Source organism: Corynebacterium lipophilum (assembly GCF_024102595.1).
Lineage (GTDB): Bacteria > Actinomycetota > Actinomycetes > Mycobacteriales > Mycobacteriaceae > Corynebacterium > Corynebacterium pseudogenitalium.
Window position 1 is genome coordinate 1 of sequence record NZ_JAEUWV010000013.1, and the last position, 56886, is coordinate 56886.

A 56886-nucleotide genomic window follows, 5' to 3' on the forward strand; every position below is an offset into this window, starting at 1 on the left:
AGGCACACATGCGTGAACGCGACCAAGCCAACTCACCCGACGGCCGGCCGAAAGTCTACGACACCGGCATCGACACCGACTTCAACCCCTCCTGGGCCATCCGACACGGCTGGGCAGGACGCTCATAACCCCAGCACAACACCCCACAACCCACCCATCCCGGCCCCCAAAAAGCACACATTTTGTCACTTAAGTCGACACGCCGAGAAAAGCACACATTTTGTCACTTAAGTCTCGGGCACCACTCCGAAAAACAGGGAATGTGGTGCACAGCAAGCCCAATGCAAATACAAAAACAGCGCACCCGGCGAAAACTTCAACCGGATGCGCTGTCAAAAAGCGCGGAGGATGTGGGATTTGAACCCACGAGGGTCGTGAAACCCGCACGCGTTCCAGGCGTGTGACATAGGCCGCTAGTCGAATCCTCCTAGTTGCGACACATCATGCGTCGAGGGACTACTTTAACCCATCCCCCCAGGTTCCGACAAAACGCCTGCGCAGTCAATGTTTTGCAACGCCTAAAGCTTCAGGCTAGAGTGTTCTGCAGGATCTCACGCGGTGCTCATCTCGTGAACTCCCCCAGGGCGGGAACGCAGCAAGGGTAAGCGGGCGCTGGCAGGTGCGTGAGGTCCCCTTTTTTATGGGGTAAAACTGGGGAAAAACCGTCGCGCGGGGTGGGGTGTCGCTAGTACGATGATGGGTCGTTAGTAGATACGCCGACGTACTCGAATAGGATACCAAGACATTGAACACCCCGTTGAAAGAACTAGATGCTGAGCAGCTTGCAAGCCTGGCTGCTGAGTTGCGTGAGCAGTACAAGCAGCTGGAGGAGACCAACATGGCGTTGGATCTCACGAGGGGGAAGCCCTCGGCGCGCCAGTTGGACTTGGCGGACGATCTGTTGGCACTGCCGGGTGTGGGGAATCACCGTGATGCGTCGGGTGTGGACGTGCGTAATTACGGCGGCCTGACGGGCATTTTGCAGTTGCGTGAGTTGTGGGCCGAGGCGCTCGGTATTGACCCGAAGCTGTTGGTGGCGGGAGACTCGTCGTCGCTAAATATTATGTTTGACCTGGTGTCCTGGGCGTACACGTTTGGGACGAATGATTCGCCGCGGCCGTGGGCGGATGAGCAGCGCGAGCACGCGATTAAGTGGCTGTGCCCAGTGCCCGGCTATGACCGCCACTTCACGATTACGGAGCGCTTCGGCTTCGAAATGATCACCGTCCCGCTGCTGGAGGACGGCCCCGACATGGACGTCGTGGAGGAGCTGGTGAAGGACCCTGCTGTGAAGGGCATGTGGTGCGTGCCGGTGTTTTCCAACCCGACGGGCGCGGTGTACTCGCAGGCGACCATCGAGCGTCTGGCGGCGATGGAGACGGCCGCGCCGGACTTCCGCGTTGTGTGGGACAACGCGTACGCGGTACACACGCTGACGGATACGTTCCCGGTGAACGCGGACGTGCTTGCGCTGTCGGCGAAGGCGGGTAACCCGAACCGGTTCTGGTACATGTCGTCGACGTCGAAGATTACGCACGCGGGTTCGGGCGTGGCGTTCTTTGCCTCCTCGCAGGAGAACTTGGAGTGGTACGAGTCGATCGCGAATGTGCGAGGCATCGGCCCGAACAAGGTGAACCAGCTGGCGCACGCGATGTACTTCAAGGACGCGAATGGCGTGCGTGAGGTGATGCGGAAGCACGCGGAATCGCTGGCACCGAAGTTTGAGGCTGTGCTTGAGGTGCTGGAGAACCGGCTCGGGGGCACGGGCGTGGCGACCTGGTCGAAGCCGAGGGGCGGCTACTTCATCTCCCTGGACGTGATGGACGGGACCGCGACTCGCGTGTGGGAGTTGGCGAAGCAGGCCGGCATTAGCCTGACGAAGGCGGGGTCGGCGTTCCCGAAGGGGGAGGACCCGAACGACCGCAATATTCGCCTAGCGCCGTCGATGCCGCCACTGGAGGATGTCACGCGGGCGATGGACGGCGTGGCCACGTGCGTGTTGCTCGCGGCGGTGGAGAAGCTCGGCGCATGACGGGCGACGACCTCGCTGCCTGGCTGGCCTCGGTGTTTCCGGGGATGCAGCTTTCGCTTGTCGACGCCCGCGCCGTCGCCACCGCGGAACTGAACGGTGCGAACGTGGCGGTTACCGCCGGGTTCAGCGGTACTGACATGGGGCTGGTGGCGCTTGATGATGGCGGCCCCGAAGTTGTGTGCGAGGTGATGGCGGTGGGGGACGTCGACAAGCAGGTGCTTGCTGAGGCCGTCGTGGACGCGACCCGCGAGCTTGAGCGCCTTGGAGTGCCGGGGCAGCCTGGCGTGCTGCTCGAGGGGCTGCTGGCGGACGCGCCGGGCACCGTGCGGCATGGGCTACTGCGGGAGCCGGAGGTTTTCGCGCAGGGCACCCCGCTGGTGCGAGAACCGGGCCGGATTACGCTGCTTCTGGAGCTGATTGCGCTGACGGATGAGGAGTTCGGGATCGCCTCCGAGCAGGGCTATCCGGTGCTGGAGCGGCGTCTGCGCAGGCGTGGCGTGGATGTGAAAGATTGGTGCCGGGAAGAGGGCTGATCGTCTACACTTGGCGCCGTGGCTCTGTACCGGAAATATCGTCCTGCAACGTTTGGTGAGCTGGTTGGGCAAGACCAGGTGACTGTGCCGTTATCGAACGCTCTCGACAACGGGCGTATCAGCCATGCGTACCTGTTTTCGGGGCCGCGGGGGTGCGGTAAGACGTCCTCGGCGCGCATCCTGGCGCGCTCGTTGAACTGCGTTGAGGGGCCGACGTCCACTCCGTGCGGCAAGTGCGCGTCCTGCGTGTCGCTGGCGCCGGGTGGCACCGGGAACCTGGACGTGATGGAGCTCGACGCCGCCTCCCACGGCGGTGTCGACGACATGCGTGAGCTGCGCGAACGCGCCATGTTCGCGCCTGCGGAGTCCCGCTACCGCGTCTTCATCATCGACGAGGCGCACATGATTTCACCCTCCGGCAACAACGCCCTGCTCAAGATTGTGGAGGAGCCGCCAGAGCACCTCATCTTCATCTTTGCGACGACCGAGCCGGAGAAGATCCTCGGCACGATTCGCTCGCGTACCCACAACTACCCGTTCCGCCTGCTGACCCCGCAGGCGATGCGCCACCTGCTGGAAAACATCGTTGCGGAGGAGGGCGCGTTCGTCGACGAGAACGTGTACCCGCTGGTCATCCGCGCTGGCGGCGGGTCGCCGCGCGACACGCTGTCGGTGTTGGATCAGCTGTTGGCGGGCGCCGGCCCGGACGGCTTGACCTACGACATGGCGCTGCCGCTGCTCGGGGTCACGGACCTCACGCTTCTCGACGCCGCCGTCGACGCCCTCGCGGCCAAGGACGCTGCGGCGATGTTCCACACCATCGATAAGGTGATTGAGTCCGGCCACGAGCCGCGTCGCTTCGCCCTCGACCTGCTGGACCGGCTGCGTGACCTGCTGCTCATCGTCACCGTGCCGGATGCCTTCGGCGAAGGGCTTGTCGACGCCCCCGTCGACCGCGCCGAAATCCTCCGCGCGGAGGCGCAACAGTTCCACCCGTCGACGCTGGCCGCGCTCGCGACCGAGGTCAACGACCGCATCGCGGACCTGCGCGGCGCGACGTCCCCGCGCCTGCTGCTGGAAGTGATGATGGCGCACCTGCTCACGATGGGCGACCGCCCGGCGGTTTCCTCGGCTACCTCAGCTGCACCGGCGCCTGCTGCCCCTGCGCAGGCGGCCCAGCCTGCCCAGTCGGCCCCGTCGCAGGGTGGGGGAGCCGCGGCCGCTGCCGCTGCGGCGGCCAGGATTGCGGAGCGCCGCAAGGCGCAGAGTGCGCCAAAGCCTGAGCCCAAGCCCGAGCCGAAGCCTGAACCGAAGCCGGTGCCGCAACCACCCGCGGAACCCGCAACGCCGCCGAAGCCGGAACCAACCCCGGCACCGAAGCCAGAGCCAGCACCTGCGGAAGACCTCCTCGAACGCGTGCAGCGTGACTGGATGAAGCTGCGCCAAGCTGTGGGCAAGCGCAACCAGGTCGCCGAAATCATGCTTGCCGAGGCAAAACCGCTCTCCCTCGACAACGAAGACGGCCAGCCCACGCTGCTCATCGGACACAACACGGGTGCCCTCGCGGAGCGCCTCAACGCCGACAACAACAACGCGGACATCGTCGCGGTGTTCTCCGAAGCGCTTGGCACCAAGGTTGCCGTGCGTTGCGTGGTGGGCACGAAAGGGGCGAAGGGGGCGTCGAAAAGTGAAGCAACCCCAAAACCCGCAGCGCAGCAGTCCACTGACTGGCGGGCGATAGCGAAGGCCGCCGGGCAGCGCAGCGCGCAACAGGAGCGCCGCGAGCGCGAGGAAGTCCCGCCGCCGCCCGAACCGCCCCACGACGACGCCGGATGGGAACCGCCTCCGCCGCCGCCCGAGCCCTACAGCCAAGAGGACGAAGAGCGCGACATGGTCGACCAGGCCGAGGCCGAGTCGGCGACCTTCGACCGTCGTGACGCCACCGAAGTTGCCATGGACCTGCTTGCCAGCGAACTTGGAGCCAAGCCCTTGTAAGCATTCAGGAACTACCGGGTACACTGGTGAGCAAATTAGACAAAATCACTGACACGAAAGGGTGTTACACACCATGACCCAGCCAAATATGCCTCAGGACATGCAGGAACTCATCCGCCAGGCAGCCGAGGTGCAGCAGGCGCTGCAGCAGGCACAGCAGGAGCTGCTCAGCACCACCGTCACCGGCACCGCTGGCGGCGGCCTGGTCACCGTCGTCATGACCGGTGGCGCAGAGATCACCGACCTGCAGATCAAGCCGGAGGCTGTTGACGCCGACGACGTCGAGACGCTGCAGGACCTCATCCTCGCCGCATACCGCGACGCCCACAACAAGGCCGGCGAACTGGCGCAGGAGAAGATCGGCCCACTGACCGGCGGCGCAATGCCACAGGAGGCTCCTGGTGGTCAGCAGCCTGCACCTGGTGAGATTCCGTTCGGCGGCATCATCTAAACCCACCCGCTTGAACGCCTGGCACTTCGCCAGGCGTTTTGTGTTGTAAAGGACCCCCATGTTCGAAGGACCGCTCCAAGACCTTATCGACGAGCTCTCGCGCCTCCCCGGCGTCGGACCCAAGTCTGCGCAACGGATCGCCTTCCACCTTCTCCAAACCGAGCCCGAAGATATCGACCGGCTCCGCGCCGCCCTCGCCGGCGTCCGCGACGGCGTGACGTTCTGTCGCATCTGCAACAACGTCTCCCGCGAAGCGGTCTGCCGCATCTGCGCCGACTCCGGCCGCAAAAAAGACCTCATCTGCGTCGTCGAAGACGCCAAAGATATCCAGGTCATCGAGCGGACCGGTGAGTTCAACGGCCGCTACCACGTGCTCGGTGGGGCACTGGACCCACTTGCGAACGTGGGCCCCAAGGACCTCGCCGTCACGCCCCTGCTGAAGCGCATCGGCGGCGTCCTTCCCGACCTCGACGGCGACGACGCCCCCCAAATCACCGAAGTCATCCTCGCCACCGACCCCGACACCGAAGGCGAAGCCACCGCCTCCTACCTGGCCCGCCTGCTCAAGGACTTCCCAGATCTGACCGTCTCCCGCCTGGCCTCCGGCATGCCGCTCGGCGGCGACCTCGAGTTCGTCGACGAGCTCACCCTCTCCCGCGCGCTCTCCGGGCGGCTCACGTTGTAGGAGGTGCTGTGCACCAAATTCCCTCACTGACCCTAGGTGCTGAGGCGTTTCCCCAGGTCGCGAAAATCCAATGAGGGAATTTGGTGTCACCCCAACCGGGCCGAGTGCCAAAGGACGCAACCGCTTATTTGCGACCTGGGCTTTTCCCGAGTTCCTCGGAACGAATTGCGTCCTTTGGCACTGGCTCCTAGAGCGCTAGCGGCAACCTACCTGAGGCGCTCCTTGCGCAGCTGGTCCACCTCGGGCAACGCGAGTGGGGTGAGTTCCTGGGCGTGGATGCCGAGGGCGCGGGCGAGGAGGAGGTCGGCAAGTTCGGGGTTGCGGGCCAGGGCGGGGCCGTGCATGTAGGTGGCGATGACACTGCCCTGCACAACGCCCTCAACGCCAGCCCGAGAACCAGCACCCACGTTGTTGCCCACGCCGCGTTTCACCTGGCCGAGTGGGGAGGCGTCGGGGCCGAGGGTGGTGCCGCCCATGTGGTTTTCGAATCCGGTGAGGGGGGCGGAGAGGCCGTCGAGAAGTGGGTGGGATTGGACTTCCCCGATGGCGCGCTCCGACATGGGGGAGGTGCGGACGTCGAGGACGCCGATGCCGGCGACTTCCTCGCCGTGGGCGGTGAAGCTGTGGCCGAGGACCTGCATGCCGGCGCAGACGGCGAAGACGGGGCGGCCGGCGTCGATGGCGCGCTGCAGGCCGGGGGATGCTTGCAGGCGGGAGGCCGCAATGATTTGGGCGGAGTCCTCGCCGCCGCCGAGGGTGTAGATGTCGCAGTCGGAGGGGATGTCCTCGGTGAGGGGGATGGGTCGGATGTGGGTGTCGATGCCTCGCATGCGGGCGCGTTGGCGCAGGACGAGTGCGTTGCCGTCGTCGCCGTAGGTGCCGAGTACGTCGGGCAGCAGCAGGCCGATGGTCAAAGTGTTAGTCACGGTCCAGCTCCTTGTGTAGGTCCTTTTTGAGGTCGCGGAAGGCGGTGTAGTTGGCCAGCACTTCGACGCGGCCGGGTGGGCAGGCGCGGATGGCGTCGACGCAGTTGTGGATCAGTTCGTGTTCGATGTCGGCGTAGAGCAGGCGCACGGCGAGGTCGGTGCCGCGTTCGCCGGCGGCTTTGACGGCGATGCCGTGGAAGTCTTCGAACTTGACGTCCCAGAGCCAGGAGAGGTCTTCGCCGTCGGCGACTTGGCCGTTGACGGCGATGACGAGGCCGTCGGCGGTGCGGTCCACCATGGAGAGGGCCTCTTGCCAGCCTGCCGGGTTCTTGGCCAGCAGGAGGCGGACTTCGTGGTCGCCGAAGTGGATGGTGGAGTAGCGCCCGGCGACGTCTTGGACGTCGGCGACGGCGGCGAGCGCGGAGGCGAGTGGTACACCGAAGACGTCGACGGCGCAGGCTACGGCCTGTGCGGCGTTGCCGCGGTTGGCCCGCCCGGGTAGCGCCAGGTCAAGCGTGACGACGCCCCCATCCGGGCAGCGCAGGCCGTCGTCGGTGACGGCGTAGGTGGGGGTAGGGCGTCGAAACTCGGAGCCATCGGGGAGGGGCTCGACGGCGTACCAGTCGTCCTCGGTGCGTACGACGTGGCCGCCGCTGCGGGGGTTGGTGACGGAGTCTCCGAGCCAGCCAGCGCCCGCGGAAACCCAGATGACGTTGGGGTGGTCCCAGGCGACGGAGGTCATCAGCACGTCGTCGCAGTTAGCGATGACGGTGGCCTCCGGGTGGGCGTTGACGGCGCCGCGGAGGGCGCGCTCGATCTTGTTGATCTCGCCGACGCGGTCCAGCTGGTCGCGCGACAGGTTGAGCAGCACGAACGCCTTCGGCTGCAGCCGGTCGGCGACGTGGGGGACGTGCAGCTCGTCGACCTCGAGGGCGATCGTGGAGGCGTCCTTGCCCGCCATGAGCGCGGAGATGATGCCGGCGTCCATGTTGTCGCCGCCGTCGTTGGTGGCCACGGTCCTGGTGGAGCGCAGCGCCGCCACCAGCATCTTTGTGGTGGTGGACTTGCCGTTCGTGCCCGTCACCAGCACGGCCGGGCGCCCCTTGGACAGGCCTGCCATGATGTTCGGGTCGATCGCGTTGGCAACGAGCCCGCCGATCATGCCGCCGGCGCCGCGGCCGGTGGCGCGCGACGCGAACGTGGCGGCCTTCGCGGCGGCCAGCGCAACAGAGGTACGCAGTTGTGAGAGCATGCCTCTACGTTAGTCGCGCGCTACGGCCTGGAGAAACTCCTGCGCGCTGAGCACCGGGATGTTTTTGCGGTGCGCGTGCATCGCTTTGCCACGCAGTTCTGCGCCGCGGGAGGGGGCGTCGGATACTACGAGGGATGCGGTGCGTGTGAGCTTTTCTTGGTAGTTCAGCCCGGCGTCGAGCGCGGCCTGGATGAGCTCGTCGGGGTCGACGGCGACGTCGTCGGAGATGGAGATCTCCATGCCTGGCTTGAGGCCCGCACCCGTGTAGACGCCCGGATTATCGACGTCCCCTTCGCGCTTATGCGCGTCCACCCGCAGTGCGGAGCGCTGCAGGCCGAAGCGGTCCGCCTTGAGGTCCTCCGGGTCAATGCTGGTCAGCGTGCCGTTTTCGCGCAGCTGCAGGTACACCGCGACGAGCTTCAGTGTGGCCGCCCGGGAGAGTTCCTCCTCGGGGACGCTGGCGCGTTCGACGGTGGCGGTGGCCGGTTCGGAGAGCACGCCGACTTGGTTGGCCACGGCGTTGAGTCGCTCGTCGATGAGGATGTGGCCCTGGCGGCGCGCGCTGCCGAGGATGTCCACGATTGCTTCGGGGCGCGGGATGTGGCCGACGCGCTGGCGGCGCCGGTTGTGTTTGCGGGCGCGTTGGCGGTTGGCGCGGGCGGCGGCGTTCATGGCGCGGCGCGACTCGGAGACGAGGTACCCCCACTCCGTGGGGCTGTCGAGCACGATGAGGGTGCGGTCGTCGATAAGCTTGTTGAGTGTCTTGAGGTGCCGCGCGAACCGTGGCGCCTGAGCGAAGTCGCTCTTCTCCAGGTTGTGGAGGTGGCGCGGGCCGGCGTCTTTGACCGGGTTGAATACGGCGTGGAAGTCCTCGCCGACCTCGCCGTTTTCGTCGAACGTGACCGCATCGAGGGTGAGCAAACGCCCCGTGGAGGGGTGGATGCTTGTCGAAAGGGCGCTTACCGCGACGAACGGAAAGAGCTCGTGGTCAGGTGTTGTCATCACTCTGATAGTAGCTATGGCCACTGCACGCGGTGTAATGGCCCGCCGAGCGGCGTGTCCGACTGGATCTGCAGGCCGCCGAAATTGTACTGGTAGTCGGGCGCAGGTGCCGGGGCTGGCGCGGGCTGCTCCTGCACGGGAGCGGGCTGCTGCACAGGCGCTGGGGCGGGCACGGGCGCAGGCGCTGGGGCCTGCCACACCGGGGCCGGTTGTGCTGGCGCCTGGTACACCGGTTCCTGTTGCGCCGGGGCTGGCGCCGAGGCCGGCTCAGACGCGGGCTCTGAAGAAGGCGGTGTGGTCTCCTCAGTGGTCTGTTCCGTCGACCGCTTCGAAGGCTCCGGCTTCTGGCCGGACTTGCTCGGGGAGTGCGCAGGCTCCGTCATGTACGTGGAAACTGTGTCCGGCGAGCCGCTCCACTGCTCGCTGAACGCCACCGAGCCGATCAGTGCGATCAGCAGTGCGCCGATGACAGCGGCTACCCAGCGCATCGGGTGGATTGGCTGGTTCTTCTTCGGCTGCGCCTCCGGGGTCTTCTCGTCCGCCGGGGTCTCCACGGCGGGGAACTCCTCCGAATCAGCCTTCGCTGCGGCGGACTTGGCCACCGCGTCGGCGCTGTCCTCCAGCTCCTCTGGGCGTACCACGGGGATCACGGTGGTCGCCGACATCGCAGAGGTATCCGGGTGGCGCGGGTGGACCTGCACCGGCGGAATCGGGGAGAGGGGCGGAAGTACGTCCGGGGCGAGCGGGCCAACGGTCACGCTCAACGACGGCTTTCCACCCAGCGGCGCGAGGTAGCCGTGAGCTACCGCCAGCAGCCCACGGTCGCTGAGGGACTGCAGCGTCGGCAGCAGCGCGGTGGCCACTGGCCCCGCCAGGGTGCCGACGGCCCGATCTCCAATCGCGACCTGCACAGTATCTTCGGCGGCATCCTCGGTGGCGCTCAGCGTGAGCAGGTAATGCTTCCGGTCCAGCACCGAAACTTCTTTGGCTTCCTGCGCGTCCGGGAGGAAGGAGACGTCGTAGGTGCGGGTGTCGTCGAGAAACACCCACGGCTCGGTCGGGGGCTGGTTGGTGGGGATGCACAGGCCGGGGCGTGGCAGGCGAAGGACGGTTTGCAGGGAGCCGTCCGCAAGGCGGGTGGCGCGCACCGTGACCTGCGGGATCATCGAGGCTTCCACGATCCAGGACAGCTCCGCGTACTCGCGCGCGTCCGAGGCGCTCATGCTGCCGAGCACCGAGTCCTGGAAGTGAATGTCGAACCCGCCGCACTCAGCGCGCGGGATAAGCAGCGCCGCGAGGTCTGCTGCGTCCGTATTGGCGGAATCGAGCAGGTGAATGATGTGCTCTTGCTCCGCCTCGTGCACCGGGATGTTGCGAACAGCACCAAGCCCGTGGCCTGGAACCACGTATGTTGTTGCCATTTCGCCCTGCCTTACCCGGTGCTGCCTCGCCAGTAGATAAATCTCCGAGCACTGAGTATAAGGCGCGCACCTGGGGCAACGCATACCGCCCCCTGTGGGCGTGCTATACGTCACGTTCGTACGCAGCGCGGATACACATTCACTGAGAGGGGCGTAAGAGAAGCGAGCGCGCTTTATCACTCGCATCTCAGTCCACGCGCCAGAAATACCCCACGACGGGGGTGGCGCTACTCGACCGTCGAACGGTTCACCGCGGACACGATGGCCTGCATCGACGCCAACGTCGTCGACCCTGCCACACCAGCGCCCCATGCACGCTTGCCATCGACGTCCGCGTAGATGTAGCAGGCCGCGTCGGCGTCGTCACCCGCGGAGCGGGCGCGCTGCGAGTAGTCCTGCACCTCGACGTTGATGCCGATGTGCTCGAGCGCGTTCGCGAACGCCGCGATCGGGCCGTTGCCTACACCGGCAACATCGTGGTCCTGCCCGTTGTAGGTCACGCTCGCGCGGATCCCGGTCGCCGCGGTGTCCTTGCCCTCCTCATCCGACGTGCGGAAGGAGTGCAGCTCCAGCGGAGCATCCAGGTCCAGGTAGGTCGTGGCGAAGATGTCCCACATGTTCTTCGAGTTGATCTCGCCGCCCTCGCTGTCGGTGATGTTCTGCACCACCGCCGAGAACTCCGGCTGCATCGCCTTCGGCATATCGATGCCGTGGTCCGTCTTCATGATGTAGGCAACGCCACCCTTGCCGGACTGGGAATTGACCCGGATGACGGCCTCGTAGTCGCGGCCCACGTCCTTCGGGTCGATCGGCAGGTACGGGACCTCCCACACTGTCTCGCGCAGCTCTTCCCACTGCACCTCGGTGGAGTTCGCGCCGGGGCGCACCTTGCTCGCCAGGGCGTCCAAGCCCTTGTTGATGGCGTCCTGGTGCGAGCCGGAGAACGCGGTGAATACCAGGTCGCCGCCGTAGGGGTGGCGCTCCGGGACGCGCAGCTGGTTGCAGTACTCCACGACGTCGCGGATGCGCTGGATGTCGGAAAAGTCGATCTGCGGGTCGACGCCCTGCGTCAGCATGTTCAGGCCCAGCGTGATCAGGTCGACGTTGCCGGTGCGTTCGCCGTTGCCGAACAGGCAGCCCTCGATGCGGTCCGCGCCCGCCATGTAGCCCAGCTCAGCGGCGGCGATGCCCTCACCGCGGTCGTTGTGGGGGTGCAGCGACAGGATGATGGAGTCGCGGCGCTGCAGGTTGCGGTGCATCCACTCGACCGAGTCCGCGTACACATTCGGGGTAATCATTTCGACGGTCGCCGGGAGGTTAATGATCATCGGCTGCTCGGGGGTCGCGTCCATGATCTCGACGACGGCGTCGCACACCTCAGCCGCAAAGTCCAGCTCGGTGCCGGTGAAGGACTCCGGCGAGTACTCCCAGCGCCAGTTCGTGTCCGGGTAATCCTTTGCGATCCCCTTGATCAGCTCCGCCGCATCCGTCGCCAGATTCTTGATCGCCGGGCGGTCCTTACGGAACACCACCTCGCGCTGCAGTTTCGACGTCGAGTTGTAGAAGTGCACGATGACGTTCTTCGCACCCGAGCAGGCCTCGAACGTGCGACGAATCAGGTGCTCACGGGCCTGTACCAGCACCTGGATGGTGACGTCGTCCGGGATCATGTCCTGCTCGATGATCTCGCGCACAAAGTTGAAGTCAGTCTGCGAGGCGGACGGGAACCCTACCTCGATTTCCTTGTAGCCCATCTCCACCAGCAGGTTGAACATGCGGCGTTTGCGCTCCGGGTTCATCGGGTCAATCAGGGCCTGGTTGCCGTCGCGCAGGTCAACCGCGCACCACTGCGGCGCGTGCGTGATGGTGGCGTCTGGCCAGGTGCGGTCCGGCAGGCGGATAGGCTCCACTTCCTGCGCAAACGGCAGGTAGCGGTGCGCTGGCATCGTGGATGGTTGCTGCTTATTCCATGCAGGTTGGGTGGTCATTTGGGCTGTTCTCCTTCGCGGCGTGTTTTACGGTCGGCGTGCACAAACTCCGCGACGGGCGCCGGCCGTGTTACAACGAGGCCTGTATCCCGCCGCGGCAGACTAGGAGCTGCAGCTGATGTGACATGCGTCAAAGCATACACGTTTTGCGACTAGCCCACTTGAATACTGGTCCGGGTGAGCATCGCCGCGCTGGCCAGCATCATCATTATCGACGCCACCATCGCCACCCAACCCCCAACAGTGGACACAGCGAAGTTCTCCCCGAGCAGCACAATCCCCAGGGTGAGCGCCACCAGTGGCTCGACGACCTTCATGGCGGGCAGGGTGGTGGCCAGTTTGCTGGCGCCGAACGCGAACTGCTGCACCGCGGTGCCCAGTACCGCGCAGGCCAGCATGGCCCAGAACTGCCAGGACTCCACCAGCCCCACCAGGCCACCGTGTACGTAGGCGTCAACCGCCACCTTGGAAAACACCGCCAAGTAGCCGAAGATCGCGCCACACAGGATGCCGTAGGCCAGCGCTTGGGTTGCCGCGCCGCGGGTGCGCGCGAACACGACCGTGCCAACCATCCAGGCCACCCCAAACCCGATTGCCAGCACCCAACCAGTCATCCCAGGCGGGGCAGTGCCCGGCACTGGGCGGCCCACCAGGATCACCACCGCAACGAAAATGGTCAGCAGCGTCGCCCACGCCGTGCCCTGCCGCGACATTGTGCGGTGTTCCACGCGCGCCGAAAGCAGCAGCGTGAACATGAGTGAGAGCACCAGGATCGGCTGGACCACCAGCAAGGATCCGAACGCCAACGCTAGCGCCTGAAAGCCGTACGCGGCCAGCGCAAGAGCGAGCGATGCCCACCAGGCGGGGCGTCGCAAAGAGGCGAGCGGTGCGGGATTGACCTCCGTCGTGGAGCGGCCGGCGCGCAGAATGCGGTGGCGCCACACCGTCCCCACCGCGATGAGCAGCGCAGACGTGAGCGCAAAGCTGATCGCGAGGAAGTCGTTCTGCATGGTCAACGATAATACTAATTTTCTGTGCCATGTCGCCCCATAGTCGTTTTTGGGACGCTATTCTTATAGTGCGGATTTTCACGCGACAGTTTTTACACCGATGGAAGGTTCTACCATGGCATTGATCGTGCAGAAATACGGGGGCTCGTCCCTCGAAAGCGCCGACCGCATACGCGCGGTTGCTGAACGCATCGTTGCCACTAAGAAGCAGGGGCACGATGTCGTGGTGGTGTGTTCCGCAATGGGCGACACCACCGACGAGCTGCTGGACCTCGCCGCCCGCGTCAACCCAACCCCACCCGCCCGCGAGATGGACATGCTGCTCACCGCAGGCGAGCGCATCTCGAACTCGCTGGTCGCGATGGCGGTCGCATCCTTCGGCGCTGATGTGCAGTCCTTCACCGGCTCGCAAGCGGGCGTCATCACCACCGAGCGCCACGGCAACGCCCGCATTATTGAGGTGACGCCGGGCCGCGTCCAAGAAGCTATCGACGCCGGCCGCATCGCCATCGTCGCCGGCTTCCAGGGCGTCAACCGTGACACCAAGGACGTCACCACCCTCGGCCGCGGCGGGTCCGATACCACCGCCGTCGCCCTCGCCGCCGCCCTCGGCGCCGACGAGTGCGAAATCTACTCGGACGTCGACGGCGTCTACACCGCCGACCCACGCATCGTCCACGATGCCCGCAAGCTCGACAAACTCTGCTTCGAAGAGATGCTTGAGCTCGCCGCGTCCGGCTCGAAAATCCTTGTGCTGCGCAGTGTGGAATATGCGCGCGCATTCAACGTACCCATGCGGGTGCGTTCGTCATACAGCAACGATCCCGGCACCCTCGTCGCCGGAGCATTGGAGGATATCCCCATGGAAGAAGCAGTACTGTCCGGCGTTGCCACCGACGCCTCCGAAGCGAAAATCACCATCCTCGGCGTCAAGGACCTGCCAGGGGAGGCCGCCAAGGTGTTCCGCGTCCTCGCCGACAACGAGATCAACATCGACATGGTGCTGCAGAACATCTCCAGCCTCCACAACCTGACCACCGACATCACCTTCACCCTCCCAATTGCCGACGGCCCCCGCGCCATGGAACTGCTCAAGGCCCTCCAGGCGAAAGAAGGCTGGGACAACATCACCTACAACGACCAGATCGGCAAGGTGTCCCTCATCGGTGCAGGCATGAAGACCCACCCGGGCGTCACCGCCGACTTCACCGAAGCACTTCGCGACGCCGGCGTGAACATCGACATGATCACCACCTCCGAAATCCGCATCACTGCCGTTGTACGCGAAATCGACCTTGAGGAAGCCACCCGCGCTATCCACGACAAGTTCGAACTCGGCGGCGACGAACCAGCCATCGTCTACGCTGGCACCGGACGCTAAGAAAGGACACACTTCATGACCACCATCGCAGTAGTAGGTGCAACCGGCCAGGTCGGCCGCGTCATGCGCGAAATCCTCGCCGAACGAGACTTCCCAGCGGACAAAGTGCGCTTCTTCGCATCACCACGCTCCGCGGGTAAGCACCTCGAATACCGCGGCCAGGACGTCGTCGTCGAAGACCTCACCCAGGTCACCGAAGACTCCGTCGCCGACGTCGACATCGCGCTCTTTTCCGCAGGCGGCGGCACCTCCAAGCAGTGGGCCCCAGTCTTCGCAGCCGCCGGCGCCACCGTCGTAGACAACTCCTCCGCGTGGCGCAAGGACGACGACGTCCCCCTCATCGTCTCCGAGGTCAACCCCGACGAAGCCAAGGCGCCAGCCAAGGGCATCATCGCGAACCCGAACTGCACCACCATGGCAATCATGCCCGTGGCCAAGGCACTCCATGACGCCGCCGGCCTTCACACCATGCGCGTAGCCTCCTACCAGGCCGTATCCGGCTCCGGCCTCGCCGGTGTGCAGGCGCTTGCAAATCAGGTCGCCGAAATCGGCGAGCGCAACACCGAACTCGCCCTCGACGGCTCCCTCCTCCAGCCCGAGGAGCTCGGCCCATACGTCGCACCGATCGCCTTCAACGCGCTGCCACTCGCCGGCAACCTCGTCGACGACGGCACCGAAGAAACCGACGAGGAGCAGAAACTCCGCAACGAATCGCGCAAGATCCTCTCCATCCCAGATCTGCGCGTCTCCGGCACCTGCGTCCGCGTCCCAGTGTTCACCGGGCACACCATGGTCGTCCACGCCGAGTTTGAGAAGGAAATCACCCCTGACCAAGCTCGCGCCGTCCTGGAGGCCGCGCCGGGCGTCTCCGTCGTCGACGTACCGACCCCTCTCGCCGCCGCCGGCAAGGACGATTCCCTCGTCGGCCGCATCCGCCAGGACCAGGCCGTCGACGGCAACCGCGGCCTCGTGTTCGTCGTCTCCGGCGACAACCTGCGCAAGGGCGCCGCACTGAACACGATTCAGATTGCGGAGCTGCTTGTGAAGTAGCTTTTCTGGCTTCTTGAGGGCGCTTGAGGGCGCTTGAGGCGGTCCCCTGGGGTTTGTTCCCTGGCGGGGCCGCTTTTTGCTGCGCTTTGAGCGTGTTGCTGGTGGTGGTGGAGACACCACATTCCTTTGAGCAGCGCCAACGACCTGGGGAAACGCTCAGGGCTGCTCCTGAAAGCGGGAATTTGGTGTCGGACCGGGTGGTGGGGACACCACATTCCATCAAGTACTGCCTACGACCTGGGGAAACGTCCCGACCCCTCTCCGAAAAACAGGAATTTGGTGCGCTCACCCTTGTATGAGCCAAAGAAAAAGTGCCAAAGCACGCATCTTGCGTCCCTTGGCACTTGGCGGAGCAGGATTATTTAGCCTGGCTCTCAGCCTCTTCCGTCTCGAGGACTTCTTCCGCTTCGAGGGCCTGCTCGGCCTCTTCGATCATGGCTTCCTTGAAGTCCTTATTTTCCATGACGGACTTCTCGGTAATCTTGTCCAGCTCGCGCTGGTCGTGGCGGGTGAACTTCACGCGCGGATCGAGTTTGTCCTTCATGAGCTCGAGGGCGCGGCGTCGCAGGCTGCCTTCGTGGCGCAGGGTTTCCGAGCCGCGGATGCGGGCTGATGTGACCACGACGATGAGTACCAGGCCCAGGTAGCCCAGGATCGGGTAGACGAACGAGATTAAGTCCTTGAAGCCGACGAAGGACAGGACGAACCCGATCAGGCACGCGGAGATGTAGATGACGCGGAACTTCTGCTGGCGACCGCGTGCCAGGCGCTTGCCTAGGGCGTAGAACATGCCCAACGAGGTGGCGAAAATCATGCCGAAGATCACGAACGTCATGATGAGGCCGAGTGTTGGGTTGATGTTGTTGATGAGGGTGAGCATCGGCATGTCGTGGCCGTTGACGTCGCTGATGCTGACCATGAGGCCCATGCCGAGCAGGAGCAGCATCGCGAGGTAGGCAATGCCGCCGAAGAGGCCGCCGAGGCCGGTTTCGCGCGGATCGAGGTAGTTGCCGCCGATGACGACCGCCATGGACACAACGCAGATGAAGTTCAGGCCGGTGTAGTTCAGTGCGGCGATCCACCAGTTTGGCAGCTCGGTTGCGACGTCCTGGGCTGCGATGTTGATGCTATCCCAGTCTGGCTGCGCGTTGACGATGGTCCAGGTGCAGCCGCCGATCACGAAGATCAGGAGGAATGGGGTGAGGATGCCGATCGCGCCGGTCACCTTATTGACGTCCAGCATGCCAACACCGAGCACCATTGCCAGCATGATGACGGCGCCGATCCAGACCGGGATGCCGAACTGCTGGTTCAGGTTCGCGCCCGCACCTGCGAACATGATGAACCCGATGGAGAACAGCGTGATGATGGTCGAGATGTCGAGCACCCAGCCCATGACCTTGCCCGTGATGTTGCCGAGCACTTCCATGTGTTCAGTCGCCTGGAAGTAGGAGCCAAGCTGGAGGATGGAGATACCGCCGACCAGCATCAGGGCCGAGCTCAAGAGTGCTCCCCAAATGCCTTGCGTGCCGAAGGCTACAAAGTACTGCATCGCTTCCTGCCCGGACGCAAACCCGGCGCCGACAACGATGCCGATGAAGGCAAAGGAGATCGCTATTGCGTTTCGAATCATAAAAGGCAGTGTAGTTGATGGGTTGGGCCTGGTCGGTGAATTCGGAACCTTTTTGGTTTGGTTCCAGGTGGATCATTCGTCCGTGTTGGCGCGCTGCGCTGCGTCCCTTTTGCGTATGAATGCGAAGACGTCGTCGGCGTAGAGGCGCCGGTGCGCCCCGACTTTGTGGCCGGCTAATTGGCCGGTGTCGATGAGCTTCACGACGTGAGGCCTGGACACGTGGAGGAGGTCCGCCGCCTGCTGGGTGGTGAGTTCTTTACGTACGGGCACTATTTCAACCGGCCTGCCCTCCACCTCGTTGGCGAGCACTTCGCGTAGTGCAGAGGCGGCGGATCGTGGAATCCGTAGCGGCTGCTGGGACCCATCGACGACAATGTCGACGCTGCTCGAGTGGGGTTGTGAAAGCGCGATGTCAAGGTCTTCGAGGGCCTGCTGTGCAATAAACGAAAAATGGGATTATGAACTAGGTCTGTTCAGTGAGTCGCATGATGTCTTTTCGGGCGCGGGCGACGCGGGAGCGGATGGTCCCGATGCGCACGCCAGCGATTTTGGCGGCTTCCTCGTAGCTGTAGCCGAGCACTTGCGTGAGGACGATGGCTTCGCGCCTGTCGGGGGCGAGTTCGTTGAGGAGGTTGTGGGCGTCGATAACTTCGGGCCACAGGTTCGGGTCGTCGGTGCTGGGCTGTTGGTTGGCGACGTCGTCGTAGTCACTGTTGGTGGCGCGCGGGCGGCTGCGGTCGTGGCGCACGGAGTCGATCCAGGTGCGGCGCGCGATGGAGAGGAGCCACGTGCGGGCGGTGGAGCGGCCGGCGAAGCGTGGGAGGGCGCCGAGGGCGCGCAGGTAGGTTTCCTGGGTGAGGTCGTCGGCGGCGTCGTGTCCTGCGAGGTGGGCGAGGAGGCGCCAGACGTCGTCTTGGGTGGCGGCGATGAAGTCGGTGAGGGCAGCTTTGTCGCCCCGACCTGCCCGGAGGGCGAGGTCGGTGACGTACTGGCTATCGCTGCTGTTCACGAATAAAAAGGGTACCAGTATTGGAAAAACCCTTGATGCCACTCTGATATTCGCGTACTGTATAAATCGAACCCTAACAATAAGGAGGGACTAACAATGGCAGAGAAGAACGTAGACCACATCCTTTCGAACGGCGAACGTCCAGCGGGCAAGGGTCAAACCACCCAGCTCAGTGGCCAGCCCGTCCCATCGGAAAACGTGAGTGTTACGCAGGGCCGTCAGGGCGCGAATGTCCTGGATGACATTCACCTCATCGAGAAGCTTGCGCACTTCAACCGCGAGAATGTCCCCGAACGTATTCCACACGCGAAGGGCCACGGAGCATTCGGTGAGCTGCACATCACCGAGGACGTGTCCAAGTACACGAAGGCGAAGCTCTTCCAGCCTGGCACCGTCACCCCGATGGCTGCACGCTTCTCCACCGTTGCTGGTGAGGCAGGCTCCCCAGACACTTGGCGTGACGTCCACGGCTTTGCGCTGCGCTTCTACACCGAAGACGGCAACTACGACATTGTCGGCAATAACACCCCGACGTTCTTCCTGCGCGACGGCATCAAGTTCCCGGACTTCATCCACTCCCAGAAGCGCCAGCCGAACTCCGGCCTGCGCGATGACGAGATGCAGTGGGACTTCTGGACCCGCACCCCTGAATCTGCTCACCAGGTGACCTACCTGCTCGGCGACCGCGGCACTCCGAAGACCTCCCGTCACCAGGACGGATTCGGCTCCCACACCTTCCAGTGGATCAACGAGGAAGGCACCCCAGTTTGGGTCAAGTACCACTTCAAGACCCGCCAGGGCTGGGAATGCTTCACCGACGAAGAAGCCACCGAGAAGGCCGGCACGGACCCGGACTTCCAGCGCGAGGACCTCTTCAATGCCATCAAGGAGGGGGACTACCCAATCTGGGACGTCAAGGTCCAGATCATGCCGTTCGAGGAAGCGAAAGACTACCGCTTCAACCCGTTCGACCTCACCAAGACGTGGTCGCAGAAGGACTACCCGCTTATCGACGTCGGCTACTTCGTCCTCAACCGCAACCCGAAGAACTTCCACGCCCAGATCGAGCAGCTGGCACTCGACCCAGCCAACCTGGTCCCAGGCATTGGCCTGTCCCCGGACCGTATGCTGCAGGCTCGCGTCTTTGCGTACGCTGACCAGCAGCGCTACCGCATCGGCGCCAACTACAAGGATCTGCCGGTCAACCGCCCGATCAACGAGGTGAACACCTACGCAGAGCGCGGCTCCATGGCATACTTCTTCAACGAAGAGAACGAACCAAACTACAGCCCGAACTCCTACGAGAAGGGCGCCGGCTACCTCGACGACGGCGAAACCTCCGCGAGCGGCCAGGACCTCGGCCTCGCCGAGAACCTGTACATCAACCCGGACCCGGAGGGCACCGACCTGGTGCGCGCCGCCTACGTCAAGCACGCTGAGGATGACGACTTCGGCCAGGCCGGCACCCTCTACCGCGACGTCTTCGACGACGCCGCCAAGGAACGCTTCGTGCACAACATCACGAACAAGATGATGGCGATCACCAACAAGGAGATCGAGGAGCGCGTCTACGAGTACTGGGGCAAGGTCGACGCTGACCTGGAGACCAAGGTTCGCGAGTCCCTTGCTGCTAAGCGCGCTGCGCAGCAGAAGTAACCCTTAACGATTTAAACCCGCCAGGACGGTGACGTCCCGGCGGGTTTAGGCGTTTTTGGGGTACAGACACGGCACCACCCCAAGCGTTTTGTTCGTGTCGAGGTGTTAACGGAGTGCGATGCTGGTCACCGAAAACCGGCTCGGGCGGGTGAAAATGCGCGACCTGCATCGCACTCCTTTAAGCCCACGCTATGAATGGTTTTGGGCGCCACCCCCCAAAAAACGGAACCTAAATCCGGTAGTTTGGCCGGTTCGGGTGCCGGTCGCGCTTATCGGAGACGGTCACGCCGTAGAGGGTGCGGCCCATGATGAAGGAGCCGACGGAGCCGACGATCCATACGCCGGCGATGGCGATGATGGCGCGGAGGAAGTCGTTGAGGTCGAATCCGGTGGTGGACCAGGACCAGATCAGCTTGGCAACGACCAGGATCGGGAAGGCGAGGCAGACGGTTGGGCCGAGCAGGTTCGCGCGGGTCAGTGCGTCGGGGGCGCGCAGCTGCAGGAGCGCGGTGGCGACCACCAGTAGGGTGGCCACGATGACGAGCGCTGCGACGATGATTTCGATGATGGTCATTAGCGGCGTCCTCTCGTGATGATGCGGGCCATGGAGATGGTCGGGATAACGCCACAGACGAGGCCTGCGAGGATGGCGATTTCGTAGCCGATCATGGTCTGGGTCCAGATGGACCAGACGAGGAAGATGGTGACCATGGCGTAGAAGATGAGGTCGGCCATGACGGCGCGGGAGAGTTCGTCCTTGACCAGGATCAGACCACCGAGGCCGACGAGCAGGCTGAGCGCCATGACGATGACGCAGCCCATGAGGATCGTTTCAAACATGTTCTAGTCCATCCTTTCCGCGGGTGGCAGGGTGTGGTCGTCGGGGTCGCCGAGGTCCACGTAGTGGTCCCACCCGATGGATGCGGGGTCCAGCGGGGTGGCTTTGACTGCCGGGTTGATGCGCTCTTCCATGTCGATGAGGCCGGCGATCTGCTCTAAAGGGTCGCTGCCGAACGCGGCCTGCACCAGCAACACGATCGGGCCGCCTTCCTGGGCGGGGTAGCGCAGTCCGAGGGACAGCGTGCCCGGGGTGACGGTGATGGAGGTGGAGTACCAGAAGATCTGCCAGTCGGTGGTCAGGCGCAGCGGGTAGTAGATGATGATCGGGTCCAGCCCGGTGTTGGGCTTGAACGCGGCGGCGGCTGCGCTGAAGCCGGAGGCGAAGATTTCTTTGATGAGCCAGGCGGTGTAGCCCACGCCGTGTACGAAGCGTTGCAGCATGGTTAGTTACCTCCTTGGAGGGTGTCCACATCGGGGATGCCGATGGCGTCGTCGCCGAGGACGGCGGTGGTGTAGGAGTCGACGTCGAGAAGGCTGTCGACGGCCGCGGTGCTGGCTGCCCAGAGTGGGCCGGCACCGATGAACATGCCGAGGGACATGAACATGAGCAGCGCGGACGGTGCGAGCAGCTTCGCGCGGACGTTGAGGGCCTTCGGGTAGTGCTGCATTGGGCGGCCCCAGAAGACGCGCTTCCAGACGCGCATCATGGACAGCAGCGCACCGAAGGACGCGACGATGATGGTGGTGATTGCCACCCAGGAGCGCCAGTCGCCGGGTGTAGCGGCGGCGAGCACGATGGTGACCTTGCCGAAGAGGCCGGAGAACGGCGGGAAGCCGACGATGGAGAACGCGCCGGCGACGAAGACGGCGGAGGTGAGCGGGTCGCGGCGTGCGAGGCCGGACAGCTTCGAGATGGTGCCGGTGCCGTAGGTTTCCTCGATGGCACCGACGTTGAGCACGAGTGCTGCGATGGTGATCATGTGATGCAGCGTGTACATGAGGCCGGCGGCAAGCGCGTAGCGGGCGTCGTCGTTAGTAAAGGCCAGCATGATGAGGATGAACGGCATGCCGTTGACCATCTGGTAGCCCAGGACGCGGCGCATGGTGTGCTCGGCAAGGCCGGCGAAGCCACCGATGAGCATGGAGATCACCATGATGACGATGATCAGTGCGTTCCAGCGCGCGTCCATGTCGAAGATGACCACCCAGATGCGGAAGAGCATGTAGACGGCCACCTTGGTGTGCAGGCCGGAGAACAGGCCCATGACGGCGGCACTGGTGGAGGGGTAGGTGCGTGGCAGCCAGGTATGGACCGGGAAGACGCCGGCTTTGGCGGCGATGGCGATGACGACCAGGCCGGTGGCCACGGTGATCGGGCCGTTGCCGGCCGCGGCGCCGCGCAGGGCGGCGATGTTGACGGCGCCGGCAACACCGTAGATGTAGCCCACGCCCATCACGAGCAGCGTCGACGCCGCCAGGTTCACCAGCACGAACGTGCGGGCAGACAGCAGGCGGTTGCGGGTGCCGGTCATGGCGATGAGGCCGTAGGACGGCAGCAGCATGACCTCGATCATGACGAAGAAGTTGAACAGGTCCGCGGTGAGCAGCGCGCCGGAGACACCGGTGATAAGCACCAGGGTTAGCGGCGTGAAGTAGCGCGCCTGGGTTTCACCGGCCACGCTGGCGAACCAGTTGGAGGTCAGCGCCACGATCATGGTGGTGATCAGCATGATGGCCGAGAACTGGTCGGCGGCGAAGGAGATGCCGACGCCGCCCTGGTACAGGCCGATGACGTGGGAGATGGTGCCGTGCTCGGCGGTGTAGCTGTACAGCCAAATGGCCAGGCCGAGGTTGATGGCGGGGATGATGAGGCCCAGGGCGTCGTTGCCGCGCTTCCAGGGACTGAGCGTCGTCACCGCCGCCATGATGAGTGGCAGCGCGACGAAGACTGGGAGGATTGCGTCCGCACTCATGCGCGTGGTGCTCCTTCCGTGTTGTTCATCTTTTTCGGGTTGAGGCGCGCGGTGCGGCCTGCGGTGGACAGCGCGGACGGGCTTAGGCGCATGAGGTCGTAAGTGCCTGCGATGCCGGTCGGGTTGTCCATGGTGTCGTCATCCTTGCCGAGGGAGGCCAGCATGAGCAGGATCGTGGTCGTCGCCATGGCGATAACGATGGCGGTGAGCACGAAGGCCTGCGGCAGCGGGTCGGATAGGTCGGCGAATTCGGTGCGGGAGGGGAATGCCTCGCCGCGCCAGGCGCCGACGCCGGTGGCAAGCAGCGTCAGGTTGGAGGCGTGGCCGAACAGGGACATGCCGAAGATGATGCGGACCATGCCGCGCTGCAGGATCATGTAGACGGACCCTGCAACCAGGACCGCGATGGTAAGTGCCATGACCATGTGGTTTACAGCTCCTTCGTGGTAACTGGGCGCGGGCTTTCCGCGGGGTTGAGTGGTGCTGGGTGGGCGTCGACAGGCTCGGCGGGCGCCTCTGGCTCTGGCACGTCCGGCAGCGGGTTCTCGCCGCCGCGGGTGTAGGTGAGGTCGGAGATGTCGGTGCCTGGGCGCAGGTAGCCGCCGAGCGCGTTGAGCGCCTGCGTGACCATCCCGAGCACGGCGAGGTAGATGCCGAAGTCGAAGATGAGGGACGTCGTCATGTGCTGTCCGGCGATCTCGCCGTGGATGGCGTACATGAAGCCGCCCTCGAGGAAGCCGAGGAAGCCGGAGCTGATCGCGATGATGATGCCCCAGCCCGTCAGCCGGATCGGGGTGAGTTGCTTCACGACGTACGCATCCGCGCCACGGGACAGGTAGTTGAGTCCGAACGCGGTGGCCAGCACGAGCGCTGCGACGAAGCCGCCGCCGGGGGCTGTGTGGCCACGGAAGAAGATGAGGACGGACAGCAGCGCGAGGATCGGCACGACGAGCGCGGACGCCTTGCGCAGTGGCAGCGAGTTGAGCTGCGACTGGCCGAACGGGCGTGGGCGGGTGCCGGCCTCGAACATGTGACGCGGCATGGACTGGACGACGGCCGCGATGACCACCGCCGCCATGCCCAGCACGGAGAGCTCACCGAGGGTATCGAAGCCACGGAACTCAACGATGATGACGGCGACGATGTTGTCCGCGCCGGTCATCTTTCCTCCCTCAGTGAGGTACCACAGTGCGAGGTCGGAGCGGTCGTGGCGGCCCAGCAGGGCGTAGACGCCGAGGAAGGCGACGATACCTGCGATGACAGCGACGACGGCCGCGAACACCTTGCGTGACGTCGGGGTCTTCGGGAAGGTGCGTGGCTGGTAGCGCAGCACCACCATGATGACCACGACGGTGAGGGACTCGACGAGGAACTGGGTCAGTGCCACGTCGGGGGCGCCGAGCATCAGCATCTGCAGGCTCATACCCACGCCGGTGGTGCCGATGAGCACCGCCGCGGCGAGGCGGGAGCGGGTGCGCACCAGGCCGATGACGGACAGGGCGATGATGGCGAATGGGATGAGGTCCCACCACACGTCGATGCCCTCGGCGCGTGGGGCGAGCGGCATGCCGTCGACACTCTGGGTGAGCACGGCGGTGCTGACGCCCAGGACGAGGATGCACAGCACGAGTGGCAGCAGGTGGCGCGACGGGTTGAACGTGTCCGCCATCGCGCCGAGCCAGCGGCCCACCTTGGAAAGCCCGCGGACCATGGCGTTGAGTAGGTCATTGCCGCTGGTTGGCAGCAGCTGCTTGTTCTCGACGGCCGCGAAGAACGGCTTGCGCACGAAGAGGACGAAGCAAACACCCAGCACGAGCACGATGAGCGAGACGATGAATGGCGCGTTCAGGCCGTGCCACAGTGCCAGGTGCGAGTGGAACTCGGTGTCGCCAGTGATGGTGCGCACGCCCGCGTTGATCGGGTTGTCTACCCAGCCGAGCGTGAACGGCAGGACCAGGGAGGTCAGGCCGGGCAGCGCGGCTGGCAGCCAGAGCGCGACGGGCGCTTCGGTGACGTGCGGCATGGGCTTGGTGCCGTCGATAAATGCGCCGAAGACGATCTTCGCCGAGTAGATGAAGGTCAGCAGGGCGGCAAGACCCGCGACGGCGAGCAGCAGCGGGCCGAAGCTGGTGGCGTCGAACGCCGTGAGGATGGATTCCTTCGAAATGAAGCCGAACAGCGGCGGGATGGCGGCCATGGAGGCCGCGGCCACGCAGGTGGAGGCGAAGGTGAACGGCAGCTGCTTGTACAGCTGGCCGAGGCGGCGGATGTCGCGGGAGCCGGCCTGGTGGTCAATGACGCCGATGAGCATGAACAGGGAGGACTTGAAGAGCGCGTGGGCCAGCGTGTGCACCATCGCGGCGGCGAGCGCCGCCGGGGTGCCGATGCCGATCGCCGCGACGATCCAACCCAGGTGGGAAACCGTGGAGTAGGCCGTCAGGTGCTTCAGGTCCGTCTTCGTAATGGCGAAGGCTGCCGACATCAGCGCGGTAAACAGGCCAGTGACCAGCAGCAGCGTGTTCCACGCGGTGACGTCGTGGAAGATGGTGGAGAAGCGCAGCAGGACGTAGACGCCCGCCTTGACCACTGCCGCTGCGTGCAGGAACGCGGAGACTGGCGTGGCTGCCGCCATGGCTTCAGGCAGCCAGAAGTGGAAGGGGAACTGCGCGGCCTTGGTGAAGGCGGAGAAGCCGATGAGCAGTGCCACCGTGGTGGTCAGCCCCGGCGACTGCGCCCAGACCGGCGACGCGAGCACTGCGCTGAGCTGCGTCGTTCCCGCCGCGACGGAGACGACCGCCAGGCCCGCCAGCAGCGTCAGCCCGCCGAAGAAGGTCAGGATGAGCGTGCGGTAGGAGCCGGCCTCGCCGCCGGAGCCGGAGCGGGCGATGAGCATGAAGGACGCGATCGAGACGAGCTCCCAGCCGATGAAGAGGAGCACGGTGTCGTCCGCAAGCACGAGCAGCAGCACCGAGAGGGTAAACGCCGTCATGATGGTGTAGAAGCTGGTGTTGCCCTCGCGCTTCGGCAGGTATGCGGCCGAATATATAAGGACAATGCCGCCAATGACGAGCGCGAGCAACGCAAAGAAGATGCTCAGGCCGTCCGCGCGCAGTGAGAACGCGATTTCGGTGCCGGGCCCGAGGATGTCGTTGGCCCATGTAAGGGACCACGTTTCCACGTTGCCTTGGGAAATGTTAGGAAATTCGCGGCCCAGCGTGACCGCTGCGGCGAACAGCAGGAGCGCCAGCGGCCAGCCTGCTTTCCTGTCGAAAACTCGCACGAGCAGCGGCGATAGCGGAACTGTCGCGGCCACGAATGCGAGCACGAGAGGTAGTGCCATGGTGAACCCTCTCTGAGTTTGGGATTTGAAAACTGTCAGTTGCTTTAAAGGGTAGCAACAAGCTTGGACAAGGCCACAACATCTTTGGGAGCGTGCGGTGTGCCTTCCAGCATTCATGCAGTTGCAGGGGTTACATTGTGCACCATGAAGTGGCGCGTGTTGTGTGTGTTGTTGGTGTGTATTGTTGCGGCCTTCCTGCCGTTGAGCCCGGTGAGTACTTGGATGTCCACGCAGGGGGATGCCAGCGCGCCGCAGCTGCCGTCGGATCGCGGCAACCCGAACGAGGCGCGCCGCGCGGCGGGGGAGGCCAACACGCAGGCGGGCTTTCTCACGCAGGGCACCAAAGAGCTTGTCGACGGCACCTCCCAGCTCACCGGCGGCGCCGACGAACTCGTCGCCGCGATCTCCCAGGCGCAGACTGGTGCCCAGGAGTTGTCGGCCGGGATGGTGCAGCTGCAGGCGGCGACGGGCCAGCTCGGGGGTGGCGCGACGGAGGTCGCGGATGCGATCGGCCAGGTCGTCGAGCAGGCCACGGCATTCGATGCGGTGCGCGGCCAAGTCACCGCTGCCATCGACCGTGCCCTCGTATCGACGAAGGCCTCCAAGGATCCGGACGTCATCGCCGCGCGTGAGCAGCTCCAACAACTGAAGGTGCAGGCGGAAAACGCGCAGCTGCCGCCGGAGGTTGTCGCGCAGATGAACAAGCTGCGTGACGGCTCCCGCGAGGTGGCCAACCAGTTGGCAGTGCCGGGCTACGCCTACCACGACGGCGTGTACACCGCCACGGACGGCGCCCAGCAGCTGGCGAGTGGACTGACTCAGCTCAATAACGAGGCGCAGGGCGCGGTCGGCGGTATTGCACAGCTTGATGAGGGCGTCGCAAAGATTGACCACATGGCGAACCTGACCGCCGACCAGATCCGCGCGGTGCGTGGCGCGCTCCCGGCGCCGGCGGCGGCCCAGGCGGGTGCGGAGGCGCAGGAGCCGCAGGAGTCCTCGCTGGCGCCGGTCGCGGCGATGCTGGTCGCGGCGCTCGTGGGGCTGGGTGGCGTCGGCGTCGCTGCGGCGGCGTGGATGTCCCGCACGAGGCGCTGGCTGGCGCTGGCGCTAGGCGTCGTGCTCCTGGCGGTTGCTGGCTGGGTGCTGGTGTTCATCCTCGGCCACAACCTGAGCCCGGCCGCTCTGGGGATCGCGGCTCTCGCGCTGCTGTGCGGTGCGGCCGCCTCCGTTGGTGTGACGACGGCGCTCGCGGCGCTGTTTGGCCGCGGATGGGGGAGTCTGGTTGCCGCAATCCTGATAATTCTTCAGATGGGGGTAGTCGGGTGGGTTTGGAAAGCCGCCGCGGCTGCCCCTGTTAGTGGGGTCCTCGAGGCACTTTCTTCGGCGATGCCGATGCACTGGCTGGCCGCGTCGCTCTCGAGCGCGGGCAATAACGGCTCTGCGCAGGCACTATGGATTGGTATCGCTATGAGCGCGCTCGTCGCGGCGGTCGGGCTGCTGGGCGGAGTACCGCAGCGACGTGACGTTGCGGTTCACGTGGAGGAATAATCCGAGCACACGGACATGGTTCCTACTTTCGGATGGGTTTGTGTTAATCTAGCGGTGCTCATTTCAAGTAATAGGGGCTTGGATTGAGTGGTCTCCTTTCGCCCATTGTGGGCAAGAAAGGGGTTAGGGATGGGGAAGGCCCCGTCGGCTTCGGCTGGCGGGGCCTTCACTTATTGCCACTTATGCAACGTTAAGAGTGTACGAAGCGCACAGCCCGAATTACGCTGTTACTGACAAATCGTTGTGAAAAGTGAAGGGCAGCCACATGCAAGGCACATTTCCGGGCGCGGGGCGTCGGAAAGTACGTGTTGGAATTACCGTAACGTCTGCGATAGCGCTCGCGTTGGGGAGCGCGGCTGTGGTTGTACCTTCCCCTGCTGCATATGCGCAGGAGAACTTGGCGTACACCGGTGCGGTGATCGGCGCTGAGCAGCTGGCGAAGTCCGAAGGCTTGGGCGATGATGCCTGCCGAGTGGTGCTGGAGAAGGACGATGGCGGCAAGGACGTTGCGGGTTTCAGGTTTGACGCGCTCAACCCTGGTGAGCACTCCGAGAGCGCAACTGAGTTCGGCATTCAGCTGCACTTCAACGCGGACAAGCAGCGCACCTTCACGGATACAGGGTTTAGCGACAGCGGGCCTGTTCCAGTCGAAGCTGGCGAGCTAGGCGTTGTTCCCGCGGGCGAGAAGCTCGATGGCGGTAACCCGTTCACGGTAAACAACGCTGCTGAGCCGGCGGAGATTACCGCTTCCCGAGTTCAGCGCAACTTGAACGGCGCGTTCCCCTTCACGGAACAGTTCCAGCAACAAGCCGTGAGCCCGGAAGGGCTCACCTTTGCGTGGAAAGGGGCTTACACAAAGGAAGACTCTGACCACAGGTTTTTCGAAGGCCAAAACTTCCAAGCTGACGCGAACGCAAACCCTTGGCCGAGCGAGACCGACGATTGCGTCCCCCTCAAACTTGATTGGGAGCACATTTCGAAGGCCGTGATCAAGCCGGGGGAGAAGGTCAAGATCGCCTCCGCTGGCGGGATGTTCACGGAACGCGACCTGGATCGTCTGCGCATACAGGTCGCGGACGGCAGCGGCAAGGTGTTCGAGCACGTCACCATCACGCGCGATGGCTCCGACTTCTTCCTTACCTGGCCGAAGTTCGCCGACGACGCCGAGCTCGACGGCCTCCAGGGCCTCACGTTTACCGCGGTTGCGCTGCCGCGCAGCGTCGAAGAGCTCGAGGCTATCGCTCAGAACCACGCGTACGAAGATACAAGGGTTGGGGTGACGGCCAGCTCCATTGCGCTGCCACGCTACAACACCGCCAACGAGCTCAGCTCGCACGCGATCAGCGTCGACGACACGCTCTACCACGATCCGCAGTTCACCAGGTCTGAGGTCAACATCACCTCCGGGATCTCAAAGGACGCGATTGTCTTCGAGGAGCTCCCCGACGCAAACGGGCACACCCTCGCCGACCTGAAAGAGAAGTTCGACGCCACCATCACCCTCGACGAGAGCCTCGTCTACGACGGCTGGACCGCCAAGTTCACCGACGAGGAAAAGGGCGACTATAGGGTGATCATGACGGCGCCGGAGGGCGTCGATAAGCCGACCCCTGGGACGTTTGCGCAGCCTGTGGTGCATGTTCGCTACTCGAACGGCTCTCAGGACGCGATCCCGCTGCTCGTTGTCGTCGAGCCGAATCACACGCAGCAGACCAACCTCGAGTACCCCGCGGAGCCAGTGCAGGGCGCCCAAAACACAACACTTACCGCGAAGGCGAGCCTGACGCGGGTGCTGGGCAAGGGGGACGTCATCAAGCCGAAGAAATTCGAGCTTATCGACGCCCCCTCCGACAAAGACGGCTGGAACGTCACAGTCGATAAGGAAGGCGCCGTCACCGCGAAGGCGAAGGCAACCGTGCCGAACTTCACCACCATCAAACCCGTGGTGAAGGCGACCTACCCGGACGGCACGACCGACGAAGCTCCGGTGTCCTTCCAGGTGTTCTCGGACGTGAAGGTGCCGTCGTATGGCTCGATTTCGGGCAAGGCGACGGACAGCGTGACGCTCACGCCGACCGTGCCGAAGGTTGGCCTCGGCGGCAACGAAATCGACGAAACTCCGAACCGCTATACCTTCCCTAACGGCTCCCAGCAGTACAAAGTCGGCGACTGGAGCGTCACTCTCGACGCCACCACCGGCGAGCTGACCGTCACCATCCCGGACACCGCGCTGCCGGGCGCCTACATCACGGTGCCGGTGCGTACCCACTACGCCAGCGGCGCTGTGCCGCAGGAAACCACCGCCACCATCAACGTGATCGGCGACGGTACGGGCACCGACGTTGCGAACTACCCGCAGAGCTTCACCAAGCCCGGGCTGCCGGTCTCCTCGATGATCAGCACCCTGCTGGCGGACCCGATGAAGGCGAAGTACAGCCTGCCGGAGCAACTCCCGGACGGCTGGACGTTCGACGTGTCGAAGAAGGGCGTGGTCACGGCGACTCCGCCGAAGGATGCGCGGCCCGGTGACCAGGCGATCATCGACATCCACGTCCGCTACCCGGACGGCTCCGAGGCGGACGTCCCGGCGGCGTTCACCGTCGTCGGCGACGACAAAGGCATGAACAACCCGCGGTACCAGACCAAGTCGGGCAAGCCGGGCACCACGGTCACGAGCAAGCTGGACACTGGAAGCGTCCGGGACATCTCGGAGCCGAAGTTCGCCCTGATCACGGACCCGAAGGACAAGCACTACATCGCTCCGCCGCGCAACCTGCGGTGGGAGCAGGTCAAGATCGACCCGAAGACGGGTACCATCACCACCCCGGTCAGCGAGCGCGCCGTACCGGGCAGCTCCGCGGACATCCCGGTGCGCGTGACCTATAAGGACGGCACGACCGCCATCATCGTCGCCACCGTGGTCGTCCTCGGTGAGCAGCGCGCCGTCTACGAGCCGCGATACGAGCAGCAGGAGGCGAAGCCGGGCGTCGACAAGCGATCTGAGATCACCGAGCCCACCCGCATCCCTGCCCGCGACCTCGCGGAAAAGACGCCGTTCAGCGTGCCCGCGAGCCTCGACGGCTGGAAGCTCCGCGTCGACGACGCGGGCGTTGTCACCGCGACCCCGCCGAAGGACGCCGAGTCTGGCGACCACCTCAACGTCCCCGTCACCGTCACCTACCAGGACGGCTCGAAAGACGTGGTCACCGCCGCGTTCGTCGTGGTCAGGGAGCCCGCGCCTGACGTCTCCTTCGACATCAACACCGAGTACGAAGTCATCGTGCCGTTTGAGACGCAGATCGTCTTCGACCCCACACTCGACGTAGGCACGCAGGTCGTCGACGCCGAACACCCCGGCGTGCTCGGCACCGACAAAGTGAACACGACCAGGACCATCACGAACTCCGAGGTGGTCAGCACACGCATCGAGCAGACGCGCATCGCGGACCCGCAGGACCGCATCGTGCGCGTTGGCACCAAGGAAAGGCCGGGCGTCACGCCGGAAATCCACTGGTCTGAAGAGACGCCGTACCGCGTCATCATCCGGGAAGACCCGACGCTCGAGGCCGGCACCCACAAGGTCGCACAGCGCGGCAAGGTGGGCAGGATCTCCTACAAAATTATCGACGGCATCGCGCAGAAACCACAGGTCGTGGACGCCGAGGACCAGGTCATCTTGGTCGGCACCAAGAAGGAATCCAAGCAGACAGAGCTACGCGAGACCATCCACACCCCCGTGCCGTTCGAGACCGAAATCCGCCAGGTAGACAGCCTGCCCGCCGGCGTGGTCAAGACCATCCAGGAAGGCTCCTACGGCCAAACCATCACGGAGAAGACCTGGCAGCTTGTCGACGGCCACGTCGTCGGCAACCCCGTCGAACACACCACGACAACCAAGACCCCGGTCAAGCGCATCATCGAGGTCGGCGTCGGCCACATCGTGCCAACCTACGGCAAGGTCGTCCAGGAACCGGGCGCAACCGACGAGGTCCCTCTCCACGAGGGCTCCAAGGTTCCTTCCGACGCCACCTTCGAAATCGACCCCGAGTGGAAGCCAACCATCCCGGGCTGGACCGCCACCGTCGACGAGCACGGCCGCGTCTTCTCGACGCCACCAGCCGACGCCAAGCCCGGCGACTCCATCCTCATCCCCGTTCAGGTCACCTACACCGACGGAGCCATCCTGGTCGTTCCGGCATTCGCGGCCATCAAGGAAACCGACGAATCCCCGCACGTCAGCTACGCGTCCGCCTCCGTCCTTCCCGGCGAGACGAGTACTCAGCCTGCAACGAATGCCACCGACGGCAACCGCTACTCGGTACCCGACCGGGTCAATGGCTGGAAGGTGAGCGTCGACGAGCACGGCACCGTTACCGCGACCGCGCCGAAGTCCACCACCCCAGGCACCTGGATCCGCGTCCCCGTCACCGTCACCCCAGCCCACGGCGAGGCCTACACCACCCAGGCCGTCTTCACCGTGGCCAACGTGCCGACCGGGCCGGTTGAACCTACTTCTTCCGCGACTGCTGCGCCGGAGCCGTCCCCGACTGCCACTCCGACTGCTCCTTCTGTACCTATCGCGCCAGCACCGTCGTACCCGCCGGCCATCACCGCGCCGGGCGTGCCGACGGCCATCAAGATCAGCGGCCACACCGACGGCAACACCTACAAGCTCGGCGCCCTGCCGACCGGGTGGCGGGCCTCCGTGTCCGCCTCGGGAGATCTGCTGGTCACCCCACCCGCCTCCGCCGAAGTCGGTGAGAAGGTTGACATCCCAGTTACTGTCACCACCGCCACGGGCGCAACGTACGAGGTGAAGACCGTCGTGGGGGTCATCGCGAACGGCGGTGCAGCCCCGAGCCCGACCACGCCTGCGCCTTCTACGCCTACTCCCGCTCCCGCCGATTCATCTGCCGACGGCTCCTCTGCTGACGGCTTCAAGCGCTGCATGTCCAACATGTTCGCGCTCAACAGCCCGATCCTCTGGCTGCTGCCAATCGGGCTCGCCGCCGCAGTTGGCATTGGCGTTGCGAACACGATGCAGACCCAGATCAACGCCGCTCTTGGGCAGTTCAACGACTCCCTGCGCCACGTAGGCCGCGGGTTCGAGGGCCAGATTGCCGCCATTAACAGGCAGTTCGGCGTCGACGCCCGTCAGCTGCAGCCCGTTGCTATCGCGTTTGGAGCCATCGCAGTCGGCGGCCTGGCGATCTCCCTGATCGCCCAGGCATGCCAGCCCGAGTGCTTTGACCGTGGCATGACCGTCCTCGGTTCCTCCAAAGATGGTGAGCCAGTGCCAAAGGACGCATCTTCCAAAAAGTAGGCCTTTTTGGACCTGCAGGTTTATACGTCTAATCCAAATTGCGTTGCGTCCTTTGGCACTCGCCCCGGTTGGGGGGACACCAAATTCCCACCCTGCCCCTTGGCGACCTGGGGAAACGCCGACGGTGCTTCCCAAAAACAAGGAATGTGGTGCGCGGGTCCCAAGCCCACCTGAGCAACGCGAAACCCCGCCGCGAAAGCGGCGGGGTTTCTATTGGTCGGGATAACAGGATTTGAACCTGCGACCTCTTCGTCCCGAACGAAGCGCGCTACCAAGCTGCGCCATATCCCGTGGGCACCTGGTTACTTTACTCCTGTGCCCGCGAAAAACAAAAGCCGTGGTCAGGGCCGCTCCGTGATGTGGAGGAGTGCTGCGGATGGCGGGCAGAAGATCCGTACGGGGGCGTACTTGGAGGTGCCCAGCCCGTTGGAGACTTCCATCCACATGCGGCCGAAGCGGTGGAGGCCGGAGGCGCGCTCGCGGTCGATGTCGGCGTTGGTGACGATGGCGCGCTCGCCAGGTAGGCAGATCTGGCCGCCGTGGGTGTGGCCGGATAGCGCCAGTTGGTAGCCGTCGCGCTCGAAGGCGTCGAGGACTTCCCGGTAGGGGGCGTGGAGGAGCGCGATGGCGAGGTCGGCGTCGGGGTTGGGGGCGCCGGCGATGGTGGAGTAGTCGTGCAGGTTGTGGTGTGGGTCGTCGACGCCTGCGAGGGCGAGGCGGACGTCGTTAATTTTGAACTCGAGCCTGCGGTGTGTGGCGTCGTGCCAGCCGTGCTCCTGGAATGCGGCGCGCATGCCTTCCCAGGGGAGGTCGACGTAGGAGGGCTCGCGCTTCGTGCCAAGCAAGTACTTGAAGGGGTTGACGGGGCGGGGCGCCCAGTAGTCGTTGGTGCCGAAGACGAACGCACCCGGGATCTCGAGGAGCGGGCCGAGGGCCTGGAAGACCCAGGGCACGCCCTTGGGGTCGGAGAGGTTGTCGCCGGTGTTGATCACCAGGTCGGGTTGGAGTTCGGCGAGGCTGGAGACCCAGGCGACTTTGGCGCGTTGGCCTGGGATCATGTGGAGGTCGCTGACGTGGAGGATGTCGAAGGAGTCGCGTCCTTTGAGGGTGCCGGGCGGGAGGAGGGGGAGGGTGTATTCCTTCAGGCGGTAGTTGTTCAGCTGGCTCACGCCGTACGCGGCGGTGGCCATGCCGGTCGCAGCGATGACGCCGGCGGCACGCGTGAGGCGTTTGAGGGAAGTATTCACGCGTCCTAGCGTACAGATGGACTACGCTTTCCCACATGAGTGAATTGAAAGCACAGCTGCGCGCAGACCTGAAGACCGCGATGAAGGCGAAGGAGAAGGAACGCACCGGCACGATCCGTATGTTGCTGGCCGCCATCCAGACCGCTGAGACCGAGGGTTCGAAGCACGAGGTGGATGATGCGGAGATCTTGAAGATTATTGCTCGCGAGGTGAAGAAGCGCCGCGAGTCCGCGGAGATTTACGCCACGAACGGCCGCCAAGAGCTTGCCGACGCCGAACTCCACGAAGCCGAAATCCTCGAAGCGTACCAGCCTGCCCAGCTCACGGACGAGGAGGTTGACGCCCTGGTGGAGGAGGCCGTCGCCGAGGTCGGCGCCGAGTCCATGGCGCAGATGGGGCAGGTCATGAAGGCTGCGAACGCGAAAGCCGCCGGCCGTGTTGACGGCAAGCGGCTTTCCACGGCGGTCAAGGCCCGCCTGAGCTAGGGCTAGTTAGCCTTATTGGAAGACGTTCGTGAGCGCATCGCGGGCGTCGTTAAGTGATTGCTGGATGCCGTCGAAGTCGACGGCGGGGGCCTGCGTGCTGGTCGGCGGGGGTGTGGACGCCGACGGTGACGCGGTGGGGGCGGCGGCGCTGCCGTCGGACACGTTGAGGGTCACCATGGTGCCCTGCGTGAGCGCGGGGTTGGCGGGGATCGCTGCGATGACGTTGCCGGCGGGCGCCCCGTTGCCGAAGACGGTTTGGGTGGTCACGTTGAACCCTTGCGCCTGGAGCTGCTGCTTCGCGGTGGCGGCCGGGAGGCCGACGACGGCGTCGAGCGCCGACTGCTTCGTGCCGCGCGTGTAGGTCGCACTGGTCGGTGGCAGGCCCGCTGCCGCGGCGCCGGGCACGCCGTGGGCGGCCTGGAACCAGGTGCGCGCGGCCTCGTTGCCGCCGAACAGGTTGCCTACGGAGCACTGACGCACTGGGCCGGTGCACAGCGGGGTGGTTTGGGTGCCGTCGTTGAAAATGTACGGCGCGCCGGCCATCCCGCGGGTGAACCCGAGGAACGCGGAGGACTGGTGGGACTCCGTGGTGCCGGTCTTGGCAGCGACGGGTGCGGTCCACCGGGAGGCGGCGGCTGCGTCCTTGGCGGTGCCGTCGATAGTGTCGTGTGACATGCCGAGGGCGAGCGCGCCGGCGATGTCTGGGTCGATGACCTGCTCGCACGGCGGGCGCTGGATGAACACTTCCTGCCCGTGCTTATCCACGACGCTCTTGATCGGGTTCGGCTCGCACCAGCGGCCGCCGGCAGCGAGTGTGGCGCCCACGTTGGACAGCTCGAGCGGGTTCACGGCGGTTGGACCCAGCACGAAGGAGCCCATGTTCTCTTCCTTCGCGGCTTGGGCGACGGAGCGGCCGTTGCCAAACGTATTGGGTTCGGTGTAGGAGCGAAGGCCCAGGCGCACCGCCATATCCACTGTTGGGGTGACGCCGACGCTCTGGATGAGCTCGATGAACGAGGTGTTCGGGGACTGAGCTAAGGCGTCGCGTAGCGTCATCTGTGGCGGGTAGACGCCGGCGTTCTCCACGCAGTAGGCGCCCGGCGGGCAGCCGGCGGCACCGCCCTTGCCCATGCCGTAGACCACGGAGCGCGCCGGGGTGTTCAGCATGGAGTCGAGGCCGTAGCCCTGCTCGAGCGCTGCAGCCGCCGTGAAAATCTTGAACACGGAACCGGCGCCGTTGCCCACCATGGAGGTCGGCTGCGGCATGATCGTCTGGTGCTTCTCCAGCTCGAGGCCGTAGTAGCGCGAGGATGCCATCGCGAGGATGTCGCGGGAGTCCGTGCCGGGCCGGATCACGTTGAGGACCTCGGCCACGCCGTGGGTGGCTGGGTTGACGTTGTTGCGTACCGCCTGCACCGTCGAGGCCTGCACCGCCGGGTCGAGGGTGGTGGTGATGGTGTAGGAGCCGCGCTCGATCTCGTCGATGCTCAGGCCCTTGCTTTCCAAGTACTGCAGGGCGTAGTCGCACATAAAGCCTGCGTCACCGGCGGTGATGCAGCCGTCCGGCAGGCCTTTCGGCTTGTCCACCACACCCAGCGGGGACGCCGCGTAACGGTCCGCTTCCGCCTGTGTGAGGTGGCCTTCGTTCACCATGTTCTGTAGCACGGTGTTGCGGCGCTGCGTCGCGCCCTCCGGGTTCGTGTACGGGTTCAGGTACTCCACGGACTGCAGCAGCCCCACCAGCAGCGCCGCCTGTGGCGGGTTCAGTTCAGCGGCCGGGATGTCGAAGTAGATGCGGGCCGCGGCCTCGATGCCGTAGGCGTGGTTTCCGAAGGAAACAAGGTTGAGGTAGCGAGTGAGGATCTCGTCCTTCGTCAGCGTCTTGTCCAGATCGGAGGCCATGCGCATTTCGCGCAGCTTCCTCGGGATCGACTGCTCGGTCGCCGCCTGCGCCTCCTCATCATTGCCTGCCTCAACCAACCACAGGTAGTTCTTCACGTACTGCTGATTAATTGTCGACGCCCCCTGCTCGACCCCACCCGCCAGCACATTGGTCACCATGGCCCTCGCAAAGCCCTGCATATCAACGCCGTCGTGCATATAAAAGCGTCGATCCTCTGTGGAAACCAGCGCATGTTTTACATGCGCTGAAATTTTTTCGCTCGGAACCTCGTATCTACGCTGTTTGTATAACCACGCAATGGGGGTGCCGTTGACGTCCGTAACGGTCGTGACACCGGGGACATCGCCGTGTGTCAGGTCGAGCAGATTCGACTGCATTGTATTCGCGGTGCGCGCAATCGCGAGGCCCGTCAGGCCTGCGACCGGCGCCAAACACAGGGCAATCGCCAGAGCAACGGCGCAAAGGCCGAGCAGGAGGTTTCCAAAGGAACGAAGTGCAGTCACACCGTTACCTTAAATGAAACGCGGGGGAGAGTGAATAGGACGCCCCCACCTTTCATGTGATGCATTTTACAAGGTGCATACCCTGTGAATACACTTACAAGCGCTTAATGGGTCTAAGTATTATACTTTGCCTCCGCTTGAAAGGAGACCGATTCATGACTGCCACTCTTGGAACCGCGACGTACGAGGACACCCGCGCCATTCCGCGCCGTGTGAACTCTGCTGGGGATCTTGTGTTTGACCGTGGGGAGTGGATTACTCGTGCAATCTGTCGCACAGGTGACCCAGACGCTCTCTTCGTGCAAGGTGCCGAGCAGCGCAAGGCCGCAGAAATTTGTCGACGCTGCCCCGTCCAACTCGAGTGCCTCGCCGAGGCCCTCGAAAACCGGGTCGAGTTCGGCGTGTGGGGCGGCCTGACCGAGCGTCAGCGCCGCGCCGTCCTGCGCAAGAACCCACAGGTCAACGACTGGGGCGAGCACCTCGTCGCCGGCCGCGAGATTATCGGCCTCTAGAATTCGTCTAGGGTAGAGGCCATGACGAAATGGGAATACGCAACGGTTCCGTTGCTCACGCACGCCACGAAGCAAATCCTGGACACCTGGGGTGAAGACGGCTGGGAACTGGTCACCGTCACCCCAGGGCCGACGCCGGACAGCGTCGTCGCCTACATGAAGCGCCCGCTGGAGTAGGCCATGGCACACACCGATTGGGCCGCGCGCCTTACCGAACTCGGCATCACCCTGCCCGCCGTCGCCGCGCCCGTCGCGGCCTACGTTCCCGCGGTGCAGACCGGCAACCACGTGCACACCTCCGGGCAGCTCCCATTTATCGACGGCACCCTGCCCGCCACCGGCAAAGTCGGCGCGGACGTCTCTGCCGAGGACGCCTACGGCTACGCCCGGCAGGCCGCCCTCAACGCGTTAGCTGCCGTCGATAATTTGGTGGGCCTCGAGCGCATCAAGCGCGTGGTGAAAGTCGTGGGCTTCGTCGCCTCCGACCCGGCCTTCACCGGCCAGCCCGGCGTGATCAACGGCGCCTCCGACGTCATCGGCGACATTTTTGGCGACGCCGGCGCCCACGCCCGCTCCGCCGTCGGCGTTGCCGTGCTGCCGCTCGACAGCCCAGTCGAAGTGGAGCTCGTCGTCGAGCTGCAGTGATACCGCGCGGTGCCCCTAAGCGGGGGAATCGCGTTGTTTCGCAGCAAAATCCGCGTGCAAGGCGGTAGGGTGGGTGGCATGCAGCATCCCGCTTATAGTCAGTTGCGTCCTGTAACGGCATCCGTCGCGGTCGTTCTAGCGCCCAATCCAAGCTACGCGGCGCTCGAAGGCACAAACTCCTGGGTTGTGCGCGACCCCGAAGACGAGTACAGCATCGTCGTCGACCCGGGCCCAGAAGACGAAGGCCACCTCAACGTCCTGCAGTCTAAAGCGAACAAGGTTGCCCTCATCCTCCTGACTCACCGCCACCACGACCACGCCGACGGCGCCCGCCGCTTCTCGCAGCTCACCGGCGCCCCAATCCGTGCTCTTGACGCCCGCTACACCCACGGCGCCGAGCCACTCACCGATGGCGAAATCATCTCCATCGAAGGCGTCTCCCCCAAGATCCAGGTCGTTGCGACCCCGGGCCACACCGCGGACTCTACCTGCTTCTTCGTCTACACCCACGACGTCGAAGATGACCAGCTCGAAGGCATCATTACCGGCGATACCATCGCCGGCCGCCACACCACCATGATCTCCGAAACCGACGGCGACTTGGCCCAATACCTGGAAACGCTGTCCATGCTGGAGCGCCGCGGCAAGAACATCCCGCTGCTCCCAGGCCACGGCCCCGACGCCCCGGACCTCTCTGCTTTCGCCCGCAAGTACATCGACCGCCGCGAGCAGCGCCTCGACCAAATCCGTGAGGCTCTGAAGAAGTACGGCGAGGACGTAGACATCAACACCCTTGTCGACGCCATCTACGACGACGTCGACCCAGTCCTCCGCGGCGCCGCCGAACAGTCCACGCGCGTCGCCCTGCGTTACCTGAAGGAACACTAGTTCCTGGTGTTTTGAGTTCTAGAGCCCTAGTTGCCTGAGTCGTGGATGCTGGCAGCTAGGGCTTTTGTGTTGCCTTTTGCATGGCTGGCGCTGCACCAAATTCCAGGGTTTCGGGATCGAGTTTTGCGTTTCACCAGTTCGTAGGGTTTTAGCGTGGGAATTTGGTGCTTGGACCAATCTGCGTGGCACCAAATTCCCCCATTTCCAACAGGGGTGGTCTGGAAAAGCCCAGGTCGCAGATTGCCGACGATGGAATTTGGTGCGTCTCCTTGAGGCGTCAGTGACAAAAGGCGCACCGTTTTATATCTAACCCTTTTCGTACCTGCATGTTTATATGTGCAGTCCATTGGGCGATGTGTCCTATGTAGCTCGAGTCGGCCGGAGTGGCACCACATTCCTGCACGTGGCGCCAGCGACCTGGGGAAACGCTGGCAGCGTTCCCCAAAACCAGAAATTTGGTGTCCAGGAACCTGCGCGCAGCCAGACCTACCCCCAAGCAGGCAGAAGAAAACCCCCGGGGAAGGCCCGGGGGCTCACAAAACAGGCAAAAACTAGAACAGCAGCTTACCGCGCGCGGCGGGCGAGGTGCTCCGTGTTCACGATGACCACGGACTTGCCTTCGAGGCGGATCCAGTCGCGGTGGGCGAAGGTTGCCAGGGCTTTGTTGACGGTCTCGCGGGAGGCGCCGACAAGCTGGGCGATTTCCTCTTGGGTGAGGTCGTGGTTGACGCGGAGGACGCCGCCTTCCTGGGTGCCGAACCGGTTCGCCAGCTGGAGGAGGGTTTTGGCAACGCGGCCGGGGACGTCGGTGAAGATGAGGTCGGCGAGGGACGCGTTGGTGCGGCGGAGACGGCGGGCCAGGACGCGGAGGAGCTGCTGGGAGATTTCTGGGTGGTTGTCGATCCACTTCTTCAGCAGCGTGGAGTCCATGGTGGCCGCGGTGACTTCGGTGACGCACACTGCGGAGGAGGTGCGTGGTCCTGGGTCGAAGATGGACAGTTCGCCGAACATGTCGGAGGGGCCCATGACGGAGAGGAGGTTTTCGCGTCCGTCGGGGGCGTGGCGGGCGAGCTTCACTTTGCCGCTGATGATGATGTAGAGGCGGTTGCCGGGTTCACCTTCGTCGAAAATGGTGGTGCCGCGGTTGAATGTGACTGTTTCCATGTCTTGGATCAGTGCTGCGACGGCCGCGGGATCCACGCCTTGAAATATGCCCGCGCGGGCGAGAATTTCGTGTGCGCCTTCCATGAATCCTCCTTGTGGACGGGTGTGACAGTCCGTGTCGGTTGTCACGTTAGCTCTTGAAGTGTGCGTGAGTCACACCACATTGGGAACTGTACCACTAGTCGACGACTGCGGACTCTAGGTGTTCCATTCCTATGGTGAACAGCCCGAGAATGAGGGGAATCGCGACGACTAAGAGTACTGCCATGCGTCCATCGTATCGCTTACCCCGTTAAGGTGAGAAAGCATGTCTGGTTCGTTGACGCCGCAGCAGCGGCGGGTCCCTGGTAAGCATCCGGTGTTGAAGGGGGAGGAGTCGCCGTTGGCGCGGAAGCGTCGCGCGCGGAGGATTAATCGTACGCTGGCGAAAGCGTTCCCTGATGCCCATGCGGAGTTGGATTTTTCGAGCCCGCTGGAGTTGCTTGTGGCGACGGTGTTGTCGGCGCAGACGACGGATGTGCGGGTGAATCAGGTCACCCCCGCGCTGTTCCGGGCGTACCCGACGGCGGCGGATTATGCGGCGGCGTCGCAGGCGGAGGTGGAGGAGATCATTCGCCCGACGGGTTTCTTCCGTGCGAAGGCTGCGAACTTGATTGGGTTGGGGCAGAAGTTGGTGTCGGATTTTGGGGGTGAGGTGCCGGTCGCGTTGGAGGACTTGGTCAGCTTGCCGGGGGTGGGGCGCAAGACGGCGCACGTCGTGCGGGGGAATGCGTTTGGGAGGCCGGGGCTGACCGTCGATACGCATTTTCAGCGTTTGATGCACAGGCTGAAGCTTATCGACGCCTCCTTAGGCTCAAATGCGGTGAAGATCGAGCATGCTGTGGCTGAGTTGATTGAGCCTTCGGAGTGGACGATGTTTTCGCATCGGATCATTTTTGAGGGCCGGAGGGTCTGTCATGCCAAGTCGCCGGCGTGTGGTGTCTGCCCTATCGCGTACGATTGTCCCAGCTTTGGTCTGGAGGGTCCGACGGATCCTGCTGAGGCGGCGAAACGTGTCAAGGGCGAGATGGAGCAGGTGTGAGCGCGAGTAGGTCGGTGGTTGCGAGCGTCGCTGCGATTGTGGTGGTGTCGGCGCTGGTGGTTGGGGGTGCGTGGCAGTTGTTGCAACCTGGGGAACCGGCGCAGCCGGATAACCAGCCCGCCACGACGGCGCAGGTGGCGCAGCGCCCGGATTGCCCGGGCCCGACTGTGGCCGGCGTCGCGTTGCCGTGTTTGGGTGGGGAGTCGGGCCAGGAGTCGGAGTCGGGCTTGACGGTGGTGAACGTGTGGGCGTGGTGGTGCGAGCCGTGCCGCGCGGAGTTGCCGTTGTTTGACGCGCTGGCGAAGGCGCACCCGGACGTGCGTGTGGTGGGTGTGCACGCGGATGGCAACGCTGCGAATGGGGCGGCGTTGTTGGGGGATCTGGGTGTCGATGTGCCGAGTTACCAGGACAGTGAGAATGCATTCGCGGGCGCGTTGGGGCTGCCTGCGGTGGTGCCGTTGACGTTGGTGTTGCGCGATGGGCGGCAGGTTGGGTTGTTCCCGAAGGAGTTCGGCTCGCTGGAGGAGCTTGAGGAAGCGGTGGGGCTCTAGTGCTTATCGACGTCCTCATCCTCATCATCGTGCTCGCCGCCTGTGTGAGTGGTTGGCGGCGCGGTGCGTTTTCGGCGGTGCTGTCGGCCCTGGGGATCGTGGCTGGCCTGACGCTCGCGGTGGTGGGGGTGCCGCCGTTGATTCAGCGCGCGGAAGCGCAGTGGGTGCGCGTGGCGGTGCTTATTGTGGTGGTTGTCCTGGTGGTCTGCCTGGGGTCCTTCGCGGGATCGACGGTGGGTGACTGGGTGCATGACCGGTTCCGACGGAAGGCGGCGCAGCGTCTCGATTCGCTGTTCGGTGCCCTGTTCCAGGGGGCCGTAGCGGTGGCGTTGGTGTGGTGCGTGTGTATGCCGTTGGCGGCGTCGTTGCCGGGGGCATGGGCGAAGCACCTGCAGAGCTCGCGGGTGCTCACGCAGATTGATGCCGCGATGCCGGCGGCGGGCAAGCAGTTGCCGTCGCAGGTGGCGGCGGTGCTGGCGGATTCGGGCCTGCCGCCGCTGATTTCCCCGTTTGCCTCGGATGGGCACGCGGAGGTCGACGCCCCGGACCCGTCGGTTGCGCGCCCCGAGCTTGTCGACGCCGTCCGCGCCTCCGTGGTGCACGTGATGGGGGACGCGGAGTCCTGCAGTCGGCGGCTGATGGGCTCCGGATTCGTGATCGAGGACGGTTACGTGCTCACCAACGCGCACGTGGTGGCGGGTACGGAGACGGTGTCCCTGGACACGGTGCTTGGGGTGAAGAAGGCAAAAGTGGTCTTCTACGACTCGGAGGCGGACATCGCGGTGCTGCACGCGGAGGCGCTGGGGATCGCGCCGCTGCGCTGGGCGGAGGGCACGCTGCGCACCGGCGACAGCGCCCTGGTGATGGGTTTCCCGGAGTCCGGCCCGTTTGAGGCGATGCCGGTGCGGGTGCGCAACCAAGTCAGCCTGTCTGGCCCCGATATTTACGCGAAGCGGCACGTGCAACGCCAGGTGTACACGATCCGCGGCAATATCCGTCAGGGCAACTCGGGTGGGCCGATGCTGACCCCGTCCGGCGGTGTCGCGGGCATGGTGTTCGGTGCCTCTGTGGACGCCACGGAGACCGGTTACGTGCTCACCGCGCAGCAGATCCTGGAGCGTACGGGCGAGATCGCTGGGCTGCGTGAGCAGGTTGGTACGGGGGCGTGCGTCGGGCGCTAGCTACATGCGGGCTTCGATGCGCGCGAGCTCCAGAATGTAGGGCAGCGCGTTGGTGATGTGGGTGCCGTCCCGGCGCAGGCGCAGGTGGTCGGCGGTGGCGTCCTCGGGTTGGTTGCGTAGCAGGTCACGCAGCCACAGTTGGTCGAAGAGGGCCGGGAAGTGGCGGTAGAGGGGCGTCGGCACAAAGGCGGCTTTGCTGCCGGTCCATGGTGCTGAGGTGTGGCGCGTGACCAGGTGCGGGGACCGCTCCCGCAGCGTGTTCGTGATCACGGTGGAGGCGCCCGCGCTGATCACCTCCGCGGAGTCGTGGCCCAGCGTGTGGATCGCGCCCTTCAGGTCACCGGCGTGCAGCAGGAGGGCGTCGCCGCTGCGGCGCACCGGCTTGTCGGACAGACCGCAGCCACGCAGGTCGAGGGCTGCGACGTGATAGCCGGAATCGGCAAAGTCGGCGATGCGGTTGCGGTAGTCATACCAGCCGCCGAACGCGCTGTGCAGCAGCAACAGCAGGGGATTCGTAGGGTCGCCCGCGACGGCCGCATGCAGACGCAACCCACGAGTGTGCAACCACTCGTGGGTGAAGGGACCAGGTAGGTCGATGGCCGAAGGGGACGTCGAAAAGTCTGGCACGCCCTAGTTCGAGCCCGTGTAGAGCCCCGAGCTGTCCTTGGCAAGGTTCTTCTGCGCCTGGCCTGGGCGCAGGTTCTTCAGCTCGTTGACGGAATCGATGGTCTTCTTCGGCGCGCGGATCTTCTTCAGGCTCTTCACGCCGACCAGCGCCAGAATGCCCGCCAGGGCGATCATGATGGCGAAGACAATCAGGAACGCCCAACCCCGGTGCATCCAGGAGGACAGCATCTCGGCGAACGCGAAGAAGAGGAAGAAGGAGGAGTACAGGGCGATGACACCCGCGACGCCCAGGAGGCCGCCGCCGACGGCGCCCTTCTTGGCCTCGCCGATGACCTCGGCCTTGGCCAGCTCAATCTCGCCGCGAACAAGCGTGGAAACCTGCTCGGAGGCGTTCGAAATCAACGTACCGATGGAGTCCTTGCCCGGGTGGGTGACATCGGTGTCGTGCAAAGGAATCGAGTTAACCTTTGCGGACACTGCGGACGTTCCACTGGTGTACAGACCTTCGTTGCTCACTGTATGTTCAACCTTCCTGCGATTATTGAATGCACTCAACCCTAGCAACCATTGATGGGATTTGTCGCACACCCTCAGGGCTTAGGCAGACTTATCTTTCTTAATGGCCTTCGCCAGCAGCGTCCCTGCCACGGCTAACGCGGTCACGCCCGCGATGACGGACGCCCCGATACCGACTTCTTTCGCGTTCGGCATCTGGATCAGCGGCTCCGGGTTCTTGAACGTTTGCACGTCCCAGCCCTCCGCCTGCGCGTGCTTGCGCAGCGCCCGGTCCGGGTTGACTGCGACGGGGTTGCCCACCAGCTCCAGCATGGGGATGTCGGTGGCGGAGTCGGAGTAGGCGTAGCTGCGCTCCAGGTCGTAGCCGTGTTCGGCGACGAATTCGCGGATGGCTTCGGCTTTGGCGTCGCCTTTGAGGTAGCGGGTGATGCGGCCGGTGAGGGTGCCGTCGACAACCTCGACCTCGCTGGCGACAATCATGTCGATGCCCAGCTCCTTCGCAATCGGCGCGACCAGGATATTTGCCGACGCCGAAATAATAATGACGTCGTGGCCGAGCTCGCGGTGCGCCTCGATGAGCTCGCGGGCCTCCGAGTAGATCGCCGGGGTGATCACGTTGTGCATGGTCTCGGTGGTCACAGCGGTGACATCCTCGACGCTCCAGCCGGTGATCATGTTGGCCAGGTTGTCGCGGGTGGTGTCCATCTTTTCGCTGCTCTGCCCGATGAGCATGTAGGCGGCCTTGGTCAGGTACAAGTCCAGCGCTTCCTGGCGCGTGATCATGCCGTTGTTCAGGAACTCTTTGCCGAACGCGAACACGGACGAGGTGGCGATGATCGTCTTATCCAGATCAAAAAACGCCGCTACCGGTGCCGAGTTCGAAGCCATGAGGCACATTCTAACGCCACATACACGAACGCGTTTGGGTGTGCAGAATGTTATCCACAAATCAGGGTCGAGCGTTCAGGCAGCACGGGAGTTATCCACAGGCGCATTCCAAACCGTTGAGGGGCGGTTGTGGCGTGGGTGATGCTCGAAGCCATGAGCACGCACAACATCACCATCGCTGTCAGCGACGCGGCACTACACCCAGAGGCGATGCACCTCGCGGCGGCAACGGGGATGCCCGTCACCGACCTCAGTAGCGCCGAGCCGGCGGAGGTCGCCCGCCGCTGTGAGCAGGCCTTCGCCATACTTATCGACGCCCACTTCGCCACCCACCTGCCACCCGCGGTACTGCGCCGCCCGAACTGTTTTGAGCTCGGCCAGCAGCGCGGCGCCTACGACGTCCCGGATCAGTCCGGGCAGCTGCTGCGCGCGCTGGGTGCGCTGCGGACACCGAAGGACCACGAGAGGGGCCGGGTGATCGGTGTAGTCGGCGCGTCCGGCGGGGTGGGGGCCTCAACATTCGCGGCGGCGTGCGCCAGGGCCGCGGCGCCGTCGACCCTGGTGGATGGGCACGCCCACTCGGGCGGGCTGGACCTGCTGCTCGGCATTGAAGAGGAGATCGGTGCGCGCTGGGGCGAGATCGCCATCGGGGAGGGTGCGGTCGCCCGCGAGGACGTGCGCCGCGCGCTGCCCGCCACCCCGGACGGCGTGGCGGTGATGACGTGTAGCAGGGAGGTCTCCGGCGCTGGTTTCGGGGCTGATGTGGGAGATCTTGAGGCGCTGGTGGAGGTGCTCGGCACCGGCGGGGTGACCGTGGTGGACGCCCCGTGTTCGCAGCTGCCCGCGCGCTGCGACGTAGTGGCGATCCTGGTCGCCCCGCAGGTCAGGGCGGTGTCTGCGGCGGCGCAACTGGTCGCCCAGTGCGAGCGAGCCGGGCTGCGGCACGTGCTGGTGGTCAGGGACATCGGGTGGGCCGGCATCGGCGTGGACGAGATCGCCGCCATTGCGGGCTCGCGGGTGGTGGCCACCATCGGCCAGGTACGCGGGCTGACGAAGCGCGTCGAGCAGTGCGGCCTACCGTCGCGCTTGCCCGCGGGGCTTGCGAAGGCGGCGAAGGCTGTGCTCGAGGAGGTGGCCTCATGAGCCTCATCGACCGCGACTTGCTGCTGCGCGTGCAACGCCGCATGGCCGACGAGCCCGGGGAGGTCGACGCCACCCGGCTTGCAGCGCTGATCCGCGAAGAGGCCGTCGTCATCAGTGACGTGGACGTGCTGGCAGCGATGCGCCAACTTCGCGACGATACCTCCGGCGCTGGACCCCTGGAACCGCTGCTTGCCAGCGGGGACGTGACCGACATTTGCGTCAACGCCCCCGATCGCGTGTTCGTGGACCGCGGGCACGGGCTGGAGCGCAGCGAGATCCGCTTCGACTCCGAGGAGTCCGTGCGCCGCCTGGCCACGCGCCTGGCGCTGCGCTGCGGGCGCCGCCTTGACGACGCCCAACCCTACTGCGACGGCCATTTCCGCAGGCCGGACGGCTCGATTATCCGCTTCCACGCGGTGCTGGCACCCACGGCTGTGGCGGGCACGTGCCTGTCGCTGCGCGTGCTGCGCACCACCACCGCCACCCTCGACGAGCTGGTGGCCAGCGGCACGATGGACGAGGAACGCGCCGAGATGCTGCGTGAAATCGTGCGGGTCCGGCGCGCCTTCGTCATCGTGGGCGGGACCGGTTCGGGCAAGACGACGTTGCTCTCCGCGATGCTCGCAGAGGTGGCGCCGCACGAGCGGATCCTGGCGATCGAGGACACCCTGGAGCTGACCCCGAACCACCCGCACGTGCTGAACCTGAATACGCGGGCAGTGAACACGGAGGGCGCCGGCCAGGTCACGATTGCGGACCTGGTGCGGCAGTCGCTGCGGATGCGCCCGGACCGGATCGTGGTGGGGGAGATCCGTGGTGCGGAGGTGACGGACCTCCTCGCGGCGCTGAACACCGGTCACGAGGGCGGTGCTGGCACCTTGCACGCCAACGCGATCGAGGAGGTCCCGGCCCGGTTTGAGGCGCTCGCCGCGCTCGGCGGGATGGGGCGCGACGCCCTGCACGCGCAGCTCGCGCCAGCCCTGGACACGGTGATTGTGATGCAGCGCCGCCCCGACGGCCGCCGCGTCCTGCACCAGATCGGTGCCCTGGAGGGCAACCCGGTGACCACACGAGTGATCTGGCAGCGGCCATGACGTACCTGTTCGCATTCGCGGCCTGTGTGGCCTGGACGGGAGGGGTGCCAGCGCGTCGGATTCGCCCGCGCGCGGTGTCCTGGGGGTGGGTGCCGCCGGTGGCGCTCGCCGTGGCGCTGCTGGTCATCGTGACGGATCGCGCGGCGGTGGTTATCGCTGCCGCGCTCGCCGGGGCGACGGTGCTCTACGCCTACTCGCGGCGCCGCGCCGAGCAGGCGTTGGTGCGGCGCCAGGAGGCGGCCTCGCAGTTTCTCGGCCACATCAGCGCCAGCCTGCAGGCAGGTTCCTCGCTTCTCGACGCCACCCTTCGCGCCACCGACCAACTCCCCGACACCACCCCCACCGACCTACGTGCCGACGCCTCCCTGTTCTGCCACGTGCTACGCACCGGCGACGCCGCGGGGCTTCGCACCCCGGAGCTGTCCCGGGTGGAGGCGCTGTGGCGGGTCGGGGTGCAACGCGGCGTGCCGATCGCCTCCCTGGTCACCGCCGCACGCGAGGAGATCGACGCCGCGCTGCGCCACCGCGCCGCCACCGCCGCAGCGCTGGCCGGGCCGAAGACGAGCGCGGTGGTGCTCTCCCTGCTCCCGCTGGCCGGGATCGGTATGGGTGCTGCGATGGGGGCGCGCCCGCTGCACTTTTTGGCCGCCACCAACTTGGGCGGGGTGCTGCTCATTGTCGGCACTGCGCTGGTGGGGGCCGGTTTCTGTACGTCACAACGCATCATCGAAAGGGCAACCCAATGAGTTCGTTTGTTACCGCTTTGTGTATCGCTGGCGCGATGGCCGTCGCCGGGCACAGCCCGCGCGGCAGAGTGGGCCGCGATGTGCCGCGTGCGCCGAAAACCCCGCGGGACGGGCCGTCGCCAAGCCCCGGCAGGAGCGCAACCGACATCCGGCTCTTCGCGGCGTGCTGCCGCGCAGGCCTGCCCGTTGCAGCCGCCGCGGGCGCAGTGGCCGACACCCACGGCGAGGACCCAAGCCCATGGCACACCGTGGCAGCGCTCAGCGCGCTCGGGGCCGACCCGGCACGCGCCTGGGCGGAGCTACACGCGGTGCCGGGCGGGGAGGAGCTCGCGCACCTGGTGGCCTTATCTAACGCCACGGGTGCAACCCTCGCCGCGGGTTGCGAGCGCATCGCGGTCAGCCTGACCGCGGACGCCGCCGACCACGCCACCGCCCGCGCCGAGCGAGCCGGGGTGCTCATCGCACTCCCCCTGACCGCCTTCTTCCTGCCGGCGTTCTTCGTCCTCGGCCTGGCGCCCGTGGTGGTCAGCCTGGGCCAAACCCTGTTTTAAAACACCAACAACCAATAAGGAGATTTCAATGTCTATGAATCTTGTTCACGCTGCCGCTGCCCGAATTATCACGCGTATGCAGGCGAAACTATCCAACGACGACGGTTTGTCCACCATCGAATACGCCTTTGGTACTTTGGCTGCCGCGGCGCTTGCCGGGGTGCTCTACATGGTGGTCACCAGCAACGGCGTCTCGGACGCCATCGAAGGCGTGATCACCGACGCCCTGACCAACAAGCCGGGCTAGCCGATGAACACCATCGAGGCAGCGCTCTCCCTGAGTGCTTTGGTGGTCGTCGCCGGTGCGATCGTCGCGGCGCTGGCCACGATGGGCGCCTACATCTCCGCGGTGGACATCGCCGGGGCGGCAGCCCGCGCGCACGCCATCGGCCTGGACTACGACCCGCCCGTCGGGCGCGTGAGCACCCAGGAACGCGGCGGCATGGTCACCGTGACCGCCCGAGTACGCGGCATGGAGGCCACCGCCGTCTTCCCAACCGAGTTCGGAGGCTAGCCATGCTTGGTCAACTCCGAAGCGACGAAGGCTCCGCATCTGTCACCACGGCGGGCATCATCGCCGCGGTGACCGCGCTGGCTCTTGCGGTTGCGGCGGTGGTTGCCGGGGTGGCGAACACCCATCGGGCGCGCGTCGCCGCCGACCTTTCGGCCGTCGCCGCGGCCACCGCCCTCTACCAAGGTATCGACGCCTGCTCTACCGCCAACGACACCGCCCAAGCCAACGGTGGAAGCGTCGACACGTGCGAAGTCGACGAGTCGGACGTGCAGGTCAGCGTGCGCGTCGGCCGGGCCGTGCAGAAGGCGCGCGCCGGGCCGGTCTAGCAGGTGAGTGGCGTCTCGTCGTGAGCATCTCAGTGCGCGTGTGGTCTGTGCGCCAGTTAGACGGACGCGAGTTTTTGATTGACTAGTGCGTTGAGAGAAATTCCCTCTGTTTTAGCGGCGATAACCAACCGCCGATGCAGCGACGGAGACGTGCGCACATTGAACTTCCCCGAATAGTTACGACTGCCCAATGGCACGGGAACCGCCTCGCCGGAGGCCTCCATGTCTTCGACAACCTCAGTCACAAGATCAATCAAACCGCGCTCGGCCTGGTGCCGATCTGCATCCAGCCAAGACAATGAGGGGAACTCAGCCACGGTCGCCACGTACTCCTGATCTTCTTCCGACCAGGAGACTTGATAGGTGTACTTATTGATGTCCATGCTGGCTACTCCGATTCACTCTTCTGCGTGCCTAGTTTCTCAATTGCTTCGAGAACCTGGTTCACTTGATATGGCTTGGCCTTGCCCTTCGCATTTTGAATATTGACACGAGGGTCACCCGGCCACGGGGTCTTGTAGGTTTGAACATCGATTATTTTATGAGGAAAAGCATATATCGGCGCGGGTAAGAAGCCCTTGAACTTATTTAGGTTTTGGTTCGCAATATTTGTCCCAGACGGCGCGATCCACAATTCTTCATTATTCCCGACATTCCTTGATGGACACGTACCCTTCCCGTTCGTCCCCGGGAAGGCATAGTGGCTGCTTTCCGAAATTCTCTCTTCGCTCATTGATGGAAAAAACAAATTGCGAAAACCGGGGAATGATCTGCGTCGATGGGAATGAATCTCTCAAGGCGTACGTGATATCCCAGCCCGCGTCATACCATTGAAATCTATCGAATTGGTCTTTCCAGCGCGGGCGCTGATGAAAGCTATCGGGTTTCTCGAGAAAATTATCCTGAAATTCCCTCGTCCACTCAAGGATTTCGTTTCCTAAAGCTGGCTTAATCCCTATCTCCTCAGGAAGATAGAACCCTAGGTTTTTAGGCTCAGAGACTACTAGTTCTTTAGACGGCCATAAAGAGCTTGGATGGCTATACTCTGGACGAAGCAGAATTTTTCGAGAGGACATAAACTACAGTATCCCAGCTTTACCGCCAGAGAAGCGGAAGATCTGTGATACACCCTGCTCAATCTGGTCAGGCGCCGCTCTATCCGGTGAGCAGCACCCCAAGTGCCGCGAGCGCCGCCAGGATGCACGGCACAACCTCCGCCTTGCCGATGTCCTTGACAGTCCACCGCTTTCCGCGACGCGCGCTCAGCGGGAAGTACAGTGCGCGGGCCAGTGCCAACACCAGTACCGCGACCATCCACCAACCGAACCCAACAAGGGCGGCATATACGACCATCACCACGATTGCCACCACGTGGTAGCCGATACTGAACGCCAGCATGGCGCTGCTGCCGCGGTCACGCACCATTGTCTTGACCAGCGGCACCGTCCCGGTGAAGTAGAGCGCCAAAAACGTCGTCGCGACGATCGCCGGGCTGGACCAATCAGTCGGCAACCCGGCTAGGTGCGCGATCACCGCGACCAGTAGTGCGGAGGCGACCGTCGTCGCTGCGCCACTGGCCAGCGAGCGCGGTCTGCGTTGCAGTGTTTCCCACACAGCGATGCCGACCAGTGGGGCGTAGCACCACGCCCACCTGAGCACCGACGGATCCTGCATGACCACGATCGCTACCGCGACCAGGGAGATCGCTCCGTAGGTGAGTACTGGTGGCATGTACTGGCGGCGCCGCTCCACAGTGCGTGCCCGGGCCGCCTGGCCGAACGTGAAGAACGCGCAGTATCCGATAAACCACGCAATCAACAACCACACGATCGCGGCCGGGAAGCGCTCGGTGCCGAACGCGACGCCGAGGGTCCCCACAATGGCGGGGGTGAGCGCCATTGCCCACGCGCCGTGCTGGTTTGGGATCCACATGCGGAGTGTGCGTTTATCCATGCCCCGCAGTGTATCAATCAAAAGGACTATGATTAAGCTGAAAACCAGTAACCCCGGCGATTTACTCCTACTTTCGTAGTGCAGGGATCGTTCCGGGGCTTTCGAGGTAAAGGATAGCATTTCCGCTCGCTAGGGGCTGTGATGGATTTTGGTGCGTGCTGCGCCAAGGTGTGCACCAAAATCCCGCTTTTCGGGATGGCGCCGTGGCGTTTCCCCAGGTCGCGACCCCTGCGCAAAGGGATTTGGTGTCACCCCAGCAGAACCGAGTGACAAAGGACGCAACCCACTTTTTGCGACCTGGGCTTTTGCCGGATTCGGCCGACCGGATTGCGTCCTTTGTCACTCGCTCCCCGATCTATGCACCAAATTCCCGGTTTTCTGCGTCCACGGATGACGCCTTGCTCAGGAGCCCCAACACCTTCAGCGCCGCCTGCTTATCCAGCGGCTGATTCCCGTTGCCGCACTTTGGAGACTGGATGCAGGACGGGCAGCCGTGCTCGCACGGGCAGGACTCCACTGCGCCGTAGGTGGCGGTGATCCACGTGTGGAAGCGGGCGAAGCCTTCGTCGCTCATGCCGGCGCCGCCGGGGTGGCCGTCGTAGACGAATACTGTGGGCAGCAGCGTGTCTTGGTGGAGGGCCGTCGATACGCCGCCGATGTCCCAGCGGTCGCACGTGGCGATGAGGGGCAGCAGTCCGATCGCCGCGTGCTCCGCCGCGTGCAGCGCGCCGGGCACCTCGCCCGCGCTGATGCCCAGCGAGTCCAGCACAAGCGGGTCGATCGTGTAGGCGACCGCACGGGTCTCCAGGTGCTGCGCGGGCAGGTCCAGTGGGATGTGCTCGCTGACTGAGCCGTCCGCCAGGCGGACAACGTAGCCGGTGACGCGGTCGGTGACCTCGACGTCCACGCTGGCCACCCACACGCCCTTCGCCAGCTGGTGGGTCTCGTGGGCCTCGCCCAGGATGCGGATGTCCGTCGTGGAGCGGGCGCGGGTGGTGTAGTCGGGCTGCGCGGGCTCCACGAGCGCAACGTAGTCGTCCAGGTTGAGTTCCTGCACCACGAAGTGCTCACCCTGGTGCACATACACGGCGCCCTCGTGGACCTGGGTGAGGGCGCGGGCGGCATCGATGGTGCCCAAAAGGCGACCGTCGCTGACGTCCACGATCATCACCTCGGCGCCAGCACCGCCGCGGATAGAGACGGTCACCTCCGCGTCAGATGCGGGGAACCAGCCGCGAGGGCGCTTGCGCAGCAGGCCCTCCTCGCACATTTGCTCCACCACGTCGTGGGCGCCGAAGTCGTCGACGTCCTTCGAGGTCAGCGGGCGCTCGTGTGCTGCGTGGTAGAGGTGGCCGCGCAGGATGTACGGGTTCGACGGGTTGAACACGCTGCGCTCCACCGGGCGTCCCAGCAGCGCCGCGGGGTGGTGCACCAGGAAGGCATCCATCGGCTCGTCGCGGGCAACGAGCACCACCAGTGAGCCCTGCCCGCGGCGTCCCGCCCGGCCCGCCTGCTGCCGAAACGACGCCACCGTACCCGGATAGCCCGCCATCACCACGGCGTCGAGCCCGCCGACGTCGATTCCCAGCTCGAGCGCGTTCGTCGTGGCCATGCCCAGGATGTCGCCCTCGTCCAGGGCGCGCTCCAGCGCACGACGGTCCTCCGCCAGATAGCCCGCCCGATACGCCGCGATCCGCCGCGCGAAATCCGGCCGCCCCGCAGCACTCAAGTCCTCCTGCGCGCGCATCGCCACAATCTCCGCCGCCGGCCGCGAGCGCACAAACGTCAAGGTCCGCGCCCCCTCACGCACCAACCAGCCCATTATCGACGCCGCCTCCGTCGTCGCCGCGTACCTCACCGGGGCGCCGTGCTCACCCTCCGCGCCCTCGATGAACCCCGGCTCCCACAACACCACCGTGCGCTCACCCGTCGGTGCCGTATCCACATCCACCGCCCGCACCGGCCTGCCACACAACAGCTCCGCGTGCTCCGCCGGGGCCGCCGACGTCGCCGACGCAAACACCAACGTCGGCTCCGAACCGTACGCGCGGGCGAGGCGAAGCAGGCGTCGAAAAACGAGGGACACATTGGCGCCAAACACCCCCCGATAAGTGTGCGACTCATCCACAACAACGAAACGCAGGTGGCGCAACAGGCGCGCCCATCGCTCGTGCGAACCCAGGATGCTCGCGTGCAACATATCCGGATTCGTGAACACGAACCGCGACTGATCCCGGATCGCGCGCCGCGCATCAACCGGCGTATCCCCGTCATACGGCGCCGGCGTAATCCCAGGCAGATCCTTCGTCAGCGCCAACGTCGCCTGCAACTGATCCGACCCCAACGCCTTCGTCGGCGTGATATACAGCGCGCACGCCCGCTCATCCGCCGCCAACGCCGAAAGCACCGGCAGCTGATACCCCAACGACTTACCTGACGACGTCCCCGTCGCCACCACAACGTCCTCACCCCGCCAGGCGGCCTCGGCACACAACTGTTGGTGGCGAAACAGCCGCTGCACACCGCGCTCCTCCAGCGCGTGACGTAGCGCCGGGTGCACCCACTCGGGCCACTCGCCGTACTCCGCCGGGCGCGCCGGAATCTCCTCCACGTGCGTGATCGTGGAGTGGGGGAACTGCTCGCGAAGCCCGCGAACGAGCTCGCCCCCAAAAGAACCAAAATCCTGCTTCATGACACAGCAAAGTATGCCAGTTTGTGGCACACTGGTTGGCAGTAACAAATTTTGTGCGCGCCTTCAACGGTGCTCGCGAGGGATTGTTTACGCGGGCGCCAGGACATCAGCCCTGGTGGACGGCTTCATTTATCCATCTTTTGAAAGGGAACACACCAATGGCTACAGGCATCGTGAAGTGGTTTAACGCAGAAAAGGGCTTCGGCTTCATCGCTCCAGACGACGGCTCCGCCGACGTCTTCGTCCACTACTCCGAGATCCAGGGCAGCGGCTTCCGCACCCTCGAGGAGAACCAGAAGGTCGAGTTCGAAATCGGCGAGGGCGCCAAGGGCCCACAGGCCCAGCAGGTCACCGCTCTCTAATCTATATAGGTGCACACCCCGGCTCCGGCCGGGGTTTTTGCTTTTGAGTTCCATTCACGTGCCAGTGCCAATAGACGCAATTCCTTCCGGGGGATTCGAGAAAAGCCCAGGTCGTGAAAAGCGGGGTGCGTCCTTTGGCACTGGCTCCTGTTTACTAGCACCAAATTCCCTCGCCGAAATTAGCCACCTGGGAAGCACGCGCGCAGCACTCAAGACCTACACGGCGGAGACGCCGCGCCGGACGTCGAAAAGTTCGAAGATGTAGGACTGAATGCGCTGCATGAACCAGCCAACGAGGGCGCCGAGGGCGATGCCGACGATCATGCCGAGGAGGGGGAAGTCGGAAAGGAGGGAGCCGCCGGCGTAGCCGAGGCCGACGGAGAGGCAAGCCCAGATGATGACGCCGATGGTGTCGTAGAGGAAGAAGGCGAACCAGTTGTAGCGCACGCTGCCCAGCACGATCGTGGCAACCCAGCGTGCCCAGGGTAGGAACCTGGCGACGAGGACGGTGATGCCGGCGCCGCGGTTCATGTTGCGGCGCACCCAGTCGATGGCTTGGCCGGCTTTGGAGTTGGGGTCGAGGCGGTCGACGACGTGGATGAGGCGTCCGCCGAGGAGGAAGCAGATGTTGTCGCCGATGATGCCGCCGATGATGGCGGCGGCGATGATGCCCCACGCGTTGGGGACGCCTTGGGATGCGGAGAAGGCGCCGGAGAGGTTGAGGACGGTTTCGGAGGGGATGAGGGGGATCAGCGCGTCGCCGAGGATGAGGAGTACGACGAGTGGGTAGAAGAGGGGTGTGCCCATCAGGGTGTGGAGGAAGCCGATGAGGGAGTCGATCATCTGGGGTTTTACCTCCTTGGGTGCCCGATGGTGCTCATGGGGGTTCAGTGTAGTTGGTGGGGGTGAAAACGAGGAGTTGTAGGGTTGCTATTTAATTGTCTGATACAACTTATGTGAGTTAACGAACATAGTTCTTGAAGTGAGGTGTCACGAAGCGTGGCTGAAGACGGCAAGACCCTCGTCATCGTGGAGTCCGCGACGAAGGCGAAGAAGATCCAGAAGTATCTGGGAAGTGACTACATTGTGGAAGCTTCCGTGGGGCACATTCGTGATCTTCCGGGCCGTGCTGCTGACATCCCTGCGAAGTACAAGAAGGAACCGTGGGCGAAGTTGGGTGTGAATCCGGAGTCTGGGTTTGCACCTATATATGTTGTCAGTCCTGACAAGAAGAAGAAGGTCACCGACCTGAAGGCGAAGTTGAAGCAGGCGGACAGGCTGCTGCTGGCGACAGACCCGGACCGTGAGGGTGAGGCGATCGCGTGGCACTTGCTTGAGACGTTGAAGCCGAAGGTGCCGGTGGAGCGCATGGTGTTCAACGAGATTACGGAGTCGGCGATTCGGGAGGCTGCGGAGAATACCCGTGAGCTGGACATGGATCTTGTCGACGCCCAGGAGACCCGCCGCATTCTGGACCGGTTGTATGGCTACGAGGTCTCTCCGGTGTTGTGGAAGAAGGTCATGCCGAGGCTGTCGGCGGGTCGTGTGCAGTCGGTAGCGACGCGCGTGATCGTGGAACGTGAGCGCGAGCGCATGGCGTTTATCCCGGCGGAGTACTGGGATGTGACCGCGACGTACGGTGGGGGCACCGCATTTGATGCGAAGCTTGTTGCGATTAACGGTTCGCGGATTGCGCAGGGGAAGGACTTTGATGATCGCGGTCGGCTGAAGGAGTCGGCTGAGGGGGTTGTGGTCGTCGATAAGCAGGTGGCGGAGGAGCTTGCTGGGGCGCTGAAGGACACCTCGATGACGGTGAGCGGCGTGGAGGAGAAGCCGTACAGCCGCAAGCCGTACGCACCCTTTATGACGTCCACTCTGCAGCAGGAGGCGGGGCGGAAGCTGCGCTTTACGTCGGCGCGTACGATGCGTATTGCGCAGCGCCTGTACGAGAACGGTCACATTACATATATGCGTACGGATTCGACGTCGCTGTCGCAACAGGGTCTGTCGGCGGCGCGGGCTGCGGCGACGGAGCTCTACGGCGCGGAGTACGTGGCGGACAAGCCGCGTATCTATGACCGGAAGGTGAAGAACTCGCAGGAGGCGCACGAGGCGATCCGCCCTGCTGGTGAGCGGTTTGCTACGCCGGGGCAGTTGTCGAAGGTGCTGGACGCGGAGGAGTTCAAGCTTTACGAGCTGATTTGGCAGCGCACGGTGGCGTCCCAGATGGAGAACGCCCGCGGAAACTCCACGAAGGTGACCGTTG

The 56886-nt window shown here is 64.6% G+C and carries 53 protein-coding genes, 2 tRNA genes and 1 other RNA gene (1 of these 56 only partly in view); 28 read left to right on the forward strand and 28 right to left on the reverse strand.

All coding sequences use genetic code 11. The annotated features are described in order from the left end of the window. Positions 1–342 precede the first annotated feature (342 nt). A tRNA-Ser gene (locus JMN37_RS08300) sits at positions 343–428 on the reverse strand. Between the two features lie 114 nt (positions 429–542). Here JMN37_RS08300 and ffs point away from each other — a divergent pair. From ffs to recR, 6 genes are all read left to right on the forward strand, one after another. Next, positions 543–641: signal recognition particle sRNA small type (gene ffs / locus JMN37_RS08305), an RNA gene on the forward strand. Between the two features lie 104 nt (positions 642–745). After that, a complete protein-coding gene (locus JMN37_RS08310; protein ID WP_252931702.1) occupies positions 746–2032 on the forward strand; it encodes an aspartate aminotransferase type Ic in 1287 nt (428 codons plus the stop codon). Further along, entirely contained in the window at positions 2029–2565 is a 537-nt protein-coding gene (locus JMN37_RS08315; protein WP_071573457.1) for a hypothetical protein, read from the forward strand. The genes JMN37_RS08310 and JMN37_RS08315 overlap by 4 nt, the downstream gene beginning before the upstream one ends. A gap of 18 nt (positions 2566–2583) precedes the next feature. Beyond that, the gene (locus JMN37_RS08320) at positions 2584–4560 is read left to right on the forward strand and encodes a DNA polymerase III subunit gamma and tau (RefSeq protein WP_252931711.1); all 1977 of its coding nucleotides are present in this window, start codon (positions 2584–2586) and stop codon (positions 4558–4560) included. Between the two features lie 73 nt (positions 4561–4633). Further along, positions 4634–5011 (forward strand): YbaB/EbfC family nucleoid-associated protein, encoded by a 378-nt coding sequence (locus JMN37_RS08325; protein WP_070363280.1) that lies wholly within the window; start codon positions 4634–4636, stop codon positions 5009–5011. A 58-nt stretch (positions 5012–5069) separates the two neighbouring features. Continuing rightward, complete coding sequence (gene recR / locus JMN37_RS08330; protein ID WP_070363279.1) at positions 5070–5696, forward strand: recombination mediator RecR; 627 nt, start codon at positions 5070–5072, stop codon at positions 5694–5696. 206 nt (positions 5697–5902) lie between these two features. Here the strand turns inward: recR and JMN37_RS08335 are convergent, their stop codons facing one another. The 6 genes from JMN37_RS08335 to JMN37_RS08360 all read right to left on the reverse strand — a co-directional run bounded on the left by JMN37_RS08335 (position 5903) and on the right by JMN37_RS08360 (position 13295). After that, positions 5903–6622: a type 1 glutamine amidotransferase gene (locus JMN37_RS08335; protein ID WP_071566422.1), complete on the reverse strand. Its 720-nt coding sequence runs from the start codon at positions 6620–6622 to the stop codon at positions 5903–5905. Further along, on the reverse strand, positions 6615–7874 hold the full coding sequence (locus tag JMN37_RS08340) for a Mur ligase family protein (protein ID WP_070477278.1): 1260 nt from the start codon (positions 7872–7874) through the stop codon (positions 6615–6617). Before JMN37_RS08340 ends, JMN37_RS08335 begins: the two co-directional genes overlap by 8 nt. 9 nt (positions 7875–7883) lie before the next feature. After that, positions 7884–8876 (reverse strand): DNA polymerase III subunit epsilon, encoded by a 993-nt coding sequence (locus JMN37_RS08345; protein ID WP_252931712.1) that lies wholly within the window; start codon positions 8874–8876, stop codon positions 7884–7886. Between the two features lie 14 nt (positions 8877–8890). Further along, the gene (locus JMN37_RS08350) at positions 8891–10297 is read right to left on the reverse strand and encodes a hypothetical protein (protein ID WP_252931714.1); all 1407 of its coding nucleotides are present in this window, start codon (positions 10295–10297) and stop codon (positions 8891–8893) included. Positions 10298–10524: 227 nt separating this feature from the next. Next, positions 10525–12285: a 2-isopropylmalate synthase gene (gene leuA, locus JMN37_RS08355; RefSeq protein WP_252931716.1), complete on the reverse strand. Its 1761-nt coding sequence runs from the start codon at positions 12283–12285 to the stop codon at positions 10525–10527. 152 nt (positions 12286–12437) lie between these two features. Continuing rightward, a complete protein-coding gene (locus JMN37_RS08360) occupies positions 12438–13295 on the reverse strand; it encodes a DMT family transporter (RefSeq protein ID WP_252931718.1) in 858 nt (285 codons plus the stop codon). A 115-nt stretch (positions 13296–13410) separates the two neighbouring features. Here JMN37_RS08360 and JMN37_RS08365 point away from each other — a divergent pair, with 115 nt between their 5' ends. After that, positions 13411–14676, forward strand: coding sequence for an aspartate kinase (locus JMN37_RS08365; RefSeq protein WP_070363272.1), 1266 nt, complete (start codon positions 13411–13413; stop codon positions 14674–14676). Between the two features lie 15 nt (positions 14677–14691). Next, positions 14692–15726, forward strand: a complete 1035-nt coding sequence (locus JMN37_RS08370; RefSeq protein ID WP_070477284.1) for an aspartate-semialdehyde dehydrogenase — start codon at positions 14692–14694, stop codon at positions 15724–15726. 358 nt (positions 15727–16084) lie between these two features. Here the strand turns inward: JMN37_RS08370 and JMN37_RS08375 are convergent, their stop codons facing one another. From JMN37_RS08375 to JMN37_RS08385, 3 genes are all read right to left on the reverse strand, one after another. Then, on the reverse strand, positions 16085–17359 hold the full coding sequence (locus JMN37_RS08375) for a YkvI family membrane protein (RefSeq protein WP_070477286.1): 1275 nt from the start codon (positions 17357–17359) through the stop codon (positions 16085–16087). 72 nt (positions 17360–17431) lie between these two features. Then, positions 17432–17629 carry a helix-turn-helix domain-containing protein gene (locus JMN37_RS08380; protein ID WP_177224298.1) on the reverse strand — a complete coding sequence of 66 codons (198 nt, stop codon included), beginning with the start codon at positions 17627–17629 and terminating at the stop codon, positions 17432–17434. Positions 17630–17822: 193 nt separating this feature from the next. Continuing rightward, on the reverse strand, positions 17823–18368 hold the full coding sequence (locus JMN37_RS08385) for an RNA polymerase sigma factor (protein ID WP_070363268.1): 546 nt from the start codon (positions 18366–18368) through the stop codon (positions 17823–17825). Positions 18369–18464: 96 nt separating this feature from the next. Here JMN37_RS08385 and JMN37_RS08390 point away from each other — a divergent pair, with 96 nt between their 5' ends. After that, on the forward strand, positions 18465–20024 hold the full coding sequence (locus JMN37_RS08390; protein WP_071573601.1) for a catalase: 1560 nt from the start codon (positions 18465–18467) through the stop codon (positions 20022–20024). 229 nt (positions 20025–20253) lie between these two features. Here JMN37_RS08390 and JMN37_RS08395 read toward each other — a convergent pair whose 3' ends face one another. From JMN37_RS08395 to JMN37_RS08420, 6 genes are read right to left on the reverse strand one after another with little or no spacing between them, the layout of a single operon-like run. After that, a complete protein-coding gene (locus tag JMN37_RS08395; RefSeq protein WP_070363266.1) occupies positions 20254–20598 on the reverse strand; it encodes a Na+/H+ antiporter subunit G in 345 nt (114 codons plus the stop codon). Next, entirely contained in the window at positions 20598–20864 is a 267-nt protein-coding gene (locus JMN37_RS08400) for a cation:proton antiporter (RefSeq protein ID WP_071573602.1), read from the reverse strand. The genes JMN37_RS08395 and JMN37_RS08400 overlap by 1 nt, the downstream gene beginning before the upstream one ends. Positions 20865–20867: 3 nt before the next feature. Then, the gene (locus JMN37_RS08405; RefSeq protein ID WP_083433255.1) at positions 20868–21305 is read right to left on the reverse strand and encodes a monovalent cation/H+ antiporter subunit E; all 438 of its coding nucleotides are present in this window, start codon (positions 21303–21305) and stop codon (positions 20868–20870) included. 2 nt (positions 21306–21307) lie between these two features. Beyond that, the gene (locus JMN37_RS08410) at positions 21308–22837 is read right to left on the reverse strand and encodes a monovalent cation/H+ antiporter subunit D family protein (RefSeq protein ID WP_070477295.1); all 1530 of its coding nucleotides are present in this window, start codon (positions 22835–22837) and stop codon (positions 21308–21310) included. After that, the gene (locus JMN37_RS08415) at positions 22834–23262 is read right to left on the reverse strand and encodes a cation:proton antiporter subunit C (RefSeq protein WP_252931720.1); all 429 of its coding nucleotides are present in this window, start codon (positions 23260–23262) and stop codon (positions 22834–22836) included. Before JMN37_RS08415 ends, JMN37_RS08410 begins: the two co-directional genes overlap by 4 nt. A gap of 5 nt (positions 23263–23267) precedes the next feature. After that, positions 23268–26177, reverse strand: a complete 2910-nt coding sequence (locus JMN37_RS08420) for a DUF4040 family protein (RefSeq protein WP_252931721.1) — start codon at positions 26175–26177, stop codon at positions 23268–23270. A gap of 144 nt (positions 26178–26321) precedes the next feature. Here JMN37_RS08420 and JMN37_RS08425 point away from each other — a divergent pair, with 144 nt between their 5' ends. Beyond that, the gene (locus JMN37_RS08425; protein WP_252931723.1) at positions 26322–27725 is read left to right on the forward strand and encodes a hypothetical protein; all 1404 of its coding nucleotides are present in this window, start codon (positions 26322–26324) and stop codon (positions 27723–27725) included. 358 nt (positions 27726–28083) lie between these two features. After that, complete coding sequence (locus JMN37_RS08430; protein WP_252931725.1) at positions 28084–33048, forward strand: YPDG domain-containing protein; 4965 nt, start codon at positions 28084–28086, stop codon at positions 33046–33048. A 214-nt stretch (positions 33049–33262) separates the two neighbouring features. Here JMN37_RS08430 and JMN37_RS08435 read toward each other — a convergent pair. Then, positions 33263–33339 (reverse strand) — tRNA-Pro (locus tag JMN37_RS08435). A gap of 50 nt (positions 33340–33389) precedes the next feature. Beyond that, positions 33390–34238 carry a metallophosphoesterase gene (locus tag JMN37_RS08440; protein ID WP_071573641.1) on the reverse strand — a complete coding sequence of 283 codons (849 nt, stop codon included), beginning with the start codon at positions 34236–34238 and terminating at the stop codon, positions 33390–33392. Positions 34239–34330: 92 nt separating this feature from the next. On the opposite strand from JMN37_RS08440, the gene JMN37_RS08445 reads away from it, so the two are divergent. Then, positions 34331–34780 (forward strand): GatB/YqeY domain-containing protein, encoded by a 450-nt coding sequence (locus JMN37_RS08445; protein WP_071573607.1) that lies wholly within the window; start codon positions 34331–34333, stop codon positions 34778–34780. A 12-nt stretch (positions 34781–34792) separates the two neighbouring features. Here the strand turns inward: JMN37_RS08445 and JMN37_RS08450 are convergent, their stop codons facing one another. Continuing rightward, positions 34793–37186, reverse strand: a complete 2394-nt coding sequence (locus JMN37_RS08450; RefSeq protein WP_071573608.1) for a transglycosylase domain-containing protein — start codon at positions 37184–37186, stop codon at positions 34793–34795. A 155-nt stretch (positions 37187–37341) separates the two neighbouring features. Between JMN37_RS08450 and JMN37_RS08455 the strand changes: the two genes are divergently transcribed. From JMN37_RS08455 to JMN37_RS08470, 4 genes are all read left to right on the forward strand, one after another. After that, positions 37342–37698: a WhiB family transcriptional regulator gene (locus tag JMN37_RS08455; protein ID WP_083329365.1), complete on the forward strand. Its 357-nt coding sequence runs from the start codon at positions 37342–37344 to the stop codon at positions 37696–37698. Between the two features lie 21 nt (positions 37699–37719). Further along, positions 37720–37875 (forward strand): Sp36 family protein, encoded by a 156-nt coding sequence (gene sp36 / locus JMN37_RS08460; protein ID WP_071566444.1) that lies wholly within the window; start codon positions 37720–37722, stop codon positions 37873–37875. Between the two features lie 3 nt (positions 37876–37878). Continuing rightward, positions 37879–38343 carry a RidA family protein gene (locus JMN37_RS08465; protein ID WP_070363257.1) on the forward strand — a complete coding sequence of 155 codons (465 nt, stop codon included), beginning with the start codon at positions 37879–37881 and terminating at the stop codon, positions 38341–38343. A 78-nt stretch (positions 38344–38421) separates the two neighbouring features. After that, complete coding sequence (locus JMN37_RS08470) at positions 38422–39231, forward strand: MBL fold metallo-hydrolase (RefSeq protein WP_071573642.1); 810 nt, start codon at positions 38422–38424, stop codon at positions 39229–39231. Positions 39232–39795: 564 nt separating this feature from the next. Here JMN37_RS08470 and glxR read toward each other — a convergent pair. Next, the gene (glxR, locus tag JMN37_RS08475) at positions 39796–40479 is read right to left on the reverse strand and encodes a CRP-like cAMP-activated global transcriptional regulator GlxR (protein WP_070363256.1); all 684 of its coding nucleotides are present in this window, start codon (positions 40477–40479) and stop codon (positions 39796–39798) included. A 223-nt stretch (positions 40480–40702) separates the two neighbouring features. Between glxR and nth the strand changes: the two genes are divergently transcribed. From nth to JMN37_RS08490, 3 genes are read left to right on the forward strand one after another with little or no spacing between them, the layout of a single operon-like run. Further along, positions 40703–41476 carry an endonuclease III gene (gene nth, locus JMN37_RS08480; protein ID WP_252931727.1) on the forward strand — a complete coding sequence of 258 codons (774 nt, stop codon included), beginning with the start codon at positions 40703–40705 and terminating at the stop codon, positions 41474–41476. Beyond that, a complete protein-coding gene (locus JMN37_RS08485; protein WP_070477311.1) occupies positions 41473–42027 on the forward strand; it encodes a TlpA family protein disulfide reductase in 555 nt (184 codons plus the stop codon). Before nth ends, JMN37_RS08485 begins: the two co-directional genes overlap by 4 nt. Then, positions 42027–43208, forward strand: coding sequence for a MarP family serine protease (locus tag JMN37_RS08490; RefSeq protein WP_070477313.1), 1182 nt, complete (start codon positions 42027–42029; stop codon positions 43206–43208). The genes JMN37_RS08485 and JMN37_RS08490 overlap by 1 nt, the downstream gene beginning before the upstream one ends. On the opposite strand, the gene JMN37_RS08495 is transcribed toward JMN37_RS08490, so the two are convergent. The 3 genes from JMN37_RS08495 to JMN37_RS08505 form a co-directional block, all read right to left on the reverse strand. After that, on the reverse strand, positions 43209–43835 hold the full coding sequence (locus JMN37_RS08495; protein ID WP_071573609.1) for an alpha/beta fold hydrolase: 627 nt from the start codon (positions 43833–43835) through the stop codon (positions 43209–43211). A 3-nt stretch (positions 43836–43838) separates the two neighbouring features. After that, a complete protein-coding gene (locus tag JMN37_RS08500; protein WP_070363251.1) occupies positions 43839–44351 on the reverse strand; it encodes a phage holin family protein in 513 nt (170 codons plus the stop codon). An 81-nt stretch (positions 44352–44432) separates the two neighbouring features. After that, positions 44433–45239: an HAD family hydrolase gene (locus tag JMN37_RS08505; RefSeq protein WP_070477314.1), complete on the reverse strand. Its 807-nt coding sequence runs from the start codon at positions 45237–45239 to the stop codon at positions 44433–44435. A gap of 153 nt (positions 45240–45392) precedes the next feature. Between JMN37_RS08505 and JMN37_RS08510 the strand changes: the two genes are divergently transcribed. The 7 genes from JMN37_RS08510 to JMN37_RS08540 are packed head-to-tail and all read left to right on the forward strand — an operon-like array spanning position 45393 to position 49613. Next, positions 45393–46382, forward strand: a complete 990-nt coding sequence (locus tag JMN37_RS08510; protein ID WP_252931729.1) for a CpaE-like family protein — start codon at positions 45393–45395, stop codon at positions 46380–46382. Further along, positions 46379–47476, forward strand: a complete 1098-nt coding sequence (locus JMN37_RS08515) for a TadA family conjugal transfer-associated ATPase (RefSeq protein ID WP_071573610.1) — start codon at positions 46379–46381, stop codon at positions 47474–47476. Before JMN37_RS08510 ends, JMN37_RS08515 begins: the two co-directional genes overlap by 4 nt. After that, positions 47473–48222, forward strand: a complete 750-nt coding sequence (locus JMN37_RS08520; RefSeq protein ID WP_071573611.1) for a type II secretion system F family protein — start codon at positions 47473–47475, stop codon at positions 48220–48222. The genes JMN37_RS08515 and JMN37_RS08520 overlap by 4 nt, the downstream gene beginning before the upstream one ends. Beyond that, positions 48219–48773, forward strand: a complete 555-nt coding sequence (locus tag JMN37_RS08525) for a type II secretion system F family protein (RefSeq protein WP_071573612.1) — start codon at positions 48219–48221, stop codon at positions 48771–48773. The genes JMN37_RS08520 and JMN37_RS08525 overlap by 4 nt, the downstream gene beginning before the upstream one ends. A gap of 34 nt (positions 48774–48807) precedes the next feature. Beyond that, positions 48808–49020 (forward strand): DUF4244 domain-containing protein, encoded by a 213-nt coding sequence (locus JMN37_RS08530; RefSeq protein WP_070363246.1) that lies wholly within the window; start codon positions 48808–48810, stop codon positions 49018–49020. 3 nt (positions 49021–49023) lie between these two features. After that, on the forward strand, positions 49024–49287 hold the full coding sequence (locus JMN37_RS08535) for a hypothetical protein (RefSeq protein ID WP_071573613.1): 264 nt from the start codon (positions 49024–49026) through the stop codon (positions 49285–49287). Positions 49288–49289: 2 nt separating this feature from the next. Then, the gene (locus JMN37_RS08540) at positions 49290–49613 is read left to right on the forward strand and encodes an Rv3654c family TadE-like protein (RefSeq protein ID WP_252931731.1); all 324 of its coding nucleotides are present in this window, start codon (positions 49290–49292) and stop codon (positions 49611–49613) included. A 56-nt stretch (positions 49614–49669) separates the two neighbouring features. Here the strand turns inward: JMN37_RS08540 and JMN37_RS08545 are convergent, their stop codons facing one another. From JMN37_RS08545 to JMN37_RS08560, 4 genes are all read right to left on the reverse strand, one after another. Beyond that, positions 49670–49996, reverse strand: coding sequence for a type II toxin-antitoxin system HicB family antitoxin (locus JMN37_RS08545; RefSeq protein WP_070975172.1), 327 nt, complete (start codon positions 49994–49996; stop codon positions 49670–49672). A 5-nt stretch (positions 49997–50001) separates the two neighbouring features. Further along, the gene (locus JMN37_RS08550; RefSeq protein WP_240492752.1) at positions 50002–50346 is read right to left on the reverse strand and encodes a hypothetical protein; all 345 of its coding nucleotides are present in this window, start codon (positions 50344–50346) and stop codon (positions 50002–50004) included. A 422-nt stretch (positions 50347–50768) separates the two neighbouring features. Further along, positions 50769–51566 carry a YwiC-like family protein gene (locus JMN37_RS08555; RefSeq protein WP_071573615.1) on the reverse strand — a complete coding sequence of 266 codons (798 nt, stop codon included), beginning with the start codon at positions 51564–51566 and terminating at the stop codon, positions 50769–50771. A gap of 355 nt (positions 51567–51921) precedes the next feature. Then, on the reverse strand, positions 51922–54258 hold the full coding sequence (locus JMN37_RS08560; protein ID WP_252931732.1) for a DEAD/DEAH box helicase: 2337 nt from the start codon (positions 54256–54258) through the stop codon (positions 51922–51924). A 158-nt stretch (positions 54259–54416) separates the two neighbouring features. Between JMN37_RS08560 and JMN37_RS08565 the strand changes: the two genes are divergently transcribed. Further along, the gene (locus JMN37_RS08565) at positions 54417–54620 is read left to right on the forward strand and encodes a cold-shock protein (RefSeq protein ID WP_070363240.1); all 204 of its coding nucleotides are present in this window, start codon (positions 54417–54419) and stop codon (positions 54618–54620) included. A gap of 216 nt (positions 54621–54836) precedes the next feature. On the opposite strand, the gene JMN37_RS08570 is transcribed toward JMN37_RS08565, so the two are convergent. Next, positions 54837–55463 (reverse strand): DedA family protein, encoded by a 627-nt coding sequence (locus JMN37_RS08570; protein ID WP_071573617.1) that lies wholly within the window; start codon positions 55461–55463, stop codon positions 54837–54839. 156 nt (positions 55464–55619) lie between these two features. Here JMN37_RS08570 and topA point away from each other — a divergent pair, with 156 nt between their 5' ends. Continuing rightward, on the forward strand, positions 55620–56886 hold the start of the coding sequence (gene topA / locus JMN37_RS08575; RefSeq protein WP_071573618.1) for a type I DNA topoisomerase. 1586 nt of this gene lie beyond the right edge of the window; only the first 1267 of its 2853 coding nucleotides appear in the window; its start codon is at positions 55620–55622; the stop codon falls past the right edge of the window.

Excerpts from the sequence above, each read along its gene's own strand:
- JMN37_RS08315 (WP_071573457.1), top strand. The coding sequence starts at position 2,029 with ATGACGGGCGACGACCTCGCTGCCTGGCTGGCCTCGGTGTTTCCGGGG.
- JMN37_RS08325 (WP_070363280.1), top strand. The coding sequence starts at position 4,634 with ATGACCCAGCCAAATATGCCTCAGGACATGCAGGAACTCATCCGCCAG.
- recR (WP_070363279.1), top strand. The coding sequence starts at position 5,070 with ATGTTCGAAGGACCGCTCCAAGACCTTATCGACGAGCTCTCGCGCCTC.
- JMN37_RS08340 (WP_070477278.1), bottom strand. The coding sequence starts at position 7,874 with ATGCTCTCACAACTGCGTACCTCTGTTGCGCTGGCCGCCGCGAAGGCC.
- JMN37_RS08345 (WP_252931712.1), bottom strand. The coding sequence starts at position 8,876 with ATGACAACACCTGACCACGAGCTCTTTCCGTTCGTCGCGGTAAGCGCC.
- JMN37_RS08350 (WP_252931714.1), bottom strand. The coding sequence starts at position 10,297 with ATGGCAACAACATACGTGGTTCCAGGCCACGGGCTTGGTGCTGTTCGC.
- leuA (WP_252931716.1), bottom strand. The coding sequence starts at position 12,285 with ATGACCACCCAACCTGCATGGAATAAGCAGCAACCATCCACGATGCCA.
- JMN37_RS08360 (WP_252931718.1), bottom strand. The coding sequence starts at position 13,295 with ATGCAGAACGACTTCCTCGCGATCAGCTTTGCGCTCACGTCTGCGCTG.
- JMN37_RS08365 (WP_070363272.1), top strand. The coding sequence starts at position 13,411 with ATGGCATTGATCGTGCAGAAATACGGGGGCTCGTCCCTCGAAAGCGCC.
- JMN37_RS08370 (WP_070477284.1), top strand. The coding sequence starts at position 14,692 with ATGACCACCATCGCAGTAGTAGGTGCAACCGGCCAGGTCGGCCGCGTC.
- JMN37_RS08375 (WP_070477286.1), bottom strand. The coding sequence starts at position 17,359 with ATGATTCGAAACGCAATAGCGATCTCCTTTGCCTTCATCGGCATCGTT.
- JMN37_RS08390 (WP_071573601.1), top strand. The coding sequence starts at position 18,465 with ATGGCAGAGAAGAACGTAGACCACATCCTTTCGAACGGCGAACGTCCA.
- JMN37_RS08395 (WP_070363266.1), bottom strand. The coding sequence starts at position 20,598 with ATGACCATCATCGAAATCATCGTCGCAGCGCTCGTCATCGTGGCCACC.
- JMN37_RS08400 (WP_071573602.1), bottom strand. The coding sequence starts at position 20,864 with ATGTTTGAAACGATCCTCATGGGCTGCGTCATCGTCATGGCGCTCAGC.
- JMN37_RS08405 (WP_083433255.1), bottom strand. The coding sequence starts at position 21,305 with ATGCTGCAACGCTTCGTACACGGCGTGGGCTACACCGCCTGGCTCATC.
- JMN37_RS08410 (WP_070477295.1), bottom strand. The coding sequence starts at position 22,837 with ATGAGTGCGGACGCAATCCTCCCAGTCTTCGTCGCGCTGCCACTCATC.
- JMN37_RS08415 (WP_252931720.1), bottom strand. The coding sequence starts at position 23,262 with ATGGTCATGGCACTTACCATCGCGGTCCTGGTTGCAGGGTCCGTCTAC.
- JMN37_RS08420 (WP_252931721.1), bottom strand. The coding sequence starts at position 26,177 with ATGGCACTACCTCTCGTGCTCGCATTCGTGGCCGCGACAGTTCCGCTA.
- JMN37_RS08425 (WP_252931723.1), top strand. The coding sequence starts at position 26,322 with ATGAAGTGGCGCGTGTTGTGTGTGTTGTTGGTGTGTATTGTTGCGGCC.
- JMN37_RS08440 (WP_071573641.1), bottom strand. The coding sequence starts at position 34,238 with ATGGCCACCGCCGCGTACGGCGTGAGCCAGCTGAACAACTACCGCCTG.
- JMN37_RS08445 (WP_071573607.1), top strand. The coding sequence starts at position 34,331 with ATGAGTGAATTGAAAGCACAGCTGCGCGCAGACCTGAAGACCGCGATG.
- JMN37_RS08455 (WP_083329365.1), top strand. The coding sequence starts at position 37,342 with ATGACTGCCACTCTTGGAACCGCGACGTACGAGGACACCCGCGCCATT.
- sp36 (WP_071566444.1), top strand. The coding sequence starts at position 37,720 with ATGACGAAATGGGAATACGCAACGGTTCCGTTGCTCACGCACGCCACG.
- JMN37_RS08465 (WP_070363257.1), top strand. The coding sequence starts at position 37,879 with ATGGCACACACCGATTGGGCCGCGCGCCTTACCGAACTCGGCATCACC.
- JMN37_RS08470 (WP_071573642.1), top strand. The coding sequence starts at position 38,422 with ATGCAGCATCCCGCTTATAGTCAGTTGCGTCCTGTAACGGCATCCGTC.
- glxR (WP_070363256.1), bottom strand. The coding sequence starts at position 40,479 with ATGGAAGGCGCACACGAAATTCTCGCCCGCGCGGGCATATTTCAAGGC.
- nth (WP_252931727.1), top strand. The coding sequence starts at position 40,703 with ATGTCTGGTTCGTTGACGCCGCAGCAGCGGCGGGTCCCTGGTAAGCAT.
- JMN37_RS08505 (WP_070477314.1), bottom strand. The coding sequence starts at position 45,239 with ATGGCTTCGAACTCGGCACCGGTAGCGGCGTTTTTTGATCTGGATAAG.
- JMN37_RS08510 (WP_252931729.1), top strand. The coding sequence starts at position 45,393 with ATGAGCACGCACAACATCACCATCGCTGTCAGCGACGCGGCACTACAC.
- JMN37_RS08515 (WP_071573610.1), top strand. The coding sequence starts at position 46,379 with ATGAGCCTCATCGACCGCGACTTGCTGCTGCGCGTGCAACGCCGCATG.
- JMN37_RS08520 (WP_071573611.1), top strand. The coding sequence starts at position 47,473 with ATGACGTACCTGTTCGCATTCGCGGCCTGTGTGGCCTGGACGGGAGGG.
- JMN37_RS08525 (WP_071573612.1), top strand. The coding sequence starts at position 48,219 with ATGAGTTCGTTTGTTACCGCTTTGTGTATCGCTGGCGCGATGGCCGTC.
- JMN37_RS08530 (WP_070363246.1), top strand. The coding sequence starts at position 48,808 with ATGAATCTTGTTCACGCTGCCGCTGCCCGAATTATCACGCGTATGCAG.
- JMN37_RS08535 (WP_071573613.1), top strand. The coding sequence starts at position 49,024 with ATGAACACCATCGAGGCAGCGCTCTCCCTGAGTGCTTTGGTGGTCGTC.
- JMN37_RS08540 (WP_252931731.1), top strand. The coding sequence starts at position 49,290 with ATGCTTGGTCAACTCCGAAGCGACGAAGGCTCCGCATCTGTCACCACG.
- JMN37_RS08545 (WP_070975172.1), bottom strand. The coding sequence starts at position 49,996 with ATGGACATCAATAAGTACACCTATCAAGTCTCCTGGTCGGAAGAAGAT.
- JMN37_RS08550 (WP_240492752.1), bottom strand. The coding sequence starts at position 50,346 with ATGAGCGAAGAGAGAATTTCGGAAAGCAGCCACTATGCCTTCCCGGGG.
- JMN37_RS08555 (WP_071573615.1), bottom strand. The coding sequence starts at position 51,566 with ATGGATAAACGCACACTCCGCATGTGGATCCCAAACCAGCACGGCGCG.
- JMN37_RS08560 (WP_252931732.1), bottom strand. The coding sequence starts at position 54,258 with ATGAAGCAGGATTTTGGTTCTTTTGGGGGCGAGCTCGTTCGCGGGCTT.
- JMN37_RS08565 (WP_070363240.1), top strand. The coding sequence starts at position 54,417 with ATGGCTACAGGCATCGTGAAGTGGTTTAACGCAGAAAAGGGCTTCGGC.
- JMN37_RS08570 (WP_071573617.1), bottom strand. The coding sequence starts at position 55,463 with ATGATCGACTCCCTCATCGGCTTCCTCCACACCCTGATGGGCACACCC.